47 protein-coding genes, 1 tRNA gene and 2 pseudogenes (2 of these 50 only partly in view) are annotated in these 57,671 nt (G+C 60.1%); 14 read left to right on the forward strand and 36 right to left on the reverse strand.

All coding sequences use genetic code 11. The features are described from left to right. From AC54XV_RS00265 to AC54XV_RS00280, 4 genes are all read right to left on the reverse strand, one after another. Positions 1-622, reverse strand: partial view of a cytochrome c/FTR1 family iron permease gene (locus AC54XV_RS00265; RefSeq protein WP_104653213.1) — the start only. The gene continues 1,277 nt to the left of window position 1, outside the view; the window shows 622 of its 1,899 coding nt (coding positions 1-622); it begins with the start codon at positions 620-622; its stop codon lies off the left edge, out of view. Positions 623-778: 156 nt separating this feature from the next. Next, positions 779-1,411, reverse strand: coding sequence for a LysE family transporter (locus AC54XV_RS00270; protein WP_011266152.1), 633 nt, complete (start codon positions 1,409-1,411; stop codon positions 779-781). Positions 1,412-1,478: 67 nt separating this feature from the next. Further along, positions 1,479-2,072, reverse strand: coding sequence for a mechanosensitive ion channel family protein (locus tag AC54XV_RS00275; protein WP_024651188.1), 594 nt, complete (start codon positions 2,070-2,072; stop codon positions 1,479-1,481). Between the two features lie 16 nt (positions 2,073-2,088). Beyond that, positions 2,089-3,999 carry an ATP-binding cassette domain-containing protein gene (locus AC54XV_RS00280; RefSeq protein WP_024640024.1) on the reverse strand — a complete coding sequence of 637 codons (1,911 nt, stop codon included), beginning with the start codon at positions 3,997-3,999 and terminating at the stop codon, positions 2,089-2,091. Between the two features lie 46 nt (positions 4,000-4,045). On the opposite strand from AC54XV_RS00280, the gene AC54XV_RS00285 reads away from it, so the two are divergent. After that, positions 4,046-4,522: a TIGR02444 family protein gene (locus AC54XV_RS00285; protein WP_060406235.1), complete on the forward strand. Its 477-nt coding sequence runs from the start codon at positions 4,046-4,048 to the stop codon at positions 4,520-4,522. Here AC54XV_RS00285 and AC54XV_RS00290 read toward each other — a convergent pair. Further along, positions 4,519-5,547 (reverse strand): AlgP family protein, encoded by a 1,029-nt coding sequence (locus AC54XV_RS00290; protein WP_024651185.1) that lies wholly within the window; start codon positions 5,545-5,547, stop codon positions 4,519-4,521. The two genes, AC54XV_RS00285 and AC54XV_RS00290, sit on opposite strands and share 4 nt — an antisense overlap. Positions 5,548-5,763: 216 nt before the next feature. Here AC54XV_RS00290 and AC54XV_RS00295 point away from each other — a divergent pair, with 216 nt between their 5' ends. After that, the gene (locus tag AC54XV_RS00295) at positions 5,764-6,441 is read left to right on the forward strand and encodes an FKBP-type peptidyl-prolyl cis-trans isomerase (RefSeq protein WP_003401556.1); all 678 of its coding nucleotides are present in this window, start codon (positions 5,764-5,766) and stop codon (positions 6,439-6,441) included. A gap of 77 nt (positions 6,442-6,518) precedes the next feature. Here the strand turns inward: AC54XV_RS00295 and AC54XV_RS00300 are convergent, their stop codons facing one another. From AC54XV_RS00300 to AC54XV_RS00335, 8 genes are all read right to left on the reverse strand, one after another. Next, entirely contained in the window at positions 6,519-6,992 is a 474-nt protein-coding gene (locus tag AC54XV_RS00300) for an Rsd/AlgQ family anti-sigma factor (RefSeq protein WP_003401557.1), read from the reverse strand. A 174-nt stretch (positions 6,993-7,166) separates the two neighbouring features. Next, a complete protein-coding gene (locus tag AC54XV_RS00305) occupies positions 7,167-7,694 on the reverse strand; it encodes a disulfide bond formation protein B (RefSeq protein WP_024651184.1) in 528 nt (175 codons plus the stop codon). Between the two features lie 216 nt (positions 7,695-7,910). Continuing rightward, entirely contained in the window at positions 7,911-9,155 is a 1,245-nt protein-coding gene (locus AC54XV_RS00310; RefSeq protein ID WP_011266158.1) for a heme biosynthesis protein HemY, read from the reverse strand. Further along, positions 9,152-10,273 carry a uroporphyrinogen-III C-methyltransferase gene (locus tag AC54XV_RS00315; protein ID WP_024641405.1) on the reverse strand — a complete coding sequence of 374 codons (1,122 nt, stop codon included), beginning with the start codon at positions 10,271-10,273 and terminating at the stop codon, positions 9,152-9,154. Before AC54XV_RS00315 ends, AC54XV_RS00310 begins: the two co-directional genes overlap by 4 nt. A 53-nt stretch (positions 10,274-10,326) precedes the next feature. Continuing rightward, on the reverse strand, positions 10,327-11,100 hold the full coding sequence (locus AC54XV_RS00320) for a uroporphyrinogen-III synthase (protein ID WP_060400510.1): 774 nt from the start codon (positions 11,098-11,100) through the stop codon (positions 10,327-10,329). Then, positions 11,097-12,038: a hydroxymethylbilane synthase gene (hemC, locus tag AC54XV_RS00325; protein WP_060400511.1), complete on the reverse strand. Its 942-nt coding sequence runs from the start codon at positions 12,036-12,038 to the stop codon at positions 11,097-11,099. Before hemC ends, AC54XV_RS00320 begins: the two co-directional genes overlap by 4 nt. Positions 12,039-12,270: 232 nt before the next feature. Next, positions 12,271-13,017, reverse strand: a complete 747-nt coding sequence (locus tag AC54XV_RS00330) for a LytR/AlgR family response regulator transcription factor (RefSeq protein WP_003401565.1) — start codon at positions 13,015-13,017, stop codon at positions 12,271-12,273. Beyond that, positions 13,014-14,096: a sensor histidine kinase gene (locus AC54XV_RS00335; protein WP_024640029.1), complete on the reverse strand. Its 1,083-nt coding sequence runs from the start codon at positions 14,094-14,096 to the stop codon at positions 13,014-13,016. The genes AC54XV_RS00330 and AC54XV_RS00335 overlap by 4 nt, the downstream gene beginning before the upstream one ends. A 133-nt stretch (positions 14,097-14,229) precedes the next feature. On the opposite strand from AC54XV_RS00335, the gene argH reads away from it, so the two are divergent. After that, entirely contained in the window at positions 14,230-15,624 is a 1,395-nt protein-coding gene (gene argH, locus AC54XV_RS00340; protein ID WP_024651182.1) for an argininosuccinate lyase, read from the forward strand. A 254-nt stretch (positions 15,625-15,878) separates the two neighbouring features. After that, a complete protein-coding gene (locus AC54XV_RS00345; protein ID WP_011266161.1) occupies positions 15,879-17,120 on the forward strand; it encodes a nucleoside recognition domain-containing protein in 1,242 nt (413 codons plus the stop codon). Positions 17,121-17,124: 4 nt separating this feature from the next. Here AC54XV_RS00345 and AC54XV_RS00350 read toward each other — a convergent pair whose 3' ends face one another. The 6 genes and pseudogenes from AC54XV_RS00350 to AC54XV_RS00375 form a co-directional block, all read right to left on the reverse strand. Continuing rightward, a complete protein-coding gene (locus AC54XV_RS00350) occupies positions 17,125-18,318 on the reverse strand; it encodes a DUF5924 family protein (protein WP_003401574.1) in 1,194 nt (397 codons plus the stop codon). 96 nt (positions 18,319-18,414) lie between these two features. Beyond that, entirely contained in the window at positions 18,415-19,791 is a 1,377-nt protein-coding gene (locus AC54XV_RS00355; protein ID WP_060406234.1) for a M16 family metallopeptidase, read from the reverse strand. A 57-nt stretch (positions 19,792-19,848) separates the two neighbouring features. Then, the gene (locus AC54XV_RS00360; protein ID WP_024642305.1) at positions 19,849-21,501 is read right to left on the reverse strand and encodes a Na/Pi cotransporter family protein; all 1,653 of its coding nucleotides are present in this window, start codon (positions 21,499-21,501) and stop codon (positions 19,849-19,851) included. A 520-nt stretch (positions 21,502-22,021) separates the two neighbouring features. Continuing rightward, positions 22,022-22,882, reverse strand: coding sequence for a methyl-accepting chemotaxis protein (locus AC54XV_RS00365; protein ID WP_370683564.1), 861 nt, complete (start codon positions 22,880-22,882; stop codon positions 22,022-22,024). Then, positions 22,877-23,998 (reverse strand): annotated as a pseudogene (locus AC54XV_RS00370) (Cache 3/Cache 2 fusion domain-containing protein); the annotation flags it as partial. The pseudogene AC54XV_RS00370 and the gene AC54XV_RS00365, both read right to left, overlap by 6 nt. 186 nt (positions 23,999-24,184) lie before the next feature. After that, positions 24,185-25,105: a LysR substrate-binding domain-containing protein gene (locus tag AC54XV_RS00375; protein ID WP_003401579.1), complete on the reverse strand. Its 921-nt coding sequence runs from the start codon at positions 25,103-25,105 to the stop codon at positions 24,185-24,187. Positions 25,106-25,263: 158 nt separating this feature from the next. On the opposite strand from AC54XV_RS00375, the gene AC54XV_RS00380 reads away from it, so the two are divergent. Next, positions 25,264-26,646 carry a NorM family multidrug efflux MATE transporter gene (locus AC54XV_RS00380; protein WP_058822578.1) on the forward strand — a complete coding sequence of 461 codons (1,383 nt, stop codon included), beginning with the start codon at positions 25,264-25,266 and terminating at the stop codon, positions 26,644-26,646. 12 nt (positions 26,647-26,658) lie between these two features. Here the strand turns inward: AC54XV_RS00380 and AC54XV_RS00385 are convergent, their stop codons facing one another. Next, on the reverse strand, positions 26,659-28,323 hold the full coding sequence (locus AC54XV_RS00385; RefSeq protein ID WP_024660940.1) for a putative bifunctional diguanylate cyclase/phosphodiesterase: 1,665 nt from the start codon (positions 28,321-28,323) through the stop codon (positions 26,659-26,661). A gap of 204 nt (positions 28,324-28,527) precedes the next feature. Here AC54XV_RS00385 and rep point away from each other — a divergent pair, with 204 nt between their 5' ends. Beyond that, positions 28,528-30,537 (forward strand): DNA helicase Rep, encoded by a 2,010-nt coding sequence (gene rep / locus AC54XV_RS00390; RefSeq protein ID WP_003401585.1) that lies wholly within the window; start codon positions 28,528-28,530, stop codon positions 30,535-30,537. Between the two features lie 51 nt (positions 30,538-30,588). Next, on the forward strand, positions 30,589-31,158 hold the full coding sequence (locus AC54XV_RS00395; protein WP_003401587.1) for a xanthine phosphoribosyltransferase: 570 nt from the start codon (positions 30,589-30,591) through the stop codon (positions 31,156-31,158). A 675-nt stretch (positions 31,159-31,833) separates the two neighbouring features. Here the strand turns inward: AC54XV_RS00395 and AC54XV_RS00400 are convergent. Beyond that, positions 31,834-33,153: a sigma-54 interaction domain-containing protein gene (locus AC54XV_RS00400; RefSeq protein ID WP_011266169.1), complete on the reverse strand. Its 1,320-nt coding sequence runs from the start codon at positions 33,151-33,153 to the stop codon at positions 31,834-31,836. Between the two features lie 266 nt (positions 33,154-33,419). Between AC54XV_RS00400 and AC54XV_RS00405 the strand changes: the two genes are divergently transcribed. Genes AC54XV_RS00405 through AC54XV_RS00415 form a run of 3 tightly spaced genes read left to right on the forward strand, consistent with a single transcriptional unit; the run spans position 33,420 to position 36,390 of the window. After that, positions 33,420-34,304, forward strand: a complete 885-nt coding sequence (locus tag AC54XV_RS00405; RefSeq protein WP_003401592.1) for an MBL fold metallo-hydrolase — start codon at positions 33,420-33,422, stop codon at positions 34,302-34,304. A 27-nt stretch (positions 34,305-34,331) separates the two neighbouring features. Beyond that, positions 34,332-35,585, forward strand: a complete 1,254-nt coding sequence (locus AC54XV_RS00410) for an NAD(P)/FAD-dependent oxidoreductase (protein ID WP_058399496.1) — start codon at positions 34,332-34,334, stop codon at positions 35,583-35,585. After that, positions 35,578-36,390, forward strand: coding sequence for a sulfite exporter TauE/SafE family protein (locus AC54XV_RS00415; RefSeq protein ID WP_496717587.1), 813 nt, complete (start codon positions 35,578-35,580; stop codon positions 36,388-36,390). The genes AC54XV_RS00410 and AC54XV_RS00415 overlap by 8 nt, the downstream gene beginning before the upstream one ends. A gap of 73 nt (positions 36,391-36,463) precedes the next feature. Here AC54XV_RS00415 and AC54XV_RS00420 read toward each other — a convergent pair whose 3' ends face one another. From AC54XV_RS00420 to dibA, 6 genes are all read right to left on the reverse strand, one after another. Continuing rightward, entirely contained in the window at positions 36,464-37,444 is a 981-nt protein-coding gene (locus tag AC54XV_RS00420) for a sulfate/molybdate ABC transporter ATP-binding protein (RefSeq protein WP_060409551.1), read from the reverse strand. A 2-nt stretch (positions 37,445-37,446) separates the two neighbouring features. Then, positions 37,447-38,319, reverse strand: coding sequence for a sulfate ABC transporter permease subunit CysW (gene cysW, locus AC54XV_RS00425; RefSeq protein ID WP_002551394.1), 873 nt, complete (start codon positions 38,317-38,319; stop codon positions 37,447-37,449). Positions 38,320-38,332: 13 nt separating this feature from the next. Then, a complete protein-coding gene (gene cysT / locus AC54XV_RS00430) occupies positions 38,333-39,154 on the reverse strand; it encodes a sulfate ABC transporter permease subunit CysT (RefSeq protein ID WP_003421596.1) in 822 nt (273 codons plus the stop codon). Positions 39,155-39,248: 94 nt separating this feature from the next. Further along, positions 39,249-40,259 carry a sulfate ABC transporter substrate-binding protein gene (locus tag AC54XV_RS00435; protein WP_011266175.1) on the reverse strand — a complete coding sequence of 337 codons (1,011 nt, stop codon included), beginning with the start codon at positions 40,257-40,259 and terminating at the stop codon, positions 39,249-39,251. Positions 40,260-40,410: 151 nt separating this feature from the next. Then, a complete protein-coding gene (gene oscA / locus AC54XV_RS00440) occupies positions 40,411-40,590 on the reverse strand; it encodes a sulfur starvation response protein OscA (RefSeq protein WP_003367675.1) in 180 nt (59 codons plus the stop codon). Between the two features lie 200 nt (positions 40,591-40,790). Then, positions 40,791-42,710, reverse strand: a complete 1,920-nt coding sequence (gene dibA / locus AC54XV_RS00445) for a phosphodiesterase DibA (RefSeq protein WP_024659882.1) — start codon at positions 42,708-42,710, stop codon at positions 40,791-40,793. Between the two features lie 152 nt (positions 42,711-42,862). Here dibA and desA point away from each other — a divergent pair, with 152 nt between their 5' ends. Both desA and AC54XV_RS00455 read left to right on the forward strand, forming a co-directional pair. After that, positions 42,863-44,047 (forward strand): delta-9 fatty acid desaturase DesA, encoded by a 1,185-nt coding sequence (gene desA / locus AC54XV_RS00450; RefSeq protein ID WP_060409550.1) that lies wholly within the window; start codon positions 42,863-42,865, stop codon positions 44,045-44,047. A gap of 129 nt (positions 44,048-44,176) precedes the next feature. Continuing rightward, positions 44,177-45,175: a GGDEF domain-containing protein gene (locus AC54XV_RS00455; RefSeq protein ID WP_003401614.1), complete on the forward strand. Its 999-nt coding sequence runs from the start codon at positions 44,177-44,179 to the stop codon at positions 45,173-45,175. 94 nt (positions 45,176-45,269) lie between these two features. On the opposite strand, the pseudogene AC54XV_RS00460 reads toward AC54XV_RS00455, so the two are convergent. The 6 genes and pseudogenes from AC54XV_RS00460 to AC54XV_RS00485 form a co-directional block, all read right to left on the reverse strand. Beyond that, positions 45,270-46,674 (reverse strand): annotated as a pseudogene (locus AC54XV_RS00460) (urea ABC transporter substrate-binding protein); the annotation flags it as partial. A 33-nt stretch (positions 46,675-46,707) separates the two neighbouring features. Next, complete coding sequence (locus tag AC54XV_RS00465; protein WP_496717593.1) at positions 46,708-48,093, reverse strand: HDOD domain-containing protein; 1,386 nt, start codon at positions 48,091-48,093, stop codon at positions 46,708-46,710. A 159-nt stretch (positions 48,094-48,252) separates the two neighbouring features. After that, positions 48,253-49,533 (reverse strand): 4-aminobutyrate--2-oxoglutarate transaminase, encoded by a 1,281-nt coding sequence (gabT, locus tag AC54XV_RS00470; protein WP_003344741.1) that lies wholly within the window; start codon positions 49,531-49,533, stop codon positions 48,253-48,255. 179 nt (positions 49,534-49,712) lie between these two features. Next, entirely contained in the window at positions 49,713-51,155 is a 1,443-nt protein-coding gene (gene gabD, locus AC54XV_RS00475; RefSeq protein ID WP_003367662.1) for an NADP-dependent succinate-semialdehyde dehydrogenase, read from the reverse strand. A gap of 286 nt (positions 51,156-51,441) precedes the next feature. After that, positions 51,442-52,077 (reverse strand): LysE family translocator, encoded by a 636-nt coding sequence (locus tag AC54XV_RS00480; RefSeq protein ID WP_496717595.1) that lies wholly within the window; start codon positions 52,075-52,077, stop codon positions 51,442-51,444. A 45-nt stretch (positions 52,078-52,122) separates the two neighbouring features. Beyond that, the gene (locus tag AC54XV_RS00485; RefSeq protein WP_496717597.1) at positions 52,123-53,391 is read right to left on the reverse strand and encodes an FAD-dependent monooxygenase; all 1,269 of its coding nucleotides are present in this window, start codon (positions 53,389-53,391) and stop codon (positions 52,123-52,125) included. A gap of 140 nt (positions 53,392-53,531) precedes the next feature. Between AC54XV_RS00485 and AC54XV_RS00490 the strand changes: the two genes are divergently transcribed. Both AC54XV_RS00490 and AC54XV_RS00495 read left to right on the forward strand, forming a co-directional pair. Next, positions 53,532-53,608 (forward strand) — tRNA-Arg (locus AC54XV_RS00490). A gap of 496 nt (positions 53,609-54,104) precedes the next feature. After that, on the forward strand, positions 54,105-55,214 hold the full coding sequence (locus tag AC54XV_RS00495) for a hypothetical protein (RefSeq protein ID WP_024641040.1): 1,110 nt from the start codon (positions 54,105-54,107) through the stop codon (positions 55,212-55,214). 123 nt (positions 55,215-55,337) lie between these two features. Here AC54XV_RS00495 and tnpB read toward each other — a convergent pair whose 3' ends face one another. From tnpB to AC54XV_RS00510, 3 genes are all read right to left on the reverse strand, one after another. Further along, complete coding sequence (gene tnpB, locus AC54XV_RS00500) at positions 55,338-55,595, reverse strand: IS66 family insertion sequence element accessory protein TnpB (protein WP_024641039.1); 258 nt, start codon at positions 55,593-55,595, stop codon at positions 55,338-55,340. A 515-nt stretch (positions 55,596-56,110) separates the two neighbouring features. After that, positions 56,111-57,508 carry a hypothetical protein gene (locus tag AC54XV_RS00505; RefSeq protein WP_152532955.1) on the reverse strand — a complete coding sequence of 466 codons (1,398 nt, stop codon included), beginning with the start codon at positions 57,506-57,508 and terminating at the stop codon, positions 56,111-56,113. After that, on the reverse strand, positions 57,508-57,671 hold the end of the coding sequence (locus AC54XV_RS00510) for a UvrD-helicase domain-containing protein (protein WP_024641038.1). The gene runs 997 nt beyond the window's last position; 164 of the gene's 1,161 nt are visible here — the last part of the coding sequence; its start codon lies off the right edge, out of view — the gene reads right to left on this strand; it ends in the stop codon at positions 57,508-57,510. Before AC54XV_RS00510 ends, AC54XV_RS00505 begins: the two co-directional genes overlap by 1 nt.

Here is a 57,671-nt window from a genome sequence, read left to right on the forward strand (position 1 = left end):
GCTGGCGATCATCCAGCTGGTCGGCGAACGCGGGCATATCGGTGCCGGCAATACCCAGCCCGGTCGCGTTGTAGAGATCGTAGAGACTCAGGCGATCCAGCCGCGCGGTATCCCGCAGGTTCGAGGGCGGCGGTTCCAGGCCGATACCTGCCGGCCCGTCCCCTGCACCGCTGTCACCATGGCACACCGAACAATGCTGGGCGTACAAAGGCGCGCCACGGGCCGGGTCCGGCGTAATGGCCGGGGCCTGACTGACCTCGTAGGCAAGCGCGAGCCTGGCACTCAACTGCCGCGCCTGACGCGTGACCTGCGAAGGGTCCTGTCGACCCGCCACAGCGCTTTTCAGCTGGGTGACCGCCTGCTCCAGAGCATCCCGCTCGGCGCGCTGCGGCAAGGCAACGACCAGGCCCTGCAACGCAGCCAGGTTATCGACCTGTTGCTGGTACTTGACGGTGTCCACGACCTTGCCGTCTGCCACGGTCGCCGGGTAATCGGCCCCCAGGTAATCCAGCAGATGCAGCGCCTGGGCTGCACCCTCGACCGGGTCGGCCAGCGCAACGCAGCTGCCCAGCGCCAGGAGCGGCAACAGTAACCAGGCAAGAAAACGAGAATGGACGGGCATTGCAGAATCTCGACGGGAATGCGAAGCGTTGCATTGTTAACGCCGCAACGGCACTACTCAATAGTCGAGGTCTATTTTTGTTACAGAATCTTACGTTCAGCCTTCAGTCGCCCTGAGCAAAACGGATGTCTGCTCAGGGCTCGAGACCGACACGTTTCAGGCCGTACCGCGATGCAACGTCGCGAGGAAACCTGCCGCGCCCACGAACAGGCTGGCGAAGGTGCGATTCATGCGACGTTGCTGGCGAGGCGTCTTGAGCAGGCGCAACACCTTGGATGCCAGCCCGGTGTAGCCCGCCATCACGATCAGATCGACCACCACCATGGTCGCCGCGATGATCGCGTACTGGATGAGCAGCGGAGCGGCCGGGTCGATGAACTGTGGCAGGATCGCCAGAATGAAGATCAGCGCCTTGGGGTTGCTGATATTCACCAGAAAACCACGCAATACCAGCGTCATCGGTTTGCCCACAGGGCGCACGGCAGATTCATCGGCCAGGTCGGCTGGCAGGGCGCGCCATTGCTTGATGCCGAGATAGACCAGATACGCGACGCCGAACCATTTGATCAGCGTGAACGCCATATCGGAGGCCGCCAGCACGGCACCCAGACCTGCCGCGACAATCGCGATCTGTGCCACCAACGCAATCTGCAAGCCCAGGGCATTCCAGTAGCCACGCCAGAAACCGTATTGCAGGCCGCAGGACATCGAAGCGATGGCGCCCGCGCCGGGAGACAGACTGATAATCCAGCAGGCCGCAAAAAAGCCCAGCCACGTTTCAAGCGCCATCGTGCACCTCAAGCAAAGTCGAATGCTCAGTAAATTAATGCGGGTTGCTTTGCAAAGCTAACGATTTCTAATCCTGCTCGTCCGGCTGCTTTGCGACCACCATCTGCGCAAACAGATCGCTGCCACGCCAGCGGCGCACCGACTTCTGGAAAAACTGGCTGTTGGGCACCTGGACCAGCGCGCCTCCGGCTTCCGGGGTCTCGATCAGAGTGGTGAACATCAGATTGATGGCGACCACCCGCCCCTTCACGCCCGGCTTGTCCAGCGTATCGACCAGCTCGACCATGTCACCGATGCGGAACGGGCCGATGGTGAAGATCAGAATGGCGCAGAGCAGGTTCGACAGCACGCTCCACATGGCGAAGAACGCCACCGCCGCAACGGCGACGAAGCCGGACAGTGCAGTCCACAGCACCGTGGCCGACACCCCGAGTCGACCCAGGACGAGGACAAAGGCGCTGCCCATGATCAACCAGCGCAGGCCGCCGCGAACCGGCACCAGCAATTCTGGCGGCAACGGATAGCGCTCGCCCAGCCCGGTCAGAAAACCACCCACGATGCGTTGCAGTACGTAACCGGCCAGCAGGATCAGCAGAATCTGCGCACCCACCAGCAGCGGTTCAAGCCAGTACGCGGATACCGGCAAGCCCAACATGTCCATCACTTCCCTGCCTCACTCACGACAATGCTTCCAGTTCGGCCTGCATTGATTCCAACAGTTCCAGCGCTTGCATCCAGGCGTCTTCCAGCTCGGCTTCGCGCACTTTCAGCTTCGCCTGTTCGGCCAGCAGATCGCGCAGCTTGTCCTTGTTGGCCGCCTCGTAGTTGGTGCTGTCAGCCAGCGCTTCTTCGACCTTGGCGAGTTTTTCATTCACCAGTCCGAGATCACGCTCCAGCTTGTCGGCTTCGCGCTTGTGCGGCGCCAGTTGCTGACGCAAGGCCGCTGCCTGCTGGCGCTGGGCTTTCTTGTCGGTCTTGTCGGCGTTGACGGGCGTGTTGCTGACCGGAGCGTTGCGCAGCCGGTAATCGGCCAGCCAGCGCGTGTAGTCATCCAGATCGCCGTCGAACGCCTGCACGCGGCCGTCGGCCACCAGCAGGAAGTCATCGGTCGTGCTCTTGAGCAAGTGCCGATCGTGAGACACCACCAGTACCGCGCCACCGAACTCCTGCAAGGCCATGGTCAGCGCCAGGCGCATCTCCAGGTCAAGGTGGTTGGTCGGTTCATCGAGCAGCAACAGGTTGGGCTTTTCCCAGGCAATCAGCGCCAGCGCCAGACGGGCTTTCTCGCCACCGGAGAAATTCAGCACCGGCTCATCCAGACGCGCGCCACGGAAGTCGAAACCGCCAAGGAAATCGCGCAAGGTCTGTTCACGCTCGGTCGGTGCCAGGCGCTGCAGGTGCAGCAACGGCGTCGCCTTGGCGTCCAGTGAGTCGAGCTGATGCTGGGCGAAGTAGCCCACGGTGAGGTTTTCGCCACGCACCAGCCGACCGCTTTGCGGCTCAAGCTCGCCGGCGAGGTTTTTGATCAGCGTCGACTTGCCTGCGCCGTTCGGACCCAGCAGGCCGATGCGTGCACCGGGCGTGAGTTGCAGCTTGACCTTCTCGAGGATGGTCTTGTCGCCGTAACCCAGGCGCGCATCGGACAGGTCCAGCAAGGGGCTGGAGATCTTGTCGGACTCACGGAAGACGAAGTTGAACGGAGAGTCGACGTGCGCGGCCGACAGCTCTTCCATGCGTTCCAGCGCCTTGATCCGGCTTTGTGCCTGACGGGCCTTGGTGGCCTGGGCCTTGAAGCGCGCGATGTACTTTTCCATGTGCGCACGTTGCGCCTGCTGCTTCTCGTAGGCCTGTTGCTGCTGGGCCAGACGTTCGGCACGGGCCCGCTCGAACGCGCTGTAGCCGCCGCGATAGAGAGTGATCTTGCGTTGCTCGACATGGGCGATGTGATCGACCACGGCGTCCAGAAAATCCCGGTCGTGGGAAATCAGCAGCAAGGTGCCGGGGTAACTCTTGAGCCAGTCTTCAAGCCACAGAATGGCGTCGAGGTCCAAGTGGTTGGTCGGTTCGTCGAGCAGCAGCAGGTCCGAGGGGCACATCAATGCCTGCGCCAGGTTCAGGCGCATACGCCAGCCACCGGAGAAACTGCCGACCTGACGCTCCATCTGTTCGTTGGTGAAGCCCAGCCCGGCCAGCAGCTTGCGAGCGCGTGCGTCGGCGGTATAACCGTCGGCGCTGTCGAGCTCCGAATGCAGACGGGCCTGAGCGGCACCGTCCTGCGCGGCTTCGGCCTCGGCCAGCGAGCTCTGTACCTCGCGCAGGCGCTCGTCGCCATCGAGCACGTAATCCACGGCCAGGCGTTCGAGCGTGTCGACCTCCTGGCGCATGTGCGCGATACGCCAGTCGGCGGGCAGCAGGCAGTCGCCGGCGTCCGGCGTCAGCTCTCCACGCAGCAGGGCAAACAGGCTGGATTTACCGGCGCCATTGGCACCGATCAGACCGGCTTTATGGCCGGCGTGCAGAGTCAGCTCGGCGTCTTCTAGCAGACGTTGCGGACCACGCTGTAAGGTAAGGCTTTGAAGTCGAATCATAATGGCGGCGGAGTCTACCAGCTTCGTCCTGAACAGGTGGATCACTATGCCTTCAGCGCTCTGGAGTTTCACCCTCGATTTCTACGCCCGACCGGGTGTGGAACAGGCTTGCCTGACGCTGCAAGCCAACGGGGCCAACGTGTGCATGGTGCTTTGCGGGGTGTGGCTGGGCACGCGCGACGTGGCGTGCGATGCTCAGCGAGTGGCGCAAATAAAGCAGTTGGCGACACCCTGGCATGACGATGTGGTGCGTCCGTTGCGGGATTTGCGTAACCAATGGCGCCATGCGGCGCTTGAAGACGCACAGCTCAGTGCGTTGCGAATGAAGGTCAAGGCGCTGGAACTGGAGGCCGAACACGGTCTGATGATGAAGCTTGAGGCACTGACCGGGGACTGGCCGGCGGGTGAGGCGAGGAATGCAGAGGAGTGGCTGCTCGAACTTGCCGAAGGGGACGCAGAAAAAAACCGCGATGCGCTGCATGTGCTGCGCATCGCGGTTGGACTTGCCGTCGACCAGACTTAGGAAGCGCTGGTTGGCGTTGCGCCGTTGGCAGGTGTTGCCGGTGCGGCGGCGGGCGCGGCAGGTGCAGGCGTTGTCGGCTTGGCTGCAGCAGGCGCTGGCGTGGCCGGTTTGGCGGCGGCTGGCTTCACGGCAGGCTTGGCCGCAGGTTTGGCGACAGGCTTGGCTGCTGCTTTCACAGGTGCCTTGGCAGGTGCTTTGGCCGGAGCCTTGACGGGCGCTTTCACAGGCGCTTTCGCCGCAGGTTTGGCGGCCGCCGCTTTTGCTGCTGCTGGTTTGGCAGCGCTGCTGGCGGTGGTCTTGGCAACCGGCGCCTTGGTGGCAGCAGGCTTGGCCGCGGCCGGTTTAGCAGCCGTTGTCCTGGCTGCAGCAGGCTTGGCGGCCGTTGTCTTGGCTGCGACAGGCTTGGCTGCTGCAGTCGCCCGGGGGGCCGGTTTGGCAGCGGCTTTTACCGGGGCCTTGGCAACAGCAGTTTTTGCGGCTGGCTTGGCAGCTGCGGAAGGCTTGGCTGCGGCCTTGGCGACTGGCTTGGCGGCGGCTGTTTTAACCGGCGCTTTCGCTGCGGTTTTTGCCGGGGCTTTGGCAGCAGGTGTCTTGGCGACCGCTTTCGGTGCGACAGGCTTGGCATCGCGAGTAGTCAGGATCTTGCCGACCGCCTCTTTCACGCGACCAATACCCTGGGCCAGTTTCAGGCTTTCCTGGGCATCACGCTTGAGGTGCAGGATGTAAGTGCGGGTTTCGGTCTGACGATCCTTGAGAGCGTCCAGCAACTCTTCCAGCTCGGACACGGCGCCTTTGGCCTTGGCCTGCGCCTTGGATTTTCCGGCGGTGGCAGCATCCTGCAACTTGATGCGGGAGTTGTGCAGTTTTTCCTGCGCCTTGCCGCGCTGTTTCTCAAGCTTGGCGAGCAGTTTCTCGGCATCAGCCAAGGCTTGGGAGCAGGCGTCTTCCAGATGTTCAAGCAAGCTGCCCGATAATTGTTGGAGCAAATGCAACGGAGTATTTACTGGCTTCTTTTTGGCCGACATGACTTACCTCCTGGGTGACGAAATTGCGGCTCATACTAGGCTTCTGCGCGCATCGCCGCTAGGGCATCTTGACAGCATCCATGGGGCGCTGTTGCATACTCAGAGAAATGATTGCTCGGCACGATGCAAAGGCATTGTGAAATTCACATCACAAGACTCGTCACTACTCGCGCTGGCGCTGGCATAATCGCTGCCTTCCCAGGCCGGAGAGCATTAATGTCGCGCTACCTGTTAACGTCGTTGTTCCTCTTGCTACCCCTGGCTCAGGCCGCCGAGGCGCCGCCTGCGTCCAGCGACGGCCACGATCTCGCCTACAGCCTGGGTGCAAGCCTCGGCGAGCGGTTGCATCAGGAAGTCCCTGACCTGGACCTCAAGGCGCTGGTAGAGGGCTTGAAGCAGGCCTATCAGGGCAAGCCGCTGGCGCTCAAGCAGGACCGCATCGACCAGATTCTGCGCGAGCATGACGCCGCGATCGCCCAGGCCGAGACTGCCGGTACGGATGCGCCGACCGAGGCGGCTCTCAAGGCCGAGCGCACGTTCATGGACAGCGAGAAGGCCAAGCCGGGTGTGAAGGTGCTGGCTGACGGGATTCTCATGACCGAGCTGACTCCTGGCACCGGCCCCAAGCCCAGTGCCGATGGCCGGGTTGAAGTGCGTTATGTCGGTCGCTTGCCGGACGGCACCATCTTCGATCAAAGCACCCAGCCCCAGTGGTTCCGGCTCGACAGTGTGATCAGCGGCTGGACCAGCGCCTTGCAGAACATGCCGACCGGCGCGAAGTGGCGGCTGGTGATCCCTTCGGATCAAGCCTATGGTGCCGAGGGCGCTGGCGATCTGATCGATCCGTTTACACCACTGGTATTTGAAATCGAGCTGGTTGCGGTTTCACAGTAAGCGGACGGAAACCGGCGTTCAGAAATGCGAAAGGGTGCAATAAGCACCCTTGGCGTGTAGCACTTGCATCAACCAGGTCACACCTGAGCGGCGATCTCTTCCTTGTGCGAGTTATGCAGGACTTCAATCAGGCAGTCTTCCAGCTCGAAACGCTCGTGCAGCAATTGCCCCAGCTGGTTGAACTCCCGGGCCACCGCCGTCGCATCCGAGCAGTCTCCCTTGTCACAGCGATCATTGAACGTCAGCGCAAACTTGGTAATGAAGTCCAGACGCGGATAGATCGTGTCTGCCAGTTCGAGCCCACGTTTGTCGTTGAACGCTCGCGCTTCATCACCCAGTTGTTCGTAAACCTCGAAGTGCCCGGCGGAGACGTAATCCACAAGAATGCCGCAAAAGTTCTGCAAGCCTTCGCGGTCGGCTGCCAGCGCTGCGGGCGTGTCGCCCAGTGCATCGTAGGCTTCGACCAGTTTGAGACGGCTTTGAAGCCAGCGATCAATCAGCTTGTTCACCCCGCCCCAGCGTTCCTGAGCATTCTGACAACTTTCCAGCATGGTCTTCTCTCTTCCCTTCAGGGGCATGCAGTCCTGGGCCGGTCCTGGTAGTTGGCCGGGACCTGACCTGATAAATGCGTCAGGACAGCATATTTCCAGTGACGCGTGCGGCCCAGATTATGCCCGCTCGACAAGGCCATCAAGGTACGCAGGAGATAAAGTTCATACAAGCGTTTAATAGCCGCCCCGATCTCTGGTCGCCAGCCAGTGGCTCAATTCGCTGAAAAGAGGATACAGCGGCAGCAGCGCCAGGCCTGTAAATGCCAGCAGACTCCACTCTGGCAGGCTGATACCGAACAGGGTCCAGGTGATTTCGGCGCAAAACAGCGCGTCGCTTCGCAGCCGGTCGATGCACATATCCAGAGAGAGCAGGCTCAATATTTGCTCCAGTCTGGTAATGAACGGTATCAATTGATCGGCCGAAGCGGTTTGCAGCCACACCTGTGTGCCTGCGCCAGCAAGCCCTGCCAGGGCGACCAGCAGAAGCCCCAGGCTGTAGCGGCGCGTGCCGGTCGGGCCTGGCGCGTGGCAGGCAGCACAGAGCGCCAGCACCCCACAGGCGATGAATGCAGCTCGCTGCACCATGCACAGAGTGCAAGGGTCGAGACCTGCGGCTTGCTGCAGGTAAAAGGCGACGCCAATGATTGATGCACAGGCCAGCGATGCCAGGAAGAACAGGAAGCGTGTGCGAGCCAGATACATGGCAAATCCGTAACAAAGGACGAGACGATTACGGTAGAGGAAAGGGTGCGGCGCATTCAAGGTGGCGGCGTACGGATGCGTCGCTGTTTACCGAGGAAAAAGAACACGCCGCTGCGTGGTTCTTTTACACATGGATGTAGGACGATTCTCACGCATTGATCCTGACGGGCTGGTGAGGCAGCACGGAGAGCCCTCACCGAGGACTCTCCGGCGGATTCAGGCCTTGGTCAGCACCGGCAAGGGGCGCGACAGGAGGCGCTCGTCGAGCAGGCCCAGACCTTCCTGAAACAGCTGATTGCTGCGATCCGTCTCACCCAGTTGGCCGAGCAGGCGAGCCAGCTCGGCGCAGGTTTCGGGATTGCGCTCCAGGCGCAGACTGCTCTCCAGATAATCCCGCGCCTTGCCCCACAGTCGACCTTGCAGACAGATACGTCCCAGGCTCAGCAACAGGCTTGGATCAGCTGGATGGTGCTTGAGCCAGCCCTCCGCCGTTTGCAGCTGCTTCAACGGGTCGCTGCCGCGAACCAGTCCATACAGACGCGCCAGATGGCTGTTGTACTCGCGCTTGAGGGCGCTACGAAGCACCTCTTCGGCCTGGGCTTCGGCACCCAGACGGCGCAATTGATCGGCATACGCCAGCACCAGTTGCGGCTCCTGACGTTGCGCAGAACCCAGCCCCTGCCAGGCGCTTTCCAGTGAAGGCAGACCGGTCGGTGCGCCTTCGATGCCTTCGCGGTACGCCGCCAGGCTAAGGTTTTCGCCCCAGGCGCGGCGTTCCAGCTCGGCCAGTTCCTTGGCTGGCAGGACCTTGTCCTTGCGCAGCTCCGGCATCAGGCGAACCACATCGGACCAGTCACCACGTTGCTGATACAGGCGTTGCAACTGACGAAGCACCTGTGGGTTGTGCGGATGACGCTCTTTCATGGCCAGCAGTGTGGTCAGCGCACCTTCGGTGTCGCCACGGTCCTGCTGCAGTTGAGCGTGATTCAGGGCAATCGCCAGCTCGGCTTGTGGCTGACGCTCGAGCGCACGCTCCAGCAAGGCATCGCAGTCTTCGTAACGGCCCTGCTCGTTGGCAGCACGTGCAGCGCCGATGTAGTAGAGCAGCGGATGCGTATCGGCTTCGGCGGCGCGTTGCAGATGACGTTGGGCGCTGGACCAGCGGCCCTCGGCAAGGTCCATCTGGCCTTGCTCGATAGCTATTTGCACGCGACGACGGCGGTTGCGGCGCGACCATGGGTTGACCACGCGGCCTGAGGTCGTCAGCAGGGTGATCAGCAGCCTCAGCAGTGCGATCACCAGTAACGCAACGACCAGCAACGCCAGGGTTGCCCACAGACTCGATTCATAGCGGAAGTTCTGATAGGCGATCAGGACATAGCCGGAATGCTCGGCGATGGCGACCCCGATCAGCGCCGCAGCGGCGATCGCGATGAATAACAGCACATAGAAGCGCTTCATCGGCTGGTCCCCTGTTGCGCCTCGGCTGGCTGGCCGGCAGCGTGTCGGCGTTCAAGGTAGGCCTGCACGGCGCTCAGGGTTGGTGCCAGATCCGGTGTCTTCACCGATACCGGCTGGCTGGCGACGGCATCAAGCCCTTGGCCGAGCGCCTTGCCCTGTGGGTCGTCCTGATCGAAGTTGGCTTTCAGGACGCTCTGCGCTTCGGTGATGGCCTTGGAATAAACCTCGGGCTCGCCGTTAAGCGCTGCCCACTGCGCCTGCTCCAGCGCCAGGCTCAGGGCCAGGCGCACCTGCGAAAGGCTCTGGCCGGCGAGTACCGGGCGGATGTCCTTGTCGGCGTTGAAATCGATGCGGAAGTAATGTGAGATCTCGTCCCACCACTGCGACCAGCGGCTGGTTTCGGTCTTGTCAGCGGTCAGCCCCATAAGCGACTCGCCCTTGTCTGCGTATTCGGGAGCCAGCTTGTTGAGCTGTACAGCCTGCTCACGCAAGGCAGCCAGTTGCAGAAACAGCCCGGTGCGGTCCGGCTGCTCGACGCTGCGCAGGGCGGCAAGGCTCTTGGCCAGTTGCTCGCGGGCAGCGAAGGAGCCTGGATCATCCTGCTCACGCAGAATTTCGTCGGCACCCTGAACCAGCGCCTGCGCACTGTTGATGTCCTGCAGCGCTGAAAGGCGCAGGCTGGCCAGGCGCAGCAGATGTTCGGCCTCGGCCAGACGCCAGTCCTTGCGGCTCGCCCCCAGCACGGTTTCGAGTCGCTGGCTGAGACGCTGCTGATCGCCTTGCAGTTGCGCGACCAGACGGCGGCTGTCTTCCAGTTGGTTGGCTGGCGGGAATTGCGCGATACGTGCGCTCAGTTGCTGGTCATTCTGCGCCAGCACCAGGGTCTGTTCGGCGATGTCCTCGACCTGTCCGCGCTGTTGCTGGTGCCCGGCCTGCAACATGCGCAGTTGCCAGACTCCCCAGCCGGCGACGGCGATACCGGCAATTGCCAGCAGCAAGGCCAGGAATACCAGGCCACTGTTGCGGCTGCCGGTGCGCTCGGTGCGGACTGGCTCAGGCTTGGATGCAGGCGTTTTCAACACCGATTCTTCGTCTTTAGGCAAGGCTGTTTCGCTCACGTATCCCATCCTTTGCATTTTGGCGTAATAGCGTAAACGACAGGTGTCGATCATTACGCCTTGACGGCAGGCTGAGGTTGTTCCCGCAACGCTGCCAGCAATGCCGCGGCGCTGGCGCCACGACAATCAATAACGGTCCGTGCTCCGGCTGCCCGCGCAATGCTGGCAACCCGGGGGCTCGGTACAAACAGCGGCAGATCGGCCAGGTCCGGCCATGAATCCCCCGCCAACTCAAGCAAATGTTCAAAACCCTGCCCACTGCTGACCACCAGCCCGTTCAAGCGTTCCACCGCGACACGTTGCGCCAGGGCGCCGGGCGCATGCTGCGGCAGGTAGCGACGATACAGCGGCAGGTAATCAACGCCCACCCCCAGCGCGCGCAGTTGCTCGGCCAACAGCTCGCGCCCCTCGTCGCCGCGCATGATCAACACACGGCTTCCCGGTACGGCAATCGCCTGTTTGAGGCGCGGCAGTTCAAGCAAGGCTTCGCTGTCGTCGCCCTGCTCCGGCCAGCTCGCATCGAGCCCGTAATCGACCAGTATCTGCCCGGTTGCTGAACCCACACTGAACCAGGGTTGCAGGGGCGGTTGCGGCCATACTTCGTCGATCAGTTCGATGGCCAGTCGCGCGGCCGGCTTGCTGACCACGATCACTGCACAATAATTGAGCAGCTCGAAAATGATCGAACGCTGTGCAGGCGTCAAGGGCAACGGCTCGGTTTCAAGCAGGGGCAGGCTGCTGCTGAAGGTACCGGCCTCGGCCAGCACCCTGGCCAGCGCTGCCGACTCTTCGGCCGGGCGGGTCAGCAGCAGACGCCAGCCCCTCATTCGTTATTGGCCTCGCCGTAGACCGCTTTCAGAATCTCGGCGGCGCCCTGCTCCAGCAGCGCTTCGGCCACCTGCACACCCAGTGCCTGGGCGGATGTCTGGGGTGCCCGGGCATCTGCGTGCAGCAACACGCTGCCGGACGGATCGCCCACCAGGCCGCGCAACCAGACGTCATCGCCTTCCAGTACGGCGTAGCAGGCGATCGGCACCTGACAGCCACCGTTTAGGTGCTTGTTCAGCGAACGCTCGGCAATCACGCGCACGGCGGTGTCTTCGTGGTGCAGAGGGGCAAGCAGCGCATGAATTTCGGCGTCGACGCTACGGCATTCGATACCCACCGCGCCTTGGCCACCGGCTGGCAGGCTGTCATCGACGCTGATTGCCGAGGTGATGCGGTCTTCGAAACCCAGGCGGATCAGGCCGGCGGCGGCGAGGATGATGGCGTCATATTCGCCGGCATCGAGCTTGGCCAGACGGGTATTGACGTTGCCGCGCAGGAAACGGATCTGCAGGTCGGGTCGACGCGCCAGCAATTGGGCCTGACGGCGCAGGCTGGAGGTGCCGACAATGCTGCCCGCCGGTAACTGGTCCAGGCTGGCAAAGGTGTTGGAGACGAATGCATCGCGCGGGTCTTCACGCTCGCAGATGCAGAACAGGCCCAGGCCTTGTGGAAAATCCATCGGCACGTCTTTCATCGAATGCACGGCGATGTCGGCGTTGTTTTCCAGAAGCGCGGTTTCCAGCTCCTTGACGAACAGCCCTTTGCCACCGATTTTCGACAGCGGGGAGTCGAGCAGTTTGTCGCCACGGCTGACCATAGGCACCAACGTCACGAGCAGGCCGGGGTGGGCCTGTTCCAGGCGGGCCTTGACGTATTCTGCCTGCCAGAGTGCCAGCGCGCTTTTGCGAGTGGCGATGCGGATTTCGCGAGAGGACATTGAACAATCCGTACTGAGTGAATGCGACGGATAATAACAGCTCAATCCCGGTCAGGGCGGCTTCGGCGCCGATTGGGAATTGCTTCAGACACTAAGCCGATCAATCAATCGGCAGTGCCTGAGGGGCGCATGAGGAAGGCTGCCCGCGGGCCAGCCGAAAAACACATGAATCCGGGATTGCCCCCCGTTCCATGAATCGGCCCGCGCGCAGAGGCTCCAGAGCGGCGAAGCGCTAGAGCTGCTGCATCATTTTGCGGACACCGGCGACGTGGCGGCGGCTGACGATCAACGCATCGCCATTGAGGCCTCTGAGGAACAGCTGGAAATGCCCCAGCGGGGTGCGCTGCAACCGTTCTATTCGCTCGCGGGCCACCAGCGCATTGCGGTGAATGCGCACGAAGCGGTCGCCGAACTCGTCTTCCAGCGCCTTGAGCGGTTCGTCCAGCAGCACTTCGCCGCCCTCGTGGCGCAAGGTCACGTACTTGTGATCGGCGATAAAGTAGATCACCTGATCCAGCGGAATCAGCTCGATGCCTTTGCGGGTACGCGCGCTGATATGGCTGCGTGGCCCTGATCCGCTTTCGGCAGCCGGGCGGGTCAACGCCGCCAGTTGCACACGGTTCGGCCGCTCGGCTTTGCGCAACGCTTCGACAAGGTGCTCGGAACGCACGGGCTTGACCAGATAGCCCACCGCACTGACCTGGAAAGCTTCCAGGGCGAACTCATCATGGGCGGTGCAAAAGACCACTGCAGGCGGTGCTTCCCGCTCGCACAGCCGCGCTGCGACCTGGAGGCCATCGAGACCCGGCATGCGGATATCGAGCAGCACTACGTCCGGTTTGTGGGCCTCGATCAGCGCCAAGGCTTCTTCGCCATTGGACGCGCTGGGTTCCAGTACTCGATAACCCTCGATTTCATTGACCATGCGGCTCAATCGCTCGCGGGCCAGGGGTTCGTCATCAACGATCAGGACATTCATATAGCTCTGGCTTCCTGCGTGAGTCTCGCACAAGGATAGCGTAGACAGGTGTAGTGACGACCGTCACGGCGCTCCACGCTCAGACTGGCGTGCGGGCCAAAAAGTGCCGCAATTCGTGCGCCTATATTCGTCAGAGCTTGCTGAGTACCGTTGGAAGTCTGCCGATTGGCAACTTCTTCATAGGGATTGCTGACGCTCAATATGAACTCTCCCCCTTCATAGTTCGCTTCGACTGTTACAACGCCCCCTTCGACCCGCGGAGCAATGCCATAAATCAAAGCGTTTTCAAGTAATGGCTGCAAGGTTAGCTGGGGGATCGGCAAGTCCTCGGGAATTGCGCTCACCCTCCAGTCCAACTGTAGACGCTCGCCAAGACGATATTGCTCAATCGATAAATATCGTTTTGCCAATGCCAGCTCTTCACCCCATGTCACCAGGCTGCCCGGCTTGGCCAGACTGGCGCGAAACAGGTCCGAAAGATCGAGCACCGCCTGCTCGGCCTTGACCGGGTTGCTGGCCACCAGACTGGCGATACTGTTGAGTGTGTTGAAGAGGAAATGCGGGCGGATGCGCGCTTGCAGCGATTCGATTCTGGCGCGCAGTTCGCCCTGTTGCTGCTTGCGCCACTGACTCTGCAGATAGAAATAGCGCAGCATCAGGGCCGACATGATCAGGGCAATCGTCGAGTAGCGCAGATAACGCTCGACCATGCCGCTGACCGAAATCCGCCCGGTAAGCTGACAGACATCGGTAACGGCTGTGCACAACAGCGTCAGGCCGACCACCAAAAGGCAACTGAGCATGCCTGCCAGCCCCGGCGTCAATCGCGCCAGCCAGGGCCGCAACCCGCACAGCAGCGCCGCGGACAGTAGCACGATCCATTGCACGAACAGCGACATCAACGCCAGGCGTACCCAGTCGAAGCCGCTGCGCATCGGTTCCACCAGCACCAGAACCAGCACCAGCAGCTCCGCCAGCACGACGAGCACCAGCAATGCCTGCGGCAGACACAGTTCAGGGAGGAAAAAGTCTTTGCCGGGCGCGGGCCGGGCGTCGTGTTTCACAGGTTCGATTCGCATGACTCCAGTCTCTGCCCTGGCCTCGTCAGCGGCAAGCTGTCCGGGGATAAATATGCATCAACCCTGTTATCATCGCGTTCGTTCTTGTGCCAGGTATCGGGCACGTCACTTTCAGTCAGCAACGAGCGAATCCATGAGCACCGACAAGACCAACCAGTCCTGGGGCGGCCGCTTCAGTGAACCCGTCGACGCGTTTGTCGCGCGTTTCACCGCCTCCGTCACCTTCGATCAACGCCTGTATCGCCACGACATCATGGGCTCCATCGCCCACGCCACGATGCTGGCCAAGGTGGGCGTACTGACCGACGCCGAGCGCGATACCATCGTTGACGGCCTGAACACCATCCAGGCCGAGATCGAGGCTGGCCAGTTCGACTGGCGCGTCGATCTGGAAGACGTGCACATGAACATTGAAGCACGCCTGACCGACCGCATCGGTATCACCGGCAAGAAACTGCACACCGGTCGCAGCCGCAACGATCAGGTCGCCACCGATATCCGTCTGTGGCTGCGCGACGAAATCGATCTGATCCTCAGCGAAATCACCCGTCTGCAGCAAGGCCTGCTGGGCCAGGCCGAGCGTGAAGCTGAAACCATAATGCCCGGTTTCACCCACCTGCAGACGGCCCAGCCGGTAACATTCGGTCACCATATGCTGGCCTGGTTCGAAATGCTCAGCCGCGACTACGAGCGTCTGGTCGACTGCCGCAAGCGTCTCAACCGCATGCCGCTGGGCAGCGCGGCGCTGGCGGGCACCACCTACCCGATCGACCGCGAGCTGACCTGCACACTGCTGGGCTTCGAGGTGGTGGGCGGCAATTCGCTGGACGGTGTATCGGATCGCGACTTCGCCATCGAATTCTGCTCGGCTGCATCCATCGCAATGATGCACCTGTCGCGCTTTTCGGAAGAGCTGGTGCTCTGGACCAGTGCGCAGTTCCAGTTCATCGACCTGCCGGACCGCTTCTGCACCGGCAGCTCGATCATGCCGCAAAAGAAAAACCCTGACGTCCCTGAACTGGTTCGCGGCAAGAGCGGCCGTGTGTTCGGTGCCCTGATGGGCCTGCTGACCCTGATGAAAGGCCAGCCGCTGGCTTACAACAAGGACAATCAGGAAGACAAGGAACCGCTGTTCGACGCCGCCGACACCCTGCGTGATTCGTTGCGTGCGTTCGCCGACATGATCCCTGCTATCAAGCCCAGGCACGCAATGATGCGTGAAGCGGCGCTGCGCGGCTTCTCGACCGCCACCGATCTGGCCGACTATCTGGTCCGCCGCGGTCTGCCGTTCCGTGACTGCCACGAAATCGTTGGTCACGCGGTGAAGTATGGCGTGGAAACCGGCAAGGACCTGGCAGAGATGAGCCTGGAAGAGCTGCGTCAGTTCAGCAACCAGATCGAGCAGGACGTCTTCGCCGTGCTGACCCTGGAAGGCTCGGTGAATGCCCGTAACCACATCGGCGGCACCGCCCCCGAACAGGTCCGCGCCGCCGTGGTTCGCGGCCAGGAACTGCTGGCCGGGCGCTGAACATACCCCGCACAGCCCCTGATGACGCGGAGCATTGGCACGATAGAAATCTCAAGGTTTTCATCGTTCCCATGCTCCGCGTGGGAACGCGCTTCGTGACGCTCTGCGTCCTATTCTGAATGTGCGCCGCAGAGCGTCACAAAACGACCGTGTTCTCGTGCACCTATCATTCCTACAACTCTTTCAGCACCTGCCGATTTCCCTCCAGCGCACCCCGCCGCTATCATCCCCGCTTCTTGTGGGGGACTTATCCGATGCTCAATGGCCTGTGGCTTGGTTTTTTTGTCGTGGCGACGATTTCCGCGCTGGTGCAGTGGCTGGTGGGCGGCAACGCCGGCATTTTTGCCGCGATGGTCGAAAGTATCTTTGCCATGGCCAAGCTGTCGGTCGAGGTCATGGTGCTGCTGTTCGGCACGCTGACTCTATGGCTGGGCTTTTTGCGCATCGCCGAGAAGGCCGGCATCGTCGACTGGCTGGCCAAGGTTCTCGGGCCGCTGTTTCTGCGCCTGATGCCGGAGGTGCCGCCCGGCCACCCTGCGCTCGGGCTGATCACCCTCAACTTCGCCGCCAATGCCCTGGGGCTCGACAACGCCGCCACGCCGATCGGCCTGAAGGCCATGCGCTCGCTACAGGAACTCAACCCCAGCAAAACCGCCGCCAGTAACGCGCAGATCCTGTTTCTGGTGCTCAACGCCTCATCCCTGACCCTGCTGCCGGTAACGATTTTCATGTACCGCGCCCAGCAGGGTGCGCCTGACCCGACCTTGGTATTCCTGCCGATCCTGCTGGCCACCAGTGTCTCGACCATCGTCGGTCTGCTGTCGGTCGCGTTCATGCAACGTCTGCGTCTGTGGGACCCGGTGGTGCTCGCCTACCTCATCCCCGGCGCCCTGCTGCTGGGCACCTTCATGGCCTTTCTCGGCACACTGTCGGCGGCTGCGCTGGCGGGTCTGTCGTCGATTCTGGGCAACCTCACGCTGTTCGGCCTGATCATGATGTTTCTGATCATCGGCACGCTGCGCAAGGTGCTGGTCTACGAGGCCTTCGTCGAAGGTGCGAAGGAAGGTTTCGACGTGGCCAAGAGCCTGCTGCCTTATCTGGTCGCCATGCTCTGCGCCGTGGGCGTGCTGCGCGCATCCGGCGCGCTGGACTTCGGTCTGGAAGGCATTCGGCATCTGGTGCAGTGGCTGGGGCTGGACACGCGCTTCGTCGATGCGCTGCCGACCGCCATGGTCAAACCCTTCTCGGGCAGCGCCGCCCGTGCCCTGTTGATCGAAACCATGCAGACCCAAGGCGTGGACAGCTTCGCTGCATTGGCCGCTGCCACGATTCAGGGCAGTACCGAAACCACGTTCTACGTACTTGCCGTGTACTTCGGCGCCGTAGGCATTCAGCGCGCTCGCCATGCTGTGGGCTGCGCGCTGCTGGCCGAGTTTTCCGGCGTCGTGGCCGCGATCTTCGTCTGCTACTGGTTCTTCGGCGCGACCGCCTCCTGAAACATTACTGCGCCGGAACCTGAGGCGCAGATTCAGCGGGGGCTGGCTCTGCAGGCGCAGCCTCCTGCTTCTCCTGTTTCGGCTCAGTTGCAGGGGCTGATTCAGGTGTAGCCTCTTCGGCCGAGTCGCCGCCTGGCTTGAGCTTGATTATCCGTCCGGTAGGCCGCTTCACTGCCGGTTGATCATCGTCAGTGACCACAAAACGCAGCACGCCTATCATCTGGCCGTCTTCGGTCAGCACCCTCACCTGCCAGCGTCCTGTCACGTCCTCCGGGAAGTTCTGCTTGCGCGTCCAGGCGCGATAGCCTTCCTTGCGGCCGCCGTGGATATCCAGCGCGATGCGGTCCATCTCTTCGCCTTCATGCCACCACACATGGTAGATACGCTCGTCCAGGCCACGCGGCGCATTGATGGCGGTGTACGCATACAGGCCGCCGTTGCGCAGCTGCTTGGCGCTGATCAGCGAAATGCTGTCGCCCGGCGTACGGTTCTTGTTATCGAAGTCCGGGCTCACCGCCACTTCGGTCAACCACAGCGTCGCAGGCGGCACCCAGGAGCGCAGCAACCAGCCCGCCGCGCCGATGGCCAGGATGATGCTGATCACGGCCAGTGCGCTGCGCCAGGTATTGAGCGGGAAATTCGCCATCAGGCTGGGCGCCGACAGCAGCATCGCCACGCCCAGGGCCAGTTTGTAACTCTCGGCGGTGGTCAGGTGCAGGATGATCGGCAGTGCGGTCAGCAGTGCCGCGAACAGCGTCAGTGTGTGCAGCGTCATGAACAGCCAGCGCCTGGGCGCCAGCCATTTGTAGTAGAGAGGGTCGATGATCGAGATCAGCCCGGCGGCGCCGAGCACCGCAGTGAACACCGCCTGACCACTGTTCCAGGTGGTGGTGATGAAAAAGAACGGCAGCACGAAGAACAGGCTTTCCTGATGAATCATCTGCGTGCCGTAGCGCAGCAAGCCCTGCGGAATCTCGCGGCCCAGCGCCTTGTTAAGTAACCCGACCATGGTGTTTTCGACCATCAGCCACAGCCAGCTGATCAGCATCACCACCGCGATCCAGGTTGCCAGCCCCGCCTGGCGATCGACCAGAATGAAACTGGCGATACCGGAAACGAAACCAAACGCTGCAATGAGCCCCGGATAGCGCTGCATCAAGTTGAGCACGGGCGTCACATAGCGATTCACGTCAAGCATCGGAGGGGTCACTCGGTTCTGTTCATACAAAAAAACGCGCTGCGTAACAAACGCAGCGCGGAGCCTGCACCCTGGGTGCAGTTCGGCGTCAGGATTCTATGTGCTGCGTGCACGCCAGCGCCACAGGGCCAGCAGTGCGATGAAACCCAGTACCCCACCAATCAGCCAATACAGGCCGTCATAACTGAACAGCGGCTTTTCAATGCGCATGTAACCCGGCTGGGCTAGCAATTGGCGCAGCGCCTGATTGGCCGTCTCCAGCTTCACCGCCTTGATTCGCTTGGCGGGATCCTCGAAACGCCCGTTTTCATAATCGTTGAGCGCGCTCCAATAGTAGTCCGCCAGCGCGCTATTGCCTTGTGTAGCCCATGACTGCCGATCAATGGCGAGCTGTTGCAGCCGCGCAAACGTAGCGGGCTGCATGCCTTCTTTTTGCAGGCGCTCGACCAGGCCGCGAATGTCGCGCTCGGCTTCATCGGCATCATCACGCTCGACATCGGCGTTCAGGCTCAGAAACCCGACATCGCCAAACACTTCGCGCTCTGCAGAAGGCCCGTAGGACAAACTGTGTTTCAGGCGCAGCTCAGTGTAGAGCGTCCAGTCCAGATAGGCTTTGACCAGGTCCCAGGTTTCGTCGTGCTGGTCGTCGAGCTGCGGCTCGGGGTAGATCAGGTGCAGCTTGGCACTCTCGCCCAGCCCGCCGCGCTCGAGCTCGCGTCGCGGTTCGGCCGAGCCGTTGCCCTGTGCCAGTGGCGGGTGGTCGGTCGGGTCGGTGGGGGCGAGCTTGCCGTAGGTGCGCTCCAGATAGGCTGGCAGCAGCTTGTCCAGATCACCCACCACAATCAGCGTCATGTTGTTGGGGGCGTACCAGTTGGCGAAGACGTCTTCGATGTGCTCCAGCTTGATGCCGTCCACCTCGGGGCGTTCGGCGCATTTCAGGCCCAGCTCCACCGCCAGCTGGCTGCTGGCGCTGCGCCCGGAATCTCGTCGGTCAAGCAGGCGCTGCAAGTGGGAAAAGTGCCCGCCATCTTCGCGCTCGACCACGCGTTTGACGCCATCCAGCCGCGCCTGGCTCAGCTCGGTTTTGGTCATGATCTCCAGCAGCAGGTCGAGCACTTTGCGCTGGTTTCGCGCAGGCGCTTCGATCACGAAGGTGGTGTCGGCGTTGCTGGTGAAGGCGTTCCACTCGCCGCCCAGTGCCTGCATACGCTCTTCCAGCCCCCCTTCACCGCTGTCATCCACGCCGCTGAACAGCAAGTGTTCCAGCAGATGCGGCAGTTCCTTGTCCTGGCACGGGAAATCATCGAAGCCGATACCCACCACCAGGCGGATGGCGACATGACCCTTGTCGTCACCGGGTTTGAGAATGACTTGCAAACCATTGGGCAGCAGGTAGCCCTCGACCTGAAGACGGTCAAGGGCGAATGAGGGGAGTGAACCGAGGAGCAGACAAGCGAACAGCAGGCAACGCATAAAACAGCTTTCCTGGCGGGCCGGTATGTTTAACAGACTTCACCTGCGCCCTTACGTTCAGAGTGATCTGTCGGCCTCGACCTCGCTCGACAAGGCGCCTGTGTCAGCGGTTTCCAGCACCACGTAGGCGCTGCTGCAGAACAGCGAGTTCAGACGCTTCATGTCGGCAATCAGTTCCAGGTGCAGCGAACTGGTTTCGATACTCTGGACCACCTTGTTGCGCAGGCGGCTGACGTGGGCGTGCGCCAGGCGTCGCTCCTCGGCCCTGAACTGACGCTTTTCGCGCAATAACTGACGGGCGCTCTCGTGATCGCCGCTGAGGAACACCGAGAGGCCCAGACGCAGGTTCGACTGTAACTGGATCTGCAGATCGGCAAGTTCTTCAAGACCGACTTCAGAGAACGACCGGCGATGCGCCGTCTTCTGCTGCTGGATCTTGCGCAGCATGCGTTCGATCAGGCCGCTGGCCAGCTCCAGGTTGATGGTCAGCTCGATGATCTCGGCCCAGCGCCGGTTATCGTGCTCGCCGAGGTCTTCACGCGGCATCTGCGCCAGGTACAGCTTGATCGCGCTGTACAACGCTTCGACGTCGTCGTTGAGGCGGCGCACTTCCTGGGTCACTGCGGTTTGCGTGCCGCGCAGCACCGCCAGCATCGAGGCGAGCATGCTTTCGATCAGATCGCCCATACGCAGGGTTTCACGCACTGCGTTGGCCAGCGCAAGGCTGGGCGTCGACAGGGCGGTCAGGTCCAGATGACGCGGTTTGGCCAGGCCGCCGACTTCGTTCTGTTGCGGCAGCAGATAGGAACAGAGCCGCGCCATCGGAGCCACGGTAGGCAGCATGATCAGGCAGCGTACCGTGTTGTAGAGCAGGTGGAAGCCGATCACCAGTTCCTGCGGACTAAAGCCCAGCGTGTCGATCCAGGCAACCAGCGGATCAAGCACCGGAAAGATCAGCAACAGGCCGAACAGCTTGTACAACAGACTGCCCAGCGCCACCTGCCGACCGGCAACGTTCTGCATGCTGGTACTGAGGAAGGCCAGCAGGCCGCTGCCGATATTGGCCCCGATCACCAGGCCGATCGCCACCGGCAAGCCAATGACCTCGGTGCCCGCCAGTGTCGCCGTCAGCAGCACTGCTGCCAGGCTGGAATAGGAGATCAGCGCGAACATGGCGCCCACCAGCGCATCCAGCAGCAGGTCGCCGGTCAGCGAGGCGAACAGCACCTTGACCCCCGCGGCCTGGGTGATCGGTGCAGCGGCCGCGACGATCAACTGCAAGGCCAGCACGATCAGGCCCAGACCAATACCGACCCGCCCCAGTTGGCCGGCACGGGTCTGCTTGCGCGACAGAAAGAACACCACGCCAAGGAAAATCAGCAGCGGTGACAGCCATGACAGATCGAAGGTCAGCACGCGAGACATCAAGGCGGTGCCGACATCGGCGCCAAGCATGATCGCCAGCGCAGGCGTCAGCGTCATCAGCCCCTGGCCGACAAACGATGTCACCAGCATGGCGGTGGCGTTACTGCTCTGCACCAGTGCCGTCACCAGAATGCCGGCGATGAACGCGAGCGGTCGTTTGGACATGTTCTGGCTGAGCACACGACGAAGTTGTGTACCGTAAACACGAAGGATGCCAGTGCGCACGATATGCGTGCCCCAGATCAGCAGGGCGACGGCGGATAGCAAATCGAGCAGGGTCAGCATGCGAAAAGCCCCCTGAGGTTTGCCCATACAGGCGATGAATTGAAAGATGCAGCGTGTAGCGAGCGGGGATGGGTGTAACGCTCTACTAAGCTTTTAGTCGGCCATGGGCCTTGGCGCCAGCATCGCACAGCGTGGATTTCATTGAAATAAAAGTGTCATAAATCAGTGCCCATTCGCGTCTCGTTCTTCACGCTCCCAAATGGGGATGCGCTTTGTAGCGCTTCGCGCCACGCTACACGCTCAAAATCGGACGCAGAGCGTCCAGAGCGGCATACCCACGCGGAGCATGGGTACGATGGTGTCCTTGAGAGCGCCTATCGTTCCTCACACTCCAGCGTGGGACTGCTCTTCGTGACGCTGCGCGTCATAACTCTGCGTCACGCCACACATTCAGGATCGGACGCAGAGCGTCCAGAACGGCATACCCACGCGGAGCATGGGTACGATGGTGTTCTTGAGAGCCGCTATCGCTCTCCGACGCAGAGCGTCGGCGCGATAATCGTGCGCCCTTCAGCAGCCATCAACGGAACCGGTCAACCTCGTGACGCAGTTCTGTCGCCAGGCCATTCAGCTCCTGGGCAGTGATGGCCAGATTGGACATGACCTGGCGCTGTTCGCTGTTGGCCATGGCGATGCTTTGCAGGTTGCTGCTGAGCATGGTCGCGGTGCTGCTTTGTTCCTGGGTGGCGGTGGTGATGGCGGCGAACTGGTGACCGGCCGAGCGGCTTTGCTCGTCGATCTGGGCCAGCGCGGAGGCCACTTTGGCGTTGAGCGACAGGCCTTCCTGCATCAGCGTATTGCCCTGCTGCATGGTGCTGATGGCGTTGCCGGTTTCCTGCTGGATGCTGGCGATCATGCCGGAAATCTCATCGGTGGCTTCACGGGTGCGCGAGGCCAGGCTGCGGACTTCGTCAGCCACCACGGCAAAGCCGCGACCTTGTTCGCCGGCGCGCGCGGCCTCGATGGCAGCGTTGAGCGCGAGCAGGTTGGTCTGGTCGGCAATCGAGGTGATTACCCCGACAATGCTGCCGATTTCCTGCGAGCGCTGGCCCAGCGTGTCGATGACTTTCGCGGTGCTGCTCAGCGAAGTGGCGATCTGTTGCAGCGACGAAGACGCCTCTTCCATCGAAGTACGACCGATGCGTGTCTGCTGGGCATTTTCCTGGGCCAGGCGTTCGGTATTGCCCATGTTGTCGGCGATGTTCATCGACGTGGCGCTGAACTCTTCGACGGCACCGGCCATGCTGGTGATCTCGCCGGATTGCTGCTCCATGCCCTCGAACGCACCGCCCGACAGGCCGGACAACGCATTGGCACGCGTACTGACTTCCTGCGCCGCGGTACGGATATGCGACACCATCGATGACAGCGCTTCGCTCATCTTGTTGAAGCTGCCGGACAGCTGCCCGATCTCGTCGTTGCTGGTCACATTCAGGCGTACGCTCAGGTCGCCCGCACCCAGTGCGTCGGCCTGGCGTACCAGTTCAGACAATGGGCGCAGCTTGCTGCGCAGCAGCCAGATGGCGCTGATCACGGCGATGAGCATGGCCAGCAGACTGCCGATCGCCAGTTGCGTGCCGACGTGCCAGGTCACTTCGCTGATTTCCTTGCGCGGCATGCTGGCGATGACGGTCCAGGGGCCGCCGGCGAACGGCTGGCCGACGCTGTAATAGTTGTCATCCCCGTCATCCCAGAACTGCGCCTTGCCTGGTTTGCTGGCAAGCTCGGCAACGGACTTGGCGGCACCTTCCAGGGATTTGACGCCCGCCGGTGGAACCAGCCAGGTGCCCTTGTCGTCGAGCAGCGCCAGCGAGCCGGTAGAGCCGATGCGGAAGCTCTTGAGGTTATCGAACTGGGTCTTCTGCGCATCGGTGTAATCGAACCCTACGAACAGCGCCGCAATGATCTTGCCGCTGCTGTCGCGGACCGGGCTGTACTGGGTCATGTAATAGCGATCGAACAGCACCGCTTTGCCGACATAGCTCTGCCCGGCGATCAGGCGCTCGTAGGCTGCGCCCTTGCGGTCCAGCACGGTGCCGATGGCGCGGGTGCCATCCTGCTTGCTCAGGGAGGTGCTGATCCGGATGAAGTCGTCGCCGCTGCGCACGAAAATGGTCGCGACGCCGGCGGTCATCGAGCGGAATTCATCGACTTCGGTGAAGTCGTTGTTCAGCGCGGCATCACGCAGGAACAGGCCTGGCGTGGACGTGCCCGCCACGGTGACCGGCTTGTCGGCTTGCAGGCTCAGGCCATCGGCGAAGCGTTTTTCGAACAGGCCACTCAGGCGCTGAGTGCTGTCGCGCAGCGTGCTGTGGAAAGTGTTGAGCTGGTCAGCGAGGAGTCTGGCTTCACTCGACATGTGCTCTTCACGAATGACCAGGTTGGACGCGTCCAGAGACCTCAACGCGAACAGGGTACTACCACTGATAACCACCGCCAGGATCACGGCCAGAGCAATACCAAGTTGCGAAGCAATTCGGGTACGAGGCTTGGACATAGAGACTCCGTGCCGAATGATTGGAGTCGCCGGGTCCGTGGCTTACCATTCAGCTGATAGATTTAGTTGGTGTTTTTACGCTATTTGAACGAGCAATCTTCAAGCAATGCTTCGGCCATCAAGGTCGTTACTTGAGAGCGGAGCGAGACATTTACAGATGATGGCAGTTCAATATTAAACTAAATTTTAATAGAGTACTTCAACTAACGGCAACTTCATGGCACCCACCTCCGCCTGAAGAAAATCGCTGAGGCGTCGCAACCGCTCTGCGCCGGGCCTCGTACGCGGCCAGACCAGATAATAGTTTTCGCCACTGAACACCGCCGTGCGCCACGGCAGGCTCAGACGCGCCTGCGCCACGTCCTCGGCGACCATCAGCAGGTCGCCCATCGACACACCGTAGCCGCGTGCTGCGGCAATCATTCCCAGCTCCAGGGTGTCGAACACCTGCCCGCCTTTGAGCGACACCTGATCGGCCAGACCCATGCGGTTCAGCCAGGTGCGCCAGTCACGGCGATCAGGGGTGGGATGCAGCAATTCAGCCTTTGCCAGCCGTTCCACGTCCCATGGCGGGTCCTGCAACAAGGTGGGCGCACCGACCGGAATCAGCAATTCGGGAAACAGCAGTGTGGCTTCCCAGTCCGACGGGAAATGCCCCTGGCTGAGTAGAATCGCGCAATCGAAAGGCTCCTGGGTAAAGTCCACCGCATCGATTTCCATCCACGCGCTGGTCAGTTGCACCTCGTTGCCCACCTGCAGATGACGAAAACGGCTGAGCCGCGCGAGCAGCCAGCGCATGGTCAGGGTCGACGGGGCTTTCATGCGCAGAATACCTTCTTCGGTCTGCAAGGTGCTGCAAGCGCGTTCCAGTGCCAGGAACCCGTCGCGCACGCCGGGCAACAGCGCGCGTGCCGATTCGGTGAGCTGCAAGTTACGCCCGTTGCGCTGAAACAAGCGGCAGGCAAAGTGCTCTTCCAGCGTACGAATATGCCGGCTTACTGCACTTTGGGTGATCGAAAGTTCCTCGGCCGCGCGGGTAAACGAGGTATGCCGCGCAGCTGCTTCAAAAGCCCTTAGTGCGTAAAGAGGAGGGAGACTGCGAGGCATGAGGGCGCTTCCTGCGGACGATGAGCAGCCACTTTACTGCAAATTGCTTCAGATGAGTTTTAGTCATGCTGAGCATCGGATTTATCGTTTTGTGTTTAGCCGGGCAACTGCCCAGAATGCGTCGCTCAATCGTCCCTTTGCCGTAGAGCACCGTCACCATGCAGCATTCCGCCCTCAAAGAACTCTGGATCATCCTGCGCCTGGCGGGGCCGCTGATCGCGTCACAGATGGCGCACATGCTGATGGTCTTCACCGACACCGTGATGATGGGCAAAATCGGCCCGGAAGCCTTGGCCGGCGGTGGTCTGGGCGCTGCCACGTACAGCTTCGTGTCGTTCTTTTGCGTCGGCGTGATGGCCGCAGTCGGCACGCTGGTTTCGATCCGTCACGGCGCTGGCGACACCGAAGGCGCGACCCGTCTGACCCAAGCCGGTCTGTGGCTGGCCTGGGGCATGGCGCTGGTTGCTGCACTGTTGCTGTGGAACCTCGAACCCATCCTGCTGCAGTTCGGTCAGGCCGAAGCCAACGTGCACATGGCGGCTCAATTTCTGATCACCCTGCCCTTCGCCCTGCCCGGCCTGCTCAGCTTCATGGCATTGCGCGGCTTCACCAGCGCACTGGGTCGCGCGGGGCCGGTGATGACCATCAGCCTGGCCGGTGCGGCAGCCAACTTCGTGCTCAATTACGCGTTGATCCATCAATGGCTGGGGCTGCCCAACCTGGGGCTGATGGGCATCGGGCTGGTCACCGCGATCGTCACCAACTGCATGGCCCTGGCACTGGCGCTGCATATCAGGCTGCATCCGGCCTACGCCGCATACCCGATCAGAAAGGGGCTTTCGAAACTGTCACGCAGCCACCTGGGCGAGCTGTGGCGTCTCGGTTTGCCGATTGGTGGCACCTATGCAGTGGAAGTCGGGCTGTTCACTTTTGCGGCGTTCTGCATGGGCGCGATGGGCAGCACGCAGATGGCGGCGCACCAGATCGCCCTGCAGACCGTGTCCATGGCGTTCATGGTTCCGGTGGGGATGTCCTACGCGGTCACCATGCGTATCGGCCAGCATTATGGCGCGGGCAACCTGTTGATGGTGCGCATGGCCGGGCGTCTGGGTATCGGTTTCGGCGGCTGTGTGATGCTCATGTTCGGGCTGCTGTTCTGGCTGGCACCGCACCTGGTTATCGGCCTGTTTCTGGACATCAATGACCCGGCGTTCGCCGAGATCGTGGTACTGGCTACAAAGCTGCTGGCTATTGCCGCCCTGTTCGAGTTTTTCGACGGCACGCAGACCATTGCCATGGGCGCCATTCGTGGGCTCAAGGATGCGCGCACCACCTTCCTGATCGGCCTGGGTTGCTACTGGCTGATCGCTGCGCCTGCCGCGTGGTTGCTCGGCTTCTCTACTGATGCTGGCGCTTCAGGCGTGTGGTGGGGGCTGGCGCTGGGCCTGTTCTGCTCGGCCGTGGCGCTGACCTACGCGTTTGAATGGAAGACGGCGCGGCTGTTGCGTCAGGACGCAGCCGGGTTGGCGGTGCCGGGCTGATCCAGTGCACCGTCACCCGGATCTGGAGGTATCGGCGTGTGCCACTTCCGAACGCAGATAGGTCACCAGTTCTTCCACCGGCAGCGGCCGGCTGATCAGATAGCCTTGCACCTGATTGCAGCCGAAACTGCGCAGCAACTCCAGTTGCCCGGCGGTTTCCACGCCCTCGGCGACCACTTCCAGGTTCAGGTTGTGCGCCAGATTGATCATGGCGTTGACCAGCTTGCGGTTCTCTTCGCGTAACTCCATCTGCCCGACAAAAGTCATGTCGATCTTGAGCAGCGCGATGGGCAGGCTGTTGAGGTGCATGAACGACGAATAGCCGGTGCCGAAATCGTCCAGCGAAAAGCGCACGCCCAGTTGGCGCAATGCGTCCATGGTCTGCCTGACCTGATCGCTGCGCCGCATGACCGCGGTTTCGGTCAGTTCGAACTCCAGCCAGCGCGCGTCGACATCGTGCTCCGCGATCAGGCGAGTCAAGGTCGGCAGCAACTGGCTGTCCTGAAACTGCCGGAACGACAGGTTGATCGCCATGTGCAGCGGGGCAAAGCCCTGTTCGCGCAGGGCCTGCATGTCACGCAGGGCGCGGAAGATGACCCAGTAGCCGAGCGGCACGATCAGGCCGCTTTGCTCGGCCAGTGGCACGAATTTGCTGGGCGGCAGCAGCCCGCGTTCCTGATGGCGCCAGCGCACCAGTGCCTCCAGGCCGACGACACGCCCGCTGTCCAGGCACAGGCGCGGCTGGTAATGCAGTTCCAGCTCATCGCGGCGCAAGGCACGGCGCAGTTCACCTTCCAGATCGGCGAGGCTGCGGGCGTTGCGATTGATGCGCTCGTCGAACAGGTGATAGGTGCAGCCCTGCATGCTCTTGGCCTGACGCATGGCGATATGTGCATGCCACATCAGCGGGTCGGCTTCGGGCTGGGCCTGGGAGTGAGCGATGCCCAGGCTGCAACCCAGCAACAGGCTTTCGCCATCGACCCAATAGGGTTCGGCCAGCACGTCGGTGATACGTTCGGCCATTTGCAGGGCGCGTTCGGGGGCTGTTCGGGTGTCGATCAACAAGGCGAATTCGTCGCCCCCCAGGCGGGCGATCTGATCACCGGCATCGAGCTGGTTTTTCAAGCGCGCCACCACTTGCAGGATCAGTCGATCACCGGCCTGATGCCCCAGTGAATCGTTGGCGCGGCGAAAATTGTCCAGGTCCAGATGCCCCAGCGCCACGCTGCCGCCTTCGCTCAGGCGAGCCGAGAGCAGCGCCTGAAACCCCTGGCGGTTGGCGATGCCGGTCAACGGGTCCTGGCCGACCAGACGTCGCAGGCTGTCTTCCAGACGACTGCGCTCGTGGACATAGCGCAGGCAGCGCCGAAGCGTGTCGCCGGTCAAGGCGTCGCGCACCAGCCAGTCACTGACGCCGGTCGGTCCGACCAGCGGTTCGGCCTCAAGCAGCACCACGGTAGGCAACAGACAGGCCCCGGTCCTGGGCTGCAGATCAGGGGTGGTCAGCAGCACGGTGTTGCGCTCGTTAGCGTAGCGGGCGCTGAAAACATCCCAGTTCGCGCCATGCAGAAGTATCACGTTGCTTCCCGGCGCAGTGAGGCAGCCGCTCAGCAGCGCCTGCCAGAAGGGCTCGTGCGCCAATAACAGCAATCGCAAGGGTTCGACAGGTGTAGGCAATCTAACTTCCTAAGTGCAAAGGAAAAACCGGTGGCCGCACTCTCGCAGGAGCGCGACAAATACACGTATCGCGCGTCGCGGCGCAAATGTAACAAAAACAGAAGAATTAGATAGCTGTCACTGTCTGACGACGATGAGCACTGCACAAAACCGTGGGCCTGTTAAAATGCCCGACCTTTTTTACAGACGACTCTTCATACCGCCATGTCCCGACTCAATCCCCGGCAGCAGGAAGCCGTGAACTACGTCGGCGGCCCTCTTTTGGTGCTCGCCGGTGCCGGTTCCGGCAAGACCAGCGTGATCACCCGCAAGATCGCGCACCTGATCCAGAACTGCGGTATTCGCGCCCAGTACATCGTCGCCATGACCTTCACCAACAAGGCCGCGCGCGAGATGAAAGAGCGGGTCGGCACGCTGCTCAGAGGCGGCGAAGGACGTGGTCTGACGGTCTCGACCTTCCACAACCTGGGCCTGAACATCATCCGCAAGGAGCACACACGGCTGGGCTACAAACCGGGCTTCTCGATCTTTGACGAGACCGACGTCAAGGCGCTGATGACCGACATCATGCAGAAAGAGTATTCCGGCGACGACGGTGTCGACGAAATCAAGAACATGATCGGCTCATGGAAAAACGACCTGATCCTGCCCGCCGAGGCGCTGGAAAACGCCCGCAACCCCAAGGAACAGACCGCCGCCATCGTCTACACCCACTATCAGCGCACGCTCAAGGCGTACAACGCGGTGGACTTCGACGATCTGATTCTGCTGCCGGTCAAGCTGTTCCAGGAACACGCCGACATCCTGGAAAAGTGGCAGAACAAGGTGCGTTACCTGCTGGTCGACGAATATCAGGACACCAACGCCAGCCAGTACCTGCTGGTGAAGCTGCTGATCGGCACGCGCCATCAGTTCACCGTGGTGGGCGACGACGACCAGTCGATCTACGCCTGGCGTGGGGCGCGGCCGGAAAACCTCATGCTGCTCAAGGACGACTACCCGTCGTTGAAAGTGGTGATGCTGGAGCAGAACTACCGCTCGACCAGCCGCATCCTGCGTTGCGCCAACGTGCTGATCTCCAACAACCCGCACGCCTTCGAAAAACAACTGTGGTCCGAGATGGGCCACGGCGACGAGATCCGCGTGATCCGCTGCCGCAACGAAGACGCCGAGGCCGAGCGGGTGGCCATGGAAATCCTCACCCTGCACCTGCGCACTGACCGCCCGTACAGCGATTTCGCCATCCTTTATCGCGGCAACTACCAGGCCAAGCTGATCGAGCTGAAATTGCAGCACCATCAGGTGCCGTATCGACTGTCGGGCGGCAACAGTTTCTTCGGCCGCCAGGAAGTGAAGGACCTGATGGCTTATTTCCGTCTGCTGGTGAACCCGGACGACGACAACGCCTTCCTGCGGGTGATCAACGTTCCGCGTCGCGAGATCGGCTCGACCACGCTGGAAAAGCTCGGTAATTACGCCACCGAGCGCAAGGTGTCGATGTACGCCGCCACCGACGAGATCGGTCTGGGCGAGCACCTGGACAGCCGATTCACCGACCGTTTGCAGCGCTTCAAGCGCTGGATGGACGGGGTGCGCCAGCAGTGCGCGCAGAACGATCCCATCGCCGCGCTGCGCAGCATGGTCATGGACATCGACTACGAGAACTGGCTGCGGCAGAACAGCTCCAGCGAAAAGGCTGCCGATTACCGGATGAGCAACGTCTGGTTCCTGATCGAGGCGTTGAAAAACACGCTGGAAAAGGACGAAGAAGGTGGCATGACCATCGAGGAAGCCATCGGCAAGCTGGTCCTGCGCGACATGCTCGAACGTCAGCAGGAAGAGGAAGACGGTGCCGAGGGTGTGCAGATGATGACCTTGCACGCCTCCAAGGGCCTGGAATTCCCTTACGTGTTCATCATGGGCATGGAAGAAGAAATCCTGCCGCACCGCTCCAGCATCGAAGCCGACACCATCGAAGAAGAGCGCCGCCTGGCCTACGTGGGCATCACCCGCGCACGGCAGACCCTGGCCTTCACCTTCGCCGCCAAGCGCAAGCAGTACGGTGAAATCATCGACTGCGCGCCAAGCCGCTTTCTGGATGAGCTGCCCCCGGACGACCTGGCCTGGGAAGGCAATGACGACACCCCGACGGAAGTCAAAGCGGTGCGCGGCAACACTGCGCTTGCCGACATTCGCGCCATGCTGAAACGCTAGCCGACACCCTATTGATCATTTATTGCGCAATGGCGCAGCCAAGGAATTGAAGTGGAAGCACTGCACAAGAAAATTCGCGAAGAAGGCATCGTATTGTCCGATCAGGTGCTGAAGGTCGATGCGTTTCTCAACCATCAGATCGATCCGGCGCTGATGAAGGAAATCGGCGATGAATTTGCCCGACTGTTTGCCGACGCTGGCGTGACCAAGATCGTGACCATTGAAGCTTCCGGCATCGCGCCGGCAGTCATGGCAGGCTTGAACATGGGCGTGCCGGTGATCTTCGCCCGCAAGCACCAGTCCCTGACCCTGACCGAAAACCTGCTGACGGCGAGTGTGTACTCATTCACCAAGCAGGTGGAAAGCACCGTGGCAATCTCGCCGCGCCACCTGAGCAGCGACGACAACGTGCTGATCATCGATGACTTCCTGGCCAACGGCAAAGCCTCGCAGGCACTGATCTCGATCATCAAACAGGCCGGCGCCACGGTGGCCGGACTGGGCATCGTGATCGAGAAATCCTTCCAGGGCGGCCGCGCTGAGCTGGACGCCCAGGGCTATCGCGTCGAATCCCTGGCGCGGGTCGAATCCCTGGCCGGTGGCGTTGTGACGTTCAAGTAAGGCTCCCGAGGGCGTTCTCCCGGACACCTATCGTTCCGCATGCTCCAGCGTGGGAATGCAGTTCGTGACGCTCTGCGTCGCAAAAGAGGACGCGGAGCGTCCAGAAAGGCATGCGACGCGGAGCGCCGCACGATAGTTGTGATGATCGTTCCTCACGCTCCAGCTTGGGAATGCAGTTCTCGACGCTCTGCGTCGCAAGAGGACGCGGAGCGTCCAGAAAGGCATGCGACGCGGAGCGCCGCACGATAGTTGTGATGATCGTCCCGCGCGCTCCAGCGTGGGAATGCCGTTCGTGACGCTCTGCGTCGTCAAGAGGACGCGGAGCGTCCAGAAAGGCATGCGACGCGGAGCGCCGCACGATAGTTGTGATGATCGTTCCTCACGCTCCCGCGTGGGAATGCAGTTCTCGACGCTCTGCGTCGTCAAGAGGACGCGGAGCGTCCGGAAAGGCATGCGACGCGGAGCGTCGCACGATAGTTGTGATGATCGTTCCCTACGCTCCAGCGTGGGAATGCAGGTCTCGACGCTCTGCGTCGTCAAGAGGACGCGGAGCGTCCAGAAAGGCATGCGACGCGGAGCGCCGCACGATAGTTGCGATGATCGTTCCTCACGCTCCAGCGTGGGAATGCCGTTCGTGACGCTCTGCGTCATAGCGTCCGTGCAGGACTGAGTGCTTTAGCGCGGAATCCCCAAGGCACGCAAACGTCGATACAGGGTGCGTTCGCTCAGCCCCAGTTCTCTGGCCAGTTCGCTGCGCGAGCCGTTGAACACTCGCAGCGCATGGGCGAGTTTTTCCAGGCCGTCGTCCTGCTGGCGGTACGTCACGCCAACCGCTTCGCCCTGCCCGCGTACTTCGGCGGGCAAATCCTGCACGCGAATCACGCCGTCGTCGGTAAATAAACGGGCTCGCTCGAGTATGTTGCGCAGCTCGCGAATGTTGCCGGGGTAACTGTACAAACTCAGCAGCTTCATGGCCTCGGCGTCGACACGCGGAGCGGCGCCGGGCGCGATGCGTTGCAGCAGACTGTCGATCAGCAGCGGCAGGTCGTCGCTGCGTTCGCGCAGGGCCGGCAGGCGAATCGGAAAGGCGCTGATGCGGTAGAACAAATCCTGACGAAAGCTGCCGTCGGCGACCATCTCCCTGAGCGGTTTATGGGTGGCCACCACCAGCCGAAAATCCGAGTGCACCGTGCGCAGGCTGCCCACCGGACGAAAACTGCCCGATTCGATCAGCCGCAACAGCTTGACCTGCATGGCCAGCGGCACTTCGCCGATCTCATCAAGGAACAACGTGCCGCCATGCGCGGCTTCGGCCAGACCGGTCTTGCGCTGCAATGCGCCAGTGAATGCGCCCTTCTCATAGCCGAACAGCTCGCTTTCCAGCAGGGTTTCGGTAAGCCCGGTGCAATCGACCACCACCAGCGGTCCGGCGGACCTGGCGCTGCTGGCGTGCAGTGCGCGCGCGAACAATTCCTTGCCGGTACCCGACTCGCCCTGCAGCAGCACCGGAATCTGCGCGGGCGCTGCACGTTGCAGGGCGCTCAGCACCTCCTTGAACGCCGCCGAGCGCCCTACCAGCCCATGTTGCTGCGGCTGGACGGAGGCCACCGCCACCGAGCTCAGCCGCTCGACATAGGCGATGACCTCACCCTGATCGTCGAGAATCGGCCGCAGCTCCACATCCACATGCTCGGGGCCGCGCGGCGTGTGATGAATGTGCAGCAGACGCTCCGGGAGCCGTGTTTCATGGGCCTTGCGCATCGGGCAGTGCTCACCGGCCTGATCGCACGGCACCGCAAACTGATGCGACACCCGATAACACTTCTCGCCCACATGCGGCGTGCCTTCGACGCCGAACTGGCGCTGGTAGGCGGTGTTGGCGGCAATGATGTTGTAGTCGGTATCGAGCACGATGGTCGGGCGCAGATCGTGTTCGAGGTATGACACCAGCGACTGCATGCGACTGCCGGGAAAATCGGTGGCGATGAGGTTCATGGGTGCTCCTGTGGGCTGGGCGCAGCTTAACCCATTCGCCTGCCAGCTTGTGCCACGGACTGCCAAATGACTGCCAGAATGTGGCAGTCAGCGACCTGCGGCAGGCCATCAGGGTGTTTTGCAAAACCGCAAAACGCCTTGTATTTATTAGCCTGAAGGGGCTTTGCCGTGATTGGCATGGTTATTGAGACATCATGGCAACGACTGCCAACCGTCCGGCCTGGCCAAACGGGCCTTGAGGCGATTTACAGCCACGGGAATTGCACATGATTATCGGTGAAAAGCTTCATGTCGAAGCGCTCTTCGACACGCATACCTGGACCATCAGCTATCTGGTGATGGACCTGCACAGCAAGCAATGTGCGCTGATCGACAGCGTGCTCGATTACGACCCCAAGTCCGGCCGCACCAGAACCGAGTCTGCCGACCGCATGATCGAACGGGCGCAGGCCCTGGGCGCCTCGGTGCAGTGGATTTTCGAAACCCATGTGCACGCCGATCACCTCTCGGCAGCGCCGTATCTGAAACAGCGGCTCGGTGGGCAAATTGTCATCGGCAGCCATATCACTGCGGTGCAGGAAACCTTCGGCACGCTGTTCAACGCGCCGCCTGACTTTGCCCGCAATGGCAGTCAGTTCGATGTGCTGCTGGAAGACAACGCCTCGTTCGCCCTCGGCACGCTTGAGGTCAAGGCCATGCACACGCCCGGGCACACGCCGGCGTGCATGAGTTACCTGGTGCAAGTCGGTGATGCCACGGTCGCGTTTGTCGGCGATACGCTGTTCATGCCCGATTACGGCACCGCTCGGTGCGACTTCCCGGGTGCCGATGCGCGCACGCTGTATCGCTCGATCAAGAAGCTGCTGGCGCTGCCGCCGCAGACCCTGCTGTTCATGTGCCACGACTACCTGCCCAATGGCCGTGAGCTGAAATACATGACCACGGTTGCCGAACAGCGCGCCAGCAATATCCATGTGCACGACGGGGTGGATGAAGACGCGTTCGTCGGCATGCGCGAAGCCCGTGACGCGACGCTGGACATGCCGGTGCTGATGCTGCCTGCGGTGCAGGTCAACATGCGCTGCGGCCACTTTCCCGAGCCGGAAGACAACGGCGTCGTCTACCTGAAGATCCCGCTCAATGCCCTTTGACCGCTGCCCGCCTTGGGAAACCCTGTGATGAATGCTTCGACAACAACCTGTCAGATCCTGATCGTCGGTGCCGGTGCTGCCGGTATCGCCACTGCCGCAAGCCTGCTCGCCCGCGACGCCACCCTGCAGATCACCCTGGTCGACCCCGCCGATACCCATTATTACCAGCCCGGCTGGACCATGGTCGGTGCGGGGATCTTCACGCCGCAGTCGACGGCGCGCAGCATGGCCTCGCTGATTCCCGAAGGCGTGCAGTGGATCAAGGCTGCGGTGGCGACGTTCGAGCCGCAGCACAACACGCTGACGCTGGCTGACGGCCGCGTGCTCGGCTATCAGCAACTGGTGGTCTGCCCCGGCCTGAAGCTGGACTGGTCGGCTATCGACGGGCTGGTCGACACGCTCGGGGCCAATGGCGTGACCTCCAACTATCGCTATGACCTGGCGCCCTACACCTGGAAGCTGGTGCAGAACCTGCAACAGGGGCGCGCGCTGTTTACCCAGCCGCCCATGCCGATCAAGTGCGCCGGTGCGCCGCAGAAGGCCATGTACCTGTCCTGCGATCACTGGTTGAAAAGCGGCCGTCTCGCGCAGATCAATACGCAGTTCTACAACGCCGGTGGCGTGCTGTTCGGTGTCGCCGACTATGTGCCGGCGCTGATGAAGTACGTCGAGCGCTACGCCATCGACCTCAAGTTCAGCCATCGGCTGGTCGCCGTCGACGGGCCTGGCAAGCGCGCGACCTTCATCCGCACGCAGGCCGATGGCAGCAGCGAGACCGTCGAGCAAAGCTTCGAAATGTTGCACGTAGTGCCGCCGCAGATTGCCCCTGACTTCATCCGCAGCAGCCCGCTGGCCGATGCTGCGGGCTGGGTGGACGTCGACCCCGCCACGCTGAAGCACCGCCAGTTCGCCAATGTGCATGGCCTGGGCGACGTCACCAATACCAGCAACGCCAAGACCGCCGCAGCGGCACGCAAGCAGGCGCCGGTGGTGGCCAACAACGTATTGGTCGCGCTGGGTCGTCGGAGTGAGTCCGCGGTGTATGACGGTTACGGCTCGTGCCCGTTGACGGTCGAGAAAGGCCGCATCGTGCTGGCCGAATTTACCTATGGCGGCAAGGTTGCGCCGAGCTTTCCGCGCTGGCTGCTGGACGGTCGCCAGCCGACCCGACTGGCCTGGTGGCTGAAAGCGCGAGTGCTGCCCGCGCTGTACTGGCATGGCATGCTCAAAGGCCGTGAGTGGCTGGCCAAACCGCAAAAGGCTGACACCCGGCATGGATGAGCATCAGTTGCTGGGCGTTGGCCTGGGGACCGTCATCGGCATGGTGCTGGCGCTGACCGGCGCGGGCGGCGGCATCCTCGCCGTGCCGCTGCTGGTCTTCGGCCTTGGCCTGTCGATTGTCGAAGCCGCGCCGGTCGGTCTGTTGGCCGTGGGGCTGGCGGCGGGGATCGGTGCGGTACTGGGGCTGCGTCAGGGCATCGTTCGCTATCGCGCGGCCGGTTACATCGCGTCCATTGGTGTGCTGATGGCGCCTCTGGGCCTATGGCTCGCTCATCGACTGCCCAATACGCCGCTGGCGCTGGTCTTTTCCGCCGTGCTGCTGTACGCCTGTGGACGTATGTTCATCAGGGCCAGCCGCGAATTGCGCCACGGAAAGCCGGCGCCGCGTGCGGAAGTACTGCCCTGCGTGCTCAACCCGTTGCAGGGCCGCCTGCGCTGGACCATGCCCTGCCTGCGCGCACTGACGCTGACCGGCGTGGGTTCCGGGTTGCTGTCCGGGTTGTTGGGAGTGGGCGGTGGGTTCGTGATTATTCCGGCGCTGACCCGCTACAGCGATCTGGACATGAAAAGTGTCGTGGCGACGTCACTGGCGGTGATCGCCCTGGTCTCGATGGGCAGCGTCATTACCGCTTCATTGAGTGGTGTGATGCATTGGGCAGTTGGCGCGCCGTTTGCGCTGGGTGCAGTCATCGGCCTGATCATCGGCAGACAAGTCGCCCGCTACCTCGCCGGCCCACGCCTGCAACAGCTGTTCGCCGTGTGCAGCATCGTCGCGGCGTTCATGCTGGCGTTGTCCGTGCGATAACAGCACGAGGACGCAGAGCGTCCAGAAAGGCATTCCCACGCGGAGCATGGGAACGATAGCCGGAGGCTGGGCTTTAAAGCTTCTGCCAGACCTTCGGTTTGAAGAACAGCGTCTCGCCCTTCGCCAGGCCCACCAGGCTGTCGTGGTCTTTCACCACTTCGGCCTCGATCAGTTCGTCCTGCCCTTCCACTTTCAAGGTGACCCGCGTCGTCGCACCCAGTGGTCGGATGTCGCGGACTTCGGCGGCGTGGTGGTCTTCGATTTCCTGGCGGGACAGCGACACCTCATGCGGACGGAACAGCAGGTGACCCTCCTCGCCCAGGCTCAGGCGATTGGAGTCGCCGAGGAAGTGGTAGACGAAGTCGTTGGACGGGTTCTCGTAGACCTCGCCCGGCGAGCCGATCTGTTCGATCACGCCCTTGTTCATCACCACGATGCGGTCAGCCACTTCCATGGCCTCTTCCTGATCGTGAGTCACGAACACCGAGGTCAGGTTGATGTCTTCGTGCAGGCGCGCCAGCCAGCGACGCAGCTCCTTGCGGACCTTGGCGTCCAGTGCGCCGAACGGCTCGTCCAGCAGCAGCACCTTGGGCTCGACCGCCAGGGCGCGGGCCAGGGCAATGCGCTGGCGCTGTCCACCCGACAGTTGCTCCGGATAACGGTCGGCCAGCCAGTCCAGCTGCACCATGTTCAGCAGCTCATGGACCTTCTCGGCGATGCGCGTTTCGTTCGGGCGCTCGCGCTTGGGCTTCATGCGCAGGCCGAACGCGACGTTGTCGAACACCGTCATGTGGCGGAACAGCGCGTAATGCTGGAACACGAACCCGACGTTGCGATCACGCACGTCGTGGCCGGACACATCTTCGCCATGGAACACGATGCTGCCGTTATCCGGGGTTTCCAGGCCGGCAATGATGCGCAGCAGGGTGGTCTTGCCGCAGCCTGACGGGCCGAGCAAAGCCACCAGCTCGCCACTCTGGATGTCCAGACTGATGTTGTTCAGGGCCTTGAAGGCATTGAAGTTCTTGCTGACGTTACGGACTTCGATCGACATGATTATTCCTCCGCCGCGTTGTGGCGCAGACGGTTAATGCGCGATTCGCTCCACTGCTTGAGCAGCAGGATGAACAGCGCCAGGATCAGCAACAGGCTCGCCACGGCAAAGGCGGCAACGTGGTTGTATTCGTTGTAGAGGATTTCGACGTGCAGCGGCAGGGTGTTGGTGACGCCGCGAATGTGCCCGGACACCACCGACACCGCGCCAAACTCACCCATCGCCCGCGCCGTACACAGCACCACGCCGTAGATCAGGCCCCATTTGATGTTCGGCACCGTGACGTGCCAGAACATCTGCCAGCCATTGGCGCCCAGCAGCCGTGCGGCTTCTTCTTCCTGAGTGCCCTGCTCCTGCATCAGCGGGATCAGTTCACGGGCAACGAAGGGCACGGTGACGAAGATGGTTGCCAGCACGATGCCCGGCAGGGCAAAGACGATCTGGATGTCGTGATCCTGCAGCCACGGCCCGAACAGCCCCTGTGCACCGAACATCAGCACGTAGACCAGACCGGCGATGACCGGCGACACCGAGAACGGCAGGTCGATCAGCGTGACCAGAATGCTCTTGCCGCGGAACGAGTATTTGCTCACACACCACGCGGCGCTGACGCCGAACACCAGGTTTAGCGGCACCGAGATCAATACCGCTATGACCGTCAGCTTCAGCGCCGACAGCGCGTCCGGTTCGAGGATTGCGGTAAAGAACGCGCCCAGACCGTTTTTCAGGCCCTGGGACACCACGATGAACAGCGGCAGGCCCAGAAACAGGACGAATACCAGCCAGCACAGGCCGATCAGGATGCGTCGCGATACCGCGCTGCCACGACGGGCGGCGTTGGCAGAGGCGGCGGCCGAGACAGATGAATAAGACATGTTCTGCGCCTCCTCAGGATGGGGTTTCAATGCGCCGCTGCAGCAGGTTGATCAGCAGCAGCAGAATGAAGGACACCACCAGCATCATCACGCCGATAGCGGTTGCGCCGGTGTAGTCGTACTGGTCGAGCTTGACCATGATCAGCAGCGGCAGGATCTCGGTTTTCATCGGCATGTTGCCGGCGATGAAAATCACCGAACCGTACTCGCCCACGCCACGGGCAAACGCCAGTGCGAAGCCGGTCAGCCAGGCAGGCAGCAACGCCGGGACGAGGATGTGGCGAAACACCTGTAACGGACGCGCGCCCAGGCAGGCGGCGGCCTCTTCGACTTCGCGGGGGATGTCGGCCAGCACAGGCTGCACGGTGCGCACCACGAACGGCAGGGTGACGAAGGTCAGCGCCAGGGTGATGCCCAACGGGGTGTAGGCGATCTTGAAACCCAGATCAGCCGCGAACTGGCCGACCCAGCCGTTGGGCGCGTACAGCGCGGTCAGGGCGATACCGGCCACGGCGGTCGGCAGGGCGAATGGCAGATCGATCATCGCATCGATGATCTTGCGGCCGGGGAAGGTGTAGCGCACCAGCACCCAGGCCAGCAGTGTGCCGATCACCCCGTTGATGAGGGCTGCGTAAAAGGCGGTGCCAAAACTCAGCTTGAGTGCCGCGATCACGCGAGGTGCCGTGATGATGGTCCAGAACTGATCCCAGGTGAGCTGCGCAGCATGTACGAACATGGCGGCCAGCGGTATTAGCACAATCAGACTGAGGTACACCAAGGTGTAGCCCAGCGTCAGCCCGAAGCCGGGTATGACGGGGGAGATACGACGCGACATAAAAGTCCCTGGTTTCACTTGCACGAAGCCCGGAGGTTAATCCGGGCTGTTTGGCCAAACCTGTGATGCCGCTGGTGCGGCATCCTCATTCGGCTTATTGCGCCTGATAAATCTGATCGAACACGCCGCCGTCATTGAAAAACTTCGGCTGCGCAGTTTTCCAGCCACCAAAGTCTTTGTCGATAGTCACCAGATCGAGTTTCGGGAATTGCTTCTCGTACTTGGCGGCCACTTCGGCATCACGTGGACGATAGAAGTTTTTCGCGGCGATTTCCTGACCTTCCTTGCTGTACAGGTGCTTGAGGTATTCAGTCGCGATTTCGCTGTTGCCTTTCCGCTCGGCGTTCTTGTCGACCACGGCGACCGGAGGTTCGGCAAGGATCGACAGCGATGGTACGACGATGTCGAACTTGTCCTTGCCGCCGTCTTCTTTCAAGGCCAGAAACGCTTCGTTTTCCCACGCCAGCAGCACGTCACCCTGACCGTTGTTGACGAAGGTGATAGTCGAACCGCGTGCGCCGGTGTCCAGGATCGGCACGTGCTTGAACAGCGTCTGTACGTATTCCTTGGCCTTGGCTTCGTCACCGCCGCCCGCCTTCAGGCCGTAGGCCCAGGCGGCCAGGAAGTTCCAGCGTGCACCGCCCGAGGTTTTCGGGTTGGGGGTGATCACCGAGACGCCTTCCTTGGTCAGGTCGCCCCAGTCCTTGATGCCTTTCGGGTTGCCCTTGCGCACCAGAAACACGATGGTCGAGGTGTACGGCGTGCTCGCGTCCGGCAGGCGGGTCTGCCAGTTTTCCGGCAGGGTCTTGCCGAGCCTGGCGATTTCGTCGATGTCACCGGCCAGTGCCAGGGTCACCACGTCGGCACGCAGGCCGTCGATCACGCCACGCGCCTGCTTGCCCGAGCCGCCGTGAGATTGCTTGATCTCGACCTTGTCGTCCGGGTGGGATTTTTTCCAGAAATTGACGAATTCTGCGTTGTAGTCCTGATACAGCTCGCGGGTCGGATCGTAGGACACGTTGAGCAGTTCGTAATCCTTGGCGACAGCCGAACCTGCGAAAACAGCACTGGCGAGAGCCGCCAGCGCAAAACGGCGAATGGACATAGATTGAAGCTCCTGGAAATACGGTGTGTTGGCTTTTTTGATTTCTTCTTGGCGCGTCAGAACGGCATCCGCACGGGCGCGCTGCTTTTTTTCAGGGGGTATCAGGAGTCAGGATGAAACCCTCCGGTTGACCAGTCGGGTGATTGCCGCTTCAGTTCTGCTTGGCAGGGTTCTGCAAACGAAACTTTTCCTTGCGCTCGATCTGCACCACTTGTGCGTTGTGCACGGTGATTTCGACGGCACCAAAACGCAGGTCACGCAACGCACTCTGAATTTCACGCAGAATGGCTGCTTCGTCCTGACCGTCAACACTACGTAGAGATGCGCTCATTGTCTTATTCCTTGAGAAGTGAGAGGCCGGCCTTCGCGACTGGGGGCGATGGCGTATGGCGGTGAGGCAATAATAGTGAGGTGCGGATATTCTTAAAAAGACTATTTAAGAATGCAGATATAACCAAAAAGACTTTAGAGCGGCGTGAGTCTGTCAGGGTGCATTGCACACCCGGACGAGCGTTGTCAGAGAGGGCTGAACTAGTTGAACGCGGGCGCGTGCGTCCAATCAATCGATTGCGCCGCCATGGGCCGGGCAAACCAGTAGCCCTGGCCCAACTCACAACCGTTGCTTAACAGAAATGAAGCCTGATTGGCGTGCTCGATCCCCTCGGCCAGGACACGCATGCCCAGGCTCGAAGCCAGCGCGATGACCGCCCTTACAATCGCGATGTCATCCACATCGCCCGGCAGCCCGGCCACGAAACCCTGATCGATCTTGAGCTTTTGCACCGGCATGCTCTTGAGCCGCAGCAGCGATGAGTAGCCTGTGCCGAAATCATCGATGGCCAGGCTCAGGCCCAGTTCACGCAGGCGATGCAATTGCTCGATGGCCTGTTCAGGGTCCTCCATGACGGCACTTTCAGTGACTTCCAGCTCAAGAAATGCCGGATCGAGGCCGGTCTCGTTCAAGACCTCAGCCACTTGCCGATCGACATCGCCACGACTGAACAGACGGCTGGATACATTGACCGCGACGGACGCAATCGAGACGCCTTCTGCCAGCCAGGCCTGCATCTGCCGACAGGCGGTATTCAATACCCAGGCATCGATATCGGCGATGAGCCCGTTCTGCTCGGCAATCGGGATGAAATCGCCGGGCGACACCATGCCACGGGTCGGGTGCTGCCAGCGCACCAGCGCTTCGACCGCGCAGATACGCCCGGTCACCAGGTCGTAAACCGGTTGGTAGAAGACCCGCAATTCGTCCTGCTCGATCGCCTGACGCAACTCGCTGGCCAGTTGCACCCGTTGCTGGGCTTGGGCGGTCAGCTCTTCGGTGTACAGCGCAAACCCTTCGCGGCCATCGGTCTTGGCCTTGAACAGCGCCGAATCGGCATTGCGCAACAACTGCTCGGCAGTCAGCGCATCACCGGGAAACAGGCTGATACCGATACTGGCAGTGACGAACAACTGATGCCCGGCAATGGGGTACGGCGCTTTGAAGGCATTGATCACCTGCTGCGCGAGCGCTGCGGCATGCACCATGTGTGTACAGTTTTTGACCAGCAGCGCGAATTCGTCACCGCCCAGCCGCGAGACCGTCATGCCGCTGTCGGCCAGCGTATTGAGACGTTCGGCAGCCGCCTTGAGCACTTCGTCGCCGATGTTATGGCCAAGGCTGTCGTTGATGTTTCTGAAGTTGTCCAGGTCGACCACCAGCAGCGCACAGCCGCGCCTGCTGGAGCGCGCCGAGGTCAGCGCCTGGCTGATCCGGTCGGTCAGCAGCAGACGATTGGGCAACTCGGTCAGCGCATCGTAATGGGCCAGTTGCGCCAACTCCTGCTCGGAGCGCTTGATGGCCGTGATGTCGGAAAACACCGCGACAAAATGCCTGGGCTGCCCGTCCTCACCCTTGATGCTGCGGATGGTTTGCCACTGCGGATAGATCTCGCCGCTTTTGCGTCGGTTCCAGATTTCGCCGCTCCACTGCCCGGCACTCTGCAGCGAGTGGTACATCTGCCGATAAAACTCGGGGCCATGACGACCAGACTTGAACTTGCTGGGGTTGAAGCCCAGCACCTCGTCGGCCTGATAGCCGGTGATGTCCACAAACGCACGATTTACATGGACAATGCGCCCTTCGGCATCACTGACCAGTACGCCCTCACGCGTGCTGTCGAACACCACCGCCGCCAGCAGCAGCCGGTCATAGTCCTGCTGTTGACGCTCGAACTGCGCTTCGCCGCCGACGATGGCCTTCAATCTGTCACGTGCAATAAAGATCATGACGGTACTGAGCAACGCCCAGCCGTAACCGATCATCTGTTGTCCGACGGCCAGTCGAGCCGGATCCTTGACGAAAAAAGACAGCAGGGCGCTGCCTGTCGCGAACCACAGAATCGACAGTAGCCCATACAGAACGGCGGTTCGCAGCGCGTTACGGGAATAATCGGACATAAAAAAGCGGGCCTTGAGAAAGGTCTGGATTATAAAGCAAGAAACATCCTGCGACGCTTATGTGCAAGGGTGACTGGTTTTCTGAGCAATGTCAGTGATAATGCTGTTGCGACTTTTTTCTTCACAGGTTTTCTACGAGGGCCAAACAGCCTATGTTGTACAACGGTTTGCTCGACCTTTCCGTCTGGCAGTTAATAGCGGTCACGCTGGTCATGACCCATGTAACGATCATTGGCGTCACGGTCTATCTGCACCGCTATTCAGCCCACCGCTCACTTGAGCTCAACGCGGGTCTGAAACACTTCTTCCGCTTCTGGCTGTGGCTGACCACTGCCCAGAATACTCGCGAGTGGACAGCCATCCACCGCAAACACCACGCAAAATGCGAAACTGTCGATGACCCGCACAGCCCGGTCGTCAAGGGTCTGTCCACCGTGCTGCGCAAGGGCGCCGAGCTGTACCGCGAGGAAGCGCAGAACCAGGACACCCTGCGTATCTACGGCAAGAACTGCCCGGAAGACTGGATCGAGCGCAATCTGTATTCGCGCTACAAGCTGCTGGGCATTGCCCTGATGGCGGTGATCGATGTGGCGCTGTTCGGTGTCCTCGGTATCACGGTCTGGGCCGTGCAGATGATGTGGATTCCCTTCTGGGCTGCCGGCGTGGTCAACGGTCTGGGTCATGCGGTCGGCTATCGCAACTTCGAATGCCGTGATGCGGCCACCAATCTGGTGCCGTGGGGCATCGTGATCGGCGGCGAAGAACTGCACAACAATCACCACACCTATCCCAACTCGGCCAAGCTGTCGGTCAAACCCTGGGAATTCGACATGGGCTGGGCGTGGATCAAGGTCTTCAGCTTCCTGCGTCTGGCCAAGGTCCAGCGGGTCGCGCCTATTGCCCATCGGGTCGAAGGCAAGGGCCACATGGACATGGACACCGCGATGGCGATCCTCAACAACCGTTTCCAGATCATGGCGCAGTACCGCAAGCTGGTGATCGCGCCGCTGGTTGCCCAGGAACTGGCCAAGGCCGACGAATCGGTGCGTCATCAGTTCCGCCGCGCCAAGCGCCTGCTGTCGCGTGAGACTAGCCTGCTCGATGACAAGCATCACCTGCGTATCCAGACCATGCTGGAACACAGCCATGCGCTGAGGGTGATCTACGAAAAACGCCTTGCCTTGCAGCAGATCTGGGTCAAGACCAGCAGCAACGGTCACGACATGCTTTCGGCCATGAAAGAGTGGATTCACGAGGCCGAAGCCAGTGGTATTCACTCGTTGCGCGAGTTTGCCGACCAGCTGAAAACCTACTCGCTACGCCCCGCGCACGCTTGAACCGTTGATCGGCGCGCCTTCCCCTGGCGCGCCGGTCCCGGAACTTATCCCCTCCCCCTCTATCTCATCAACTTTCCCGCCAATCGGGACAGGGCGCCTCACTGGCCGTAAACGCTTGAGATGGTTCTTATGGAAAAGCAGCCTCCCACCTCCCTACCCGGCACACCGATCACTGATATGCCCGCAGCCGCAGAAACCCTGTTAGCCCTGATGCACGCTCAGGCAGAAGTCGCACGCCTGAGCGAGCGTGAACAATTGTTCAGCTCGTTGCTGGTGAGTGTGAACGCTGTTTTGTGGGCGTTCGACTGGGAAACCCAGCACATGATCTATGTCAGCCCGGCCTACGAGCGCATCTTCGGTCGTTCGGCGGGCCTGCTGCTGGCTGACTACAGTGAGTGGCGCGACAGCATCTACCCCGATGACCTGAACTACGCCGAGCGCAGCCTCAACGAGGTCATCGAGAAAGGCTCGATCGAGGATCGCGAGTACCGGATCATTCGTGCGGACGGCGAAGTGCGCTGGCTCAGCGACAAATGCTTCGTCAGCCATCGCGCCGACGCCAGCCAGCGTCTGATCGTGGTGGGCATCGCCGAAGACATCACCGAGAAGAAGCAGCTCGAGAATGAGCTGCAACGCCTGGCGACCACCGATGTGCTGACCCAGAGCAGCAACCGCCGGCACTTTTTCGAATGCGCCCAGCGCGAGTTCGAACTGGCTCGCCTCAATGGCACGCCGCTGGCGTTTCTGCTGCTGGATATCGATGACTTCAAGCTGGTGAACGACACCTACGGCCATCAGGAAGGCGATACCGTGCTGCAACGCATCGCCGAAAGCGGTCGTTCGGCATTGAGGCGGGGTGACCTGTTCGGGCGTATCGGTGGCGAAGAGTTCGCTGCGGTATTCCCCGGCTGTGCGCCGGACATGGCCATGCAGATCGCCGAGCGCCTGCAACGCGAGATCCAGCGTCAGAACTTCCAGTCCGCTGGCACCACCTTCAGCATCACTGCAAGCCAGGGCCTGACCAATCTGGGCCCGGACGACCCAAGCCTCGAAACCCTCTACGGCCGCGCCGACGCCGCGATGTATCAGGCCAAACGCCAGGGCAAGAATCAGATCGTACTGGTCTGAAATGCTTTCCCGAATGTAGAAAGCACGATTGGCCCCTTCGCGAACAAGGCGTACTGCTGCCCCTTCAGTTGGAGTACATACACCTGTGGGAGTCTGCGGTGCCCTGTAGGAGCGGACTTGTCCGCGAAGAGGCCGGTACAGTCGATGGATTTTCTGCGTCAGGAATGTAGCCTTCGCGAACAAGTTCGCTCCTACGGGAGTACGCGGTGCCCTGTAGGAGCGGACTTGTCCGCGAAGAGGCCGTTACAGTCGATGGATTTTCTGCGTCAGGAATACCGCCTTCGCGAACAAGTTCGCTCCTACAGGAGTACGCGGTGCCCTGTAGGAGCGGACTTGTCCGCGAAGAGGCCGTTACAATCGATGGATTTTCTGCGTCAGGAATACCGCCTTCGCGAACAAGTTCGCTCCTACGGGAGTACGCGGTGCCCTGTAGGAGCGGACTTGTCCGCGAAGAGGGCGGTGCAGTCGATGGATTTTCTGCGTCAGGAATACCGCCTTCGCGAACAAGTTCGCTCCTACGGGAGTACGCGGTGCCTTGTAGGAGCGGACTTGTCCGCGAAGAGGCCGGTAAAGTCGATGGATTTTCTGCGTCAGGAATACCGCCTTCGCGAACAAGTTCACCTACGGGAGTGCGCGGTGCCCTGTAGGAGCGGACTTGTCCGCGAAGAGGGCGGTACATCCAATGCATTGGCTGCGTTTGGAATATAGCCTTCGCGAACAAGTTCGCTCCTACGGGAGTACGCGGTGCCCTGTAGGAGCGGACTTGTCCGCGAAGAGGCCGGTAAAGTCGATGGATTTTCTGCGTCAGGAATGTAGCCTTCGCGAACAAGTTCGCTCCTACGGGAGTACGCGGTGCCCTGTAGGAGCGGACTTGTCCGCGAAGAGGCCGGTACAGTCGATGGATTTTCTGCGTCAGGAATGTAGCCTTCGCGAACAAGTTCGCTCCTACGGGAGTACGCGGTGCCCTGTAGGAGCGGACTTGTCCGCGAAGAGGCCGGTAAAGTCGATGGATTTTCTGCGTCAGGAATACCGCCTTCGCGAACAAGTTCGCTCCTACGGGAGTACGCGGTGCCTTGTAGGAGCGGACTTGTCCGCGAAGAGGCCGGTAAAGTCGATGGATTTTCTGCGTCAGGAATACCGCCTTCGCGAACAAGTTCGCTCCTACGGGAGTACGCGGTGCCCTGTAGGAGCGGACTTGTCCGCGAAGAGGCCGGTAAAGTCGATGGATTTTCTGCGTCAGGAATACCGCCTTCGCGAACAAGTTCGCTCCTACAGGAGTACGCGGTGCCCTGTAGGAGCGGACTTGTCCGCGAAGAGGCCGTTACAGTCGATGGATTTTCTGCGTCAGGAATACCGCCTTCGCGAACAAGTTCGCTCCTACGGGAGTACGCGGTGCCTTGTAGGAGCGGACTTGTCCGCGAAGAGGCCGTTACAGTCGATGGATTTTCTGCGTCAGGAATACCGCCTTCGCGAACAAGTTCGCTCCTACAGGAGTACGCGGTACCTTGCTCGCGAAGGCGTCAGTGGGGCTTTTACTTCTCGGGCGGACCCTGAACAGCGTCTGCCTGATCCTCAAGTGCAGCAGGCGCTTCAGCAGGTGCCTCAGGTGCCAGGTCGAGCAGATCAGGCTCGTCGTCGACCGCCTCGGCAGCCACCTCAGTTTCGCTAGACAGCGGCCTCAGCAAACTCGGATCCGTCACCCCTGTCAGCTTCTTGCGCAGGCGCTGCAAGTCACCGACGCTGAGCTTCAACAGCTTGGCCGACTTGGTCTTGATCAGCGTGGTGACACTTTCTTCCTCGCCCAGACGCGCCATCTGCCCCGCCAGGTTCATTGCCAGCACTTCGCGTGTGTAGATGCCGGTATTGTACTGATACACCGCAGCGATCAGCTCACGCAGTTCCAGCGGCAAACGCCAGCGGGTGCGCAGAGCAGAACCGAAGGCCGCGGAGTATTGCTCCAGAGACTGCCCGATCACCTGCTCATCCAGTTGGCCGCCAGCCAGCAGCCACTCCTGCAGACAACCCAATACCGCCAGATCGCCCAGCGACTGCAACAGTCCGGCGCTAAAGCAGCGCTCCGCATCTAGCTCCAGCATGCCGCCCAGGATGCGCGCGTAATCAGCCGTGCGCTGCGACAGGGTCCACAGCTCATGGGCCTTGGCCAGCAACGCGTCGTTGGTCAGCACCGCCATACGCTTTTTGCCCAGACCGGACGCGATATTGGCGCCCTGCACTGGCCCGAGAATGGCCAGCGCCCCGCCCATGGTCTGAATCGGCTTGCCCAGATGCTGCGCCGCCGTGTTGGCGGCTGCGATCAGTACTGCGGTGATGTGCGGATCGTTGCGCAGTTCCTGCTCCAGCAGGGCGGCGTCGATGCCGCTGGCGGTCTGGCTGAGCGTCACCGCCGTGGCGACATCGACGAACAGCGGCGCGCCATCGGCTATGTCGCGGCGTTTGTCGAGAAACTTGGTCAGGGTCAGACCCGGCGTCAGCGCGGGCACCGCACCCGCAACCGGGGCGCTGCGTTCCAGCAGCAGGCCTTCAAGACGCTGGCGCAGCCCTTCGGTATTCAGTGGTTTGGTCAGGTAGGCAGTCGGCGCCAGCGGCACGACCTCGCGCACGCTGGCGCTGTCATTGCGATTGCTGATCAGAATGAACGGGATGGCGGGCTGACGACGCAGATTGCGCACGCCCCGCAGCAGGCTCAGGCCATCGATCCCCGGCAGCTCGCGGGCGGCGATGATCAGGTCCGGCAGGTGTTTTTTCATCCACTCGACGGCCTGTTTGCCATCGGAGCACATCTCCAGCTCGATATCCGCACGCACGCCCAGCACCAGGTCGCTAAGCGTCTCGCGAACCCACGGATCAGACTCGGCTATCAGTACGCGAGGAACGGCGGGCAAAACTACAGCGGTCATCATGACTCTCCGATGTCAATGCGACCACCTTAGCCAATGCAAACGTCCGGATATACCCAAAACAGCGAAATACCCTGCTCTAAAGCAAAAAAAACCCGTCGAAACGGGCTTTTTTTGTCTGTTTGGTCATAAATTAATCAATTCATGACTTCACACTTTTTACGCGATTTCAGCGAAGCATTCGTCAAGAATGGCCAGGCCGCGGTTCAGCAATTCGTCTTCGGCGGTCAACGGCACCAGCACGCGCAACACGTTGCCGTAAGTACCGCAGGACAGCAGAATCAGACCCTTGTCACGCGCCTTGGCAACCACCTGAGCCACAGCAGCGGCGTTAGGCTTGTGCGAGTCACCGCCTTCGAACAGCTCGACAGCGATCATCGCACCCAGCGCACGCACTTCACCGATAACCGGGTACTTGGCCTGCATCGCCTTGAGCGAGGTCACCAACTGCTCGCCAACCGCCTTGCAGCGTTCCAGCAGGTGCTCTTCTTCGAAGATGTCCAGCACCGCCAGTGCCGCAGCGCAGGCAACCGGGCTACCGGCATACGTGCCGCCCAGACCGCCGGGTGCGATGGCATCCATGTATTCAGCCTTGCCGCACACGCCCGCCAGCGGGAAGCCGCCTGCGATGGACTTGGCGAAAGTAGTCAGGTCAGCCGCAACGCCCATCTGCTCCATCGCGAAGAACGTGCCGGTACGGCCAGCGCCGGTCTGCACTTCGTCAGCGATCAGCAGAATGCCGTGCTTGTCGCACAGCTCGCGCAGACGCAGCATGAAGGCCTTCGGCGCCACATAGAAACCACCCTCGCCCTGTACCGGTTCGATGATGATTGCAGCAATGTCCTTGGGCTCGGCGTCATTCTTGAAAATGCGCTCGATGCTGGCGATGGAATCATCCACGCTCACGCCATGCAGTTCGCACGGGTACAGCGCGCGGAAGATACCGCCTGGCATCAGGCCCATGCCGGCCGAGTAAGGCACGACTTTGCCGGTCAGACCCAGGGTCATCATGGTGCGGCCGTGGTAAGCGCCGGTGAAGGCGATAACGCCCGCACGACCGGTCGCAGCACGGGCGATCTTCACGGCGTTTTCCACCGCTTCGGAACCGGTGGTCACCAGCAGGGTTTTCTTGTCGAAATCGCCTGGCACCTTGGCGTTGATTTTTTCGCACAGCTCGACGTAAGGCTCGTAGGCCAGTACCTGGAAGCAGGTGTGGCTCAGCTTGGTCAGCTGCTCTTGCACCGCGGCGATGATCTTCGGGTGCAGGTGACCGGTGTTCAGCACGGCAATACCGCCGGCGAAGTCGATGAACTCACGACCTTCAACGTCGGTAACGGTCGCGTTCTTCGCCGAAGCAGCGAAGATCGGGTGGATCTGACCAACGCCACGCGGGACGGCTGCATGACGGCGTTGCATCAGGGATTCGTTAGTCTTGCTCATGTATTCCTCATTCGCCGCTCATCGGTCGGCGTGGGTCAAGGATCAAGCGGACCGGATCAACTGCGGCAGCATACGATGATCGACTGCTGCAGCCTTCAGGCCACCAGGAAACTGCGGTGCAACAAAAGCCGATGACACGTCGCTCTCGCGCGCCATCGGCTGCAATACCCGAGTGTCGGTCAGACCGACAGGCAGAGGTATTTGATTTCCAGATAATCTTCGATGCCGTACTTGGAGCCTTCACGGCCCAGGCCGGACGACTTGATACCGCCGAACGGTGCCAGCTCGTTGGAGATCAGCCCGGTGTTGATACCCACCATGCCATATTCCAGCGCTTCGGCGACACGGAACACGCGGCTCATGTTCTGCGCGTAGAAGTACGACGCCAGACCAAACTCGGTGTCATTGGCCATCGCGATCACTTCGGCCTCGTCCTTGAAGCGGAACAGCGGGGCCAGCGGACCAAAGGTTTCTTCCCGGGCCACGGCGGCATCTTTAGACACGTTGACCAGAATGGTCGGCTCGAAGAACGAGCCTTCCAGGCTGTTGCCACCGGTCAGCACGGTTGCGCCCTTGCTGACGGCGTCGGCGATGTGTTCCTTGACCTTGGCCACCGCCTTGTCGTCGATCAACGGGCCGGTGGTGACGCCTTCTTCCAGGCCGTTACCGATCTTCAGCTTGCCGACTGCGGCCTTGAGCTTCTCGGCGAACGCGTCATACACCGCGTCCTGCACGTAGATGCGGTTGGCGCACACGCAGGTCTGGCCGTTGTTGCGGTACTTGGAGATCATCGCGCCTTCGACCGCCTTGTCGAGGTCGGCATCGTCGAACACGATGAAAGGCGCGTTACCGCCCAGCTCCAGGGAAACCTTCTTGATGTCCTTGGCGCACTCGGCCATCAGCTGGCGACCAATGTCGGTCGAGCCGGTGAAGGACAGTTTGCGCACGATCGGGTTACCGGTCAGCTCGGCACCGATATCGCCTGCGCTGCCGGTTACCACGCTGAACACGCCAGCCGGGATACCCGCACGCTCGGCCAGTTCAGCCAGGGCCAGTGCCGAGAATGGCGTTTGCGACGCAGGCTTGAGCACCATGGTGCAGCCCGCCGCCAGTGCCGGGCCGGCCTTGCGCGTGATCATCGCCGCCGGGAAGTTCCACGGGGTGATCGCCGCCGTCACACCAATCGGCTGCTTGAGCACGATCAGGCGCTTGTCAGGCTGGTGACCAGGGATCACATCGCCATACACACGCTTGGCTTCTTCGGCGAACCACTCGATGAACGACGCAGCGTAGGTGATCTCGCCCTTGGCTTCGGCCAGCGGCTTGCCCTGCTCCAGCGTCATCAGCAGACCCAGGTCGTCCTGGTTCTCGATCATCAGCTCGAACCAGCGGCGCAACTTGTTGCCACGCTCTTTGGCGGTCAGCGCACGCCAGGCCGGCAGCGCCTTGTCAGCCGCCTCAATCGCCCGACGCGTCTCGGCTGCGCCCATTTTTGGCACCGTGCCGAGGATCTCGTTGTTGGCAGGGTTGTTGACCTTGATCGACTGACCACCGTCCGCGTCCAGCCATTGGCCGTTGATGTAGGCTTGCTGGCGGAACAGTGTGGAATCTTTGAGCTGCATGTCGGCCTCCTAAACAGCATCGCCCGACAGGCGACGCGAACAATTGATATCGATGCACCCCATTTGGAAGCCATCGTCAGGAAAACATTCCATCGGGTTCCAGCGCTGCGCAACGCATGAAAGCAGGAAGACCGAACAAGAGCGTTTGAAATCTCAAACGAATCCTAGGCATTGCGGGGGGAAAGGACAATAGCCCGTTCGAAAAAAAGAACGGGCGCAGGAAGGTGTGTGGTTTTCTGATCAGCGTCGAGCCGCGACGCAGAGGCATCTTCCCTGTGCGGTGGAGTCAGGCGGCCCTGCCCTTCAACGTGAACAGGCTCAACCCCAGACCAATAAACGACGCGCCAAACACCCGATTGACGTTCTGGCGCCTGCGGGCCGAATTGAGATGGCGCTTGAGCGTCTGTGCCAGCAGCACATAAAAGACGTGAGCAACCACAGAGCAGCCGGCGAAGGTCACGATCAACACGCCCGTCTGCTCCACCTGAAAGGTGCCGGGCTGGATGAATTGCGGCAGAAACGCGATGAAAAACAGGATCGCCTTGGGGTTGGTCAGCGCCACCGAGATGCCTTTGATAAACAGGCCCCCTGTGGACACCGCTTTGGGCACGTTGGCCAGCGCATCAAATGCACTGCGCGCGCTACGCCACTGCTTGATCCCCAGATAAACCAGATACCCCGCGCCAGCGATTTTCAGCACCAGAAAGGCACTCGCGGACGCTACCAGGATCGCGCCCAGCCCGGCCGTTACCGCCGTGGCAACCACGATCAAGCCCAGAGCGTTGCCGAGCGAACCGACCATCGCCCGCGCCGGGCCGTGGGTGATTGAATTCGACAGCGCCATGATCACCGCAGGCCCCGGCGTGAGCGTAACGAACAAGGCAATCATCGCGAAGCTGAGCCACTGTTGTAGCGATTCCATTTTTTATTCTCCCTGTGGCGCAGGCATAAACCCACGCCTGTAGCGCTATCGATAATCCGGAAGCGTGAACGACTGCACCGCCGGGGTCAGCGACCTGGCAGCACGCTTGCTGATAAAGGGCGTTGCCACCAGCCGCTGCACGGCGCGCAGGATCTTCACCCCGGTCTGAGTGCGAGGATGGACCAGACGCGGCACGAGTTTCGGCACGCTCTGCGACTTTTTCACCACAGGGCGCAGGACATATTCGTACGAGGCAAGCGCCTCGGCAATGGTATCGGTCTTGGTGAGTTCGCCCGCCAGCACATACGCGCCAATCAGCGACAACGAAGCGCCGACTCCACCCAGCGGCGTGACACACCACGCCGCATCGCCCAGCAGGACCACCGGGCCATTCGACCAGCGATCGATCTTCACCTGACGCAAGTCATCGAACCAGAAATCCTCCGCAGCCTCCATCCCTTCCAGCAGACGAGGCACCTCCCAGCCCGCGCCTGCAAACGACGCGCGAAGAAACGCTTTCTGCTCGGCAACGCTGTTGCCGACCGTCAGGTGGCTTCGGCCCTGCACATTAAAGAACGCACGCGTCGTACCGCGATTGTCCGGACGAACACCCGCACTGCGACCGCCCACCGCGCTATACCAGCGCGCGGTCTGGCTATCGGTCGGCGCACGAGGCACGGTAAAGAACGCGCACGCCAAATCCATCCGGCGCGGCTGGTTCTCGCCGGGGAACACCAGCTCCCGCGTACGCGAGCCGACACCCTCGGCAATGATCAACAGATCAAAACGCTCCTCGCCACCGCCCTCGAACGTAACCGACACGCCCTCCGCATCGTGCTCGACCGAGACGATGCGATCACCGAAGCGATAGAACGCATCAGCAGACGACGCCTCATACAGCAGACGCGCAAGGTCACCGCGCAACACCTCAAGTTCAGCCGTCGGGCCGTCCCCGTCCAGACCAGCCAGATCGATGCGCGCCGCCGTGTGGTTATCCTCATCGACCCACGCAAGCCCCGTCTCGCCGGTGTTGAGCTCCTTCACCGCCTGCTCAAGCCCCATCAGGCGCAAGACCTCCCGAGCCGCGCCCCGCACATCCACATTCTGCCCGCCATCGCGAAAGGCAGGCGCCTGCTCGACAACCGTGACATCGCAATCGCGCTGCGTCAGCCACCAGGCCGCGGCACACCCCGCGATACTGGCCCCGGTAATAAGAACGCGGCACGGGCTGCGCTCGATGCTTTTGAACTGATTGATAAGAGGCCCTCGGTGAGAACGATCTGACGGAGTGGTATGGGGAGCATCATGCACCATCACGCAGCCGTGCCGGAAGCGCAGGTCTGATCCTTTGTGGGTGGAGGTGGGTGTGGGGTGATGAAAGGCGGATGATTTGTGTCGCACACCGCCCGCAACTGGACGCCCCGTACCCATGTGAGTATCATGGCGCCCGCGTCGCACCAGTAGCTCAGCTGGATAGAGTACTGCCCTCCGAAGGCAGGGGTCGTGGGTTCGAATCCCGCCTGGTGCACCATATTTTGCAGTCTGGATATGTCTTGAGTTGTGGACAGTCTATGAAATGCCCGAAGCCCGCCTTGTGCGGGCTTTTTTGTTTTTGCACAAAATGAACAATCTAGGCCCTAGCACACAACCTCGTGAAAACATGACACCAAATCTGTAGCTCCGCTCCTCCCGAGTAGCAGCCTGCTTTCGGCCAAAAGTCGTCGTTTGGATTCCCTATTAAGTTCAGGGCTAACCGATTTGGCAAGACAACTGCCATTCAGGCCTGCTAGCATCTGGCTAATTAAAAGGGATCCAAATTGGTAAGGGATAACATGCTCTGCAGAGTGCACCACATATCTTCGTCAACAGGAGCTTCCCGCTCGGATGGCAGTCAAAAAACCTCAAAATGGCAATTGCTCAACGTAATTTAGGTCTAATTTTTTGGCTGCTAGCTAATATTTTTTTGAAAAATAAATGTATTCTCATTTCCAGCTTTAAAGAAGCTGAGGCACATTCCATAGGGTTTTATGAACTTCAAAAAATCGCTAATATTCACATGCCTTCTGTTTAGCCAAATCATATTAGCAGACGAGGTTGGCGAAAACATTGTTGCCCCATTAGTTGAAGATGACCTACGACAAGCCAAAGCCGACATAAGAGCTTATGAGCGCAACATAAAAATCCTTGATGATTTGTTGGAAAAAATTCAAAACGCTCAATTACAGAAGACCCCAAAAGGCACCATATCGGAAAGTAATTGGAAAAAAGGGAAGGCGATTGTCGAAAGCTTTAAAGGGAACGAAGTCAATCAGGAGAAATATCGACAAGCTTTAGTGTTTTTAAGCCAATCACTAGAGGGTGCGATGGACGTAAAAGGAAATTTCTGGAGTCGCTCAACGTTAGATTTTTATTTTGAAAGAGATTCTGCGGTGGACTCTGGCTACTTAAAGGCTGCTAGAACTGCTGCTAGTGACGTGATGGCAAAGTATTCAGAAGCGTTTAAATCAAAAAGCGGCCCAGTAGGACTAATATTTGAAGGACGTTCACCAACTGGCAGAATGTTTATAGACGAACGGGAAGACATCGACGAAAATGAACTAGATGCCAACATTTCTGAGTTAAAGCTCTTGATTTCAAAAGATTATGACTCTATCTATTCATCTATTCAAGATGGGTATTTCGAAGCAATTGTTAATGGAAAAATTGCAGCCGAGCTAGCTTTGAAAAATATTCGCACACAGGAAAAAGAGAGCTTGAACGACAAGAGAAAGGCGTTATCTAGCTTTATACTAGAATTCAAAAAGCTAGAGAAACAAGATGAGGCTCGCCGCGAAAGCACAGACATTAGACTAGTATATGCTGTTTATGGAATGATAGGTGTATTGCTATTTCTGTTTCTTGGGTTAAAAGTCTTTTCAGATGATGTCGCGAAATCTTTAATAGTAAATAGATCTCTTGTAGAGGTTGTTGGTATGGCATTTATGCTGATTACAATAATTATTTTGGGTACTGGTGAGAAGTTAAGCAAGGAGATTTTGGGTACATTGCTTGGTACTATCGCAGGATATGTGTTTGCTCGAGGGACGGAAGACGCTAGGGCGAGTAGAAAAACTTCTAACTCAAACGACGATATATAATATTTCCTATCAGACCCTTCTTATAAATTATCCGCGCTACGAACCTCGCCTAGCAAAAAATGAGGGCTGGTTTACCGAGCATCTCTGGCGATCAGCTCCACGGCGACAAGGCTTCGTAATCCTCTACCGACGTGTCTCGGATACATTCAACTCTTGCACCGTCAGCACGATCGCCTCATCCGTCTCATCGGGAGACGTTTTGAAACGCTCGGACTCCAGACGCTTGAGCCAACCGCAGAAGCCGTTGCGCTCCCAGTACAAGATTTTCACCCGGTTACTAGGACGATTCAGAAAAACAAAAAGCACGGGGTCGAACACGACGACGTTGATATCCAGCTTGACCCGCGCAGCAAGTCCGTCGATGTATTTTCGAAAGTCCACCGGATTGAGTTATAGGTACACTTTTTCGACTTTGGCTTCGGGTCGCATCATGGGGTGCTGGCTCCTGAAGAGAATTGGGAGCACAGCATAAAGCTTCAATTGTCGATTTGGAATGTGGGGTTCATGAGGCGCTTACATTTGAGCGTTTGGCGCATGCGTCGTCGGTAGAAGATTACGAAACCTTTCTGCCGAGGAACTGCTCGCCAGAGATGCCCCTGGTAAGCCACATCCTCATTTTTTGCTAGGTGGGGTTTGCGCGGATACTTTTCTTTCATGCATTTTAAAGTGGCACAGATTTCAAACGTTCTCAGAAGATCATACATCCTTATCTCTTATTCCTCCCCATAGCGCCGACGGTAAGCTAGAGCCCGTAATAGCTTACTAACTTTAATCCTTACGCTTAATGGTGAGGACTAGCACTAGCTGGTCAGAATTGAATTTAAAATATTCAGGGACAATGAATGCTCAAGCATGTTGTGTGGGTAAGAGGCCGCGAACAGGCGGCCCCTCGGCTATTATTTTTTTGAATCACCTGTATAACTAGTCTTGTTGCGCCCTCGTTTTAAATAGCCTTTATCGTAATCATCTATATAGTGCCGATATCGCTCATTCTCATATAGATGAGCTTTTGTCTTTTCCGTAAGTGATTGCAACTCAACTAATAGATTTTTCAATATATTATTTTCTCGTGCATCAGTTTCAGCCTGCACATTCTTGCCAATACTGCTAGCTTCTAATACTAGTCTAAATTGACAAGCTGCACCTGGAAGCACTTCCACGGAAAGAACTTTGGGCAGCTGTTTTGGCAACTCTATAAACGGGCTTGCATTTCTGTAAGTTTCGGTAAGCCACTCATACTCTGACCAAGACAAATCGGACTGATTAGGCTCGGACCAGTCTAGCTTAGCTCTTAAGTTCTTTTCTACTCCTTTAGCGGCGCGAGTCCATTCCACATCCCAATAACGTGGACCGACCATTCCGGCAATTAGGCCAAACCATACATATACTGATGGAATAACTCTATCTATCCCCTTAAGTAAAAATATATGGGAAGTACTTCTTCCAACCAGAAACGCAGCTGTCGCAAAGGTCGCTGACAAATGAGCCCTTAGCTCGGGGACATCAAGACTAGCCATTTTATCACGCAACAGTGCTCGAAAAGCTACTACTCGGGCTTCAACTGAATCACTAAGCAATTCGGGATAGTTATGTAAGCTACTGCGCTTATCACTGCGGTCAAACAGATCTTTTTCTACTTCTAAACTCCCACCAAAAATTTCAATAACTTTAGTTATTGGTCCTTCACTGTCCCAATGTATATCAATACTATCCCATATCGGTTTAAGATCGTCAATTTTAAGTATTCTGGAAACAAATCTTCTATCCGCTTCGGCTACTTTTAGTCGTTCCACACAAGTTTCATAGAGCATCTTATCATTATGAATTATGGAGGCTCTTGCCATAGTGTTAGAGTACGAAGCCAAACAGCGCGATAGTGGAAGCGAATCAATATTTGTATCGACTTCTCCTTGGGCGAATATTTCACCGAGAATTAAAGATGGCCAACGCTGTACAAGATTAAGTGCTCCTATTTTAGGTGGAAAGGCAACATGGTAACTTTTGAACTCTTTATTAGCTATAATTCTTGAAAATTGACTAAGAGGTGACGTATCAGGAGCATATGCTTTCAGCCAAGCAAAAATTTCAGCGGAGGCTTTATCCGGCAAGACGATAATGCTGGGCAATGCTAGATCTTTAGCTCTACCCTCCTCAAAATATCCTATTGTGACCTCATGAGTTCCAGATGTAGGGCCTTTTACTAAATTCCCACCCAGGCTATTAAACGGTGAAGCGGCCAGCAGCGAATCAGGAAGTAGATCCTTTGAATAGGAATACCATACTAGCTTGGCCATTATTCGTCTTCCTTTAAAAGATCATCAAGGCTAAATAGCTGTTTTTTAGTTAGCGCATGCTCCAGACCCGAAGACGTTTTACCTGTTCTATAAATATTTAATGAGGTTTTGGCCCTTGTAATCCCAGTGTAGCTTAACTTGGTTCTATTGAGTGGGAAATTCG

The organism is Pseudomonas fragariae (ex Marin et al. 2024) (assembly GCF_059621105.1).

Bases quoted from the DNA above. Each gene is read 5' to 3' on its own strand.
- AC54XV_RS00405 (WP_003401592.1), top strand. From the start codon at position 33,420: ATGATTATCGGTGAAAAGCTTCATGTCGAAGCGCTCTTCGACACGCAT.
- AC54XV_RS00410 (WP_058399496.1), top strand. From the start codon at position 34,332: ATGAATGCTTCGACAACAACCTGTCAGATCCTGATCGTCGGTGCCGGT.
- gabT (WP_003344741.1), bottom strand. From the start codon at position 49,533: ATGAGCAAGACTAACGAATCCCTGATGCAACGCCGTCATGCAGCCGTC.
- AC54XV_RS00360 (WP_024642305.1), bottom strand. From the start codon at position 21,501: ATGCTGACCCTGCTCGATTTGCTATCCGCCGTCGCCCTGCTGATCTGG.
- AC54XV_RS00290 (WP_024651185.1), bottom strand. From the start codon at position 5,547: ATGTCGGCCAAAAAGAAGCCAGTAAATACTCCGTTGCATTTGCTCCAA.
- argH (WP_024651182.1), top strand. From the start codon at position 14,230: ATGAGCACCGACAAGACCAACCAGTCCTGGGGCGGCCGCTTCAGTGAA.
- AC54XV_RS00320 (WP_060400510.1), bottom strand. From the start codon at position 11,100: ATGAGGGGCTGGCGTCTGCTGCTGACCCGCCCGGCCGAAGAGTCGGCA.
- desA (WP_060409550.1), top strand. From the start codon at position 42,863: ATGTTGTACAACGGTTTGCTCGACCTTTCCGTCTGGCAGTTAATAGCG.
- AC54XV_RS00505 (WP_152532955.1), bottom strand. From the start codon at position 57,508: ATGGCCAAGCTAGTATGGTATTCCTATTCAAAGGATCTACTTCCTGAT.
- AC54XV_RS00420 (WP_060409551.1), bottom strand. From the start codon at position 37,444: ATGTCGATCGAAGTCCGTAACGTCAGCAAGAACTTCAATGCCTTCAAG.
- AC54XV_RS00365 (WP_370683564.1), bottom strand. From the start codon at position 22,882: ATGAGCGAAGCGCTGTCATCGATGGTGTCGCATATCCGTACCGCGGCG.
- AC54XV_RS00280 (WP_024640024.1), bottom strand. From the start codon at position 3,999: ATGATTCGACTTCAAAGCCTTACCTTACAGCGTGGTCCGCAACGTCTG.
- AC54XV_RS00415 (WP_496717587.1), top strand. From the start codon at position 35,578: ATGGATGAGCATCAGTTGCTGGGCGTTGGCCTGGGGACCGTCATCGGC.
- AC54XV_RS00380 (WP_058822578.1), top strand. From the start codon at position 25,264: ATGCAGCATTCCGCCCTCAAAGAACTCTGGATCATCCTGCGCCTGGCG.
- dibA (WP_024659882.1), bottom strand. From the start codon at position 42,710: ATGTCCGATTATTCCCGTAACGCGCTGCGAACCGCCGTTCTGTATGGG.
- AC54XV_RS00485 (WP_496717597.1), bottom strand. From the start codon at position 53,391: ATGGTGCATGATGCTCCCCATACCACTCCGTCAGATCGTTCTCACCGA.
- AC54XV_RS00335 (WP_024640029.1), bottom strand. From the start codon at position 14,096: ATGCGAATCGAACCTGTGAAACACGACGCCCGGCCCGCGCCCGGCAAA.
- AC54XV_RS00275 (WP_024651188.1), bottom strand. From the start codon at position 2,072: ATGGACATGTTGGGCTTGCCGGTATCCGCGTACTGGCTTGAACCGCTG.
- oscA (WP_003367675.1), bottom strand. From the start codon at position 40,590: ATGAGCGCATCTCTACGTAGTGTTGACGGTCAGGACGAAGCAGCCATT.
- AC54XV_RS00350 (WP_003401574.1), bottom strand. From the start codon at position 18,318: ATGCTTGACGTGAATCGCTATGTGACGCCCGTGCTCAACTTGATGCAG.
- AC54XV_RS00355 (WP_060406234.1), bottom strand. From the start codon at position 19,791: ATGCGTTGCCTGCTGTTCGCTTGTCTGCTCCTCGGTTCACTCCCCTCA.
- AC54XV_RS00345 (WP_011266161.1), top strand. From the start codon at position 15,879: ATGCTCAATGGCCTGTGGCTTGGTTTTTTTGTCGTGGCGACGATTTCC.
- AC54XV_RS00480 (WP_496717595.1), bottom strand. From the start codon at position 52,077: ATGGAATCGCTACAACAGTGGCTCAGCTTCGCGATGATTGCCTTGTTC.
- hemC (WP_060400511.1), bottom strand. From the start codon at position 12,038: ATGTCCTCTCGCGAAATCCGCATCGCCACTCGCAAAAGCGCGCTGGCA.
- cysW (WP_002551394.1), bottom strand. From the start codon at position 38,319: ATGTCTTATTCATCTGTCTCGGCCGCCGCCTCTGCCAACGCCGCCCGT.
- AC54XV_RS00435 (WP_011266175.1), bottom strand. From the start codon at position 40,259: ATGTCCATTCGCCGTTTTGCGCTGGCGGCTCTCGCCAGTGCTGTTTTC.
- AC54XV_RS00300 (WP_003401557.1), bottom strand. From the start codon at position 6,992: ATGCTGGAAAGTTGTCAGAATGCTCAGGAACGCTGGGGCGGGGTGAAC.
- AC54XV_RS00310 (WP_011266158.1), bottom strand. From the start codon at position 9,155: ATGAAGCGCTTCTATGTGCTGTTATTCATCGCGATCGCCGCTGCGGCG.
- cysT (WP_003421596.1), bottom strand. From the start codon at position 39,154: ATGTCGCGTCGTATCTCCCCCGTCATACCCGGCTTCGGGCTGACGCTG.
- AC54XV_RS00330 (WP_003401565.1), bottom strand. From the start codon at position 13,017: ATGAATGTCCTGATCGTTGATGACGAACCCCTGGCCCGCGAGCGATTG.
- AC54XV_RS00400 (WP_011266169.1), bottom strand. From the start codon at position 33,153: ATGAACCTCATCGCCACCGATTTTCCCGGCAGTCGCATGCAGTCGCTG.
- AC54XV_RS00455 (WP_003401614.1), top strand. From the start codon at position 44,177: ATGGAAAAGCAGCCTCCCACCTCCCTACCCGGCACACCGATCACTGAT.
- AC54XV_RS00270 (WP_011266152.1), bottom strand. From the start codon at position 1,411: ATGGCGCTTGAAACGTGGCTGGGCTTTTTTGCGGCCTGCTGGATTATC.
- AC54XV_RS00495 (WP_024641040.1), top strand. From the start codon at position 54,105: ATGAACTTCAAAAAATCGCTAATATTCACATGCCTTCTGTTTAGCCAA.
- gabD (WP_003367662.1), bottom strand. From the start codon at position 51,155: ATGCAGCTCAAAGATTCCACACTGTTCCGCCAGCAAGCCTACATCAAC.
- AC54XV_RS00305 (WP_024651184.1), bottom strand. From the start codon at position 7,694: ATGTATCTGGCTCGCACACGCTTCCTGTTCTTCCTGGCATCGCTGGCC.
- AC54XV_RS00375 (WP_003401579.1), bottom strand. From the start codon at position 25,105: ATGCCTCGCAGTCTCCCTCCTCTTTACGCACTAAGGGCTTTTGAAGCA.
- AC54XV_RS00285 (WP_060406235.1), top strand. From the start codon at position 4,046: ATGCCTTCAGCGCTCTGGAGTTTCACCCTCGATTTCTACGCCCGACCG.
- rep (WP_003401585.1), top strand. From the start codon at position 28,528: ATGTCCCGACTCAATCCCCGGCAGCAGGAAGCCGTGAACTACGTCGGC.
- AC54XV_RS00295 (WP_003401556.1), top strand. From the start codon at position 5,764: ATGTCGCGCTACCTGTTAACGTCGTTGTTCCTCTTGCTACCCCTGGCT.
- AC54XV_RS00465 (WP_496717593.1), bottom strand. From the start codon at position 48,093: ATGACCGCTGTAGTTTTGCCCGCCGTTCCTCGCGTACTGATAGCCGAG.